At 58.2% G+C, this 56822-nt stretch carries 50 protein-coding genes and 2 pseudogenes (2 of these 52 running past the window's edge); 21 read left to right on the forward strand and 31 right to left on the reverse strand.

Annotated features, from left to right (window positions below):
• Both ACP7B0_RS09450 and ACP7B0_RS09455 read right to left on the reverse strand, forming a co-directional pair.
• Positions 1-896, reverse strand: the 5' end (the start) of a protein-coding gene (locus ACP7B0_RS09450) for a PAS domain-containing protein (protein WP_426140999.1). The gene continues 2203 nt to the left of window position 1, outside the view; only the first 896 of its 3099 coding nucleotides appear in the window; it begins with the start codon at positions 894-896; the stop codon falls past the left edge of the window.
• Positions 897-1074: 178 nt separating this feature from the next.
• On the reverse strand, positions 1075-1341 hold the full coding sequence (locus ACP7B0_RS09455) for a YebG family protein (RefSeq protein WP_426141000.1): 267 nt from the start codon (positions 1339-1341) through the stop codon (positions 1075-1077).
• 603 nt (positions 1342-1944) lie between these two features.
• On the opposite strand from ACP7B0_RS09455, the gene ACP7B0_RS09460 reads away from it, so the two are divergent.
• Complete coding sequence (locus tag ACP7B0_RS09460; RefSeq protein WP_426141001.1) at positions 1945-2394, forward strand: phosphate-starvation-inducible protein PsiE; 450 nt, start codon at positions 1945-1947, stop codon at positions 2392-2394.
• Between the two features lie 238 nt (positions 2395-2632).
• Here ACP7B0_RS09460 and ACP7B0_RS09465 read toward each other — a convergent pair whose 3' ends face one another.
• The 5 genes from ACP7B0_RS09465 to ACP7B0_RS09485 all read right to left on the reverse strand — a co-directional run bounded on the left by ACP7B0_RS09465 (position 2633) and on the right by ACP7B0_RS09485 (position 8432).
• A complete protein-coding gene (locus ACP7B0_RS09465; protein WP_426141002.1) occupies positions 2633-2965 on the reverse strand; it encodes a DUF3509 domain-containing protein in 333 nt (110 codons plus the stop codon).
• 730 nt (positions 2966-3695) lie between these two features.
• Positions 3696-4124: an HPF/RaiA family ribosome-associated protein gene (locus ACP7B0_RS09470; protein WP_426141003.1), complete on the reverse strand. Its 429-nt coding sequence runs from the start codon at positions 4122-4124 to the stop codon at positions 3696-3698.
• A gap of 336 nt (positions 4125-4460) precedes the next feature.
• Positions 4461-6818 (reverse strand): TonB-dependent Fe(3+) dicitrate receptor FecA, encoded by a 2358-nt coding sequence (fecA, locus tag ACP7B0_RS09475; protein ID WP_426141004.1) that lies wholly within the window; start codon positions 6816-6818, stop codon positions 4461-4463.
• 136 nt (positions 6819-6954) lie between these two features.
• On the reverse strand, positions 6955-7932 hold the full coding sequence (locus tag ACP7B0_RS09480) for a FecR domain-containing protein (protein WP_426141005.1): 978 nt from the start codon (positions 7930-7932) through the stop codon (positions 6955-6957).
• Positions 7929-8432, reverse strand: coding sequence for a sigma-70 family RNA polymerase sigma factor (locus ACP7B0_RS09485; RefSeq protein ID WP_426141006.1), 504 nt, complete (start codon positions 8430-8432; stop codon positions 7929-7931). The genes ACP7B0_RS09480 and ACP7B0_RS09485 overlap by 4 nt, the downstream gene beginning before the upstream one ends.
• 371 nt (positions 8433-8803) lie before the next feature.
• On the opposite strand from ACP7B0_RS09485, the gene ACP7B0_RS09490 reads away from it, so the two are divergent.
• A complete protein-coding gene (locus tag ACP7B0_RS09490) occupies positions 8804-9136 on the forward strand; it encodes a DUF3325 domain-containing protein (protein WP_426141008.1) in 333 nt (110 codons plus the stop codon).
• A gap of 336 nt (positions 9137-9472) precedes the next feature.
• Here ACP7B0_RS09490 and ACP7B0_RS09495 read toward each other — a convergent pair whose 3' ends face one another.
• On the reverse strand, positions 9473-10345 hold the full coding sequence (locus tag ACP7B0_RS09495; protein ID WP_426141009.1) for a helix-turn-helix domain-containing protein: 873 nt from the start codon (positions 10343-10345) through the stop codon (positions 9473-9475).
• 135 nt (positions 10346-10480) lie between these two features.
• Between ACP7B0_RS09495 and ACP7B0_RS09500 the strand changes: the two genes are divergently transcribed.
• On the forward strand, positions 10481-11413 hold the full coding sequence (locus tag ACP7B0_RS09500; RefSeq protein ID WP_426141010.1) for a DMT family transporter: 933 nt from the start codon (positions 10481-10483) through the stop codon (positions 11411-11413).
• A 12-nt stretch (positions 11414-11425) separates the two neighbouring features.
• On the opposite strand, the gene ACP7B0_RS09505 is transcribed toward ACP7B0_RS09500, so the two are convergent.
• A complete protein-coding gene (locus ACP7B0_RS09505; RefSeq protein WP_426141011.1) occupies positions 11426-12400 on the reverse strand; it encodes a 2-hydroxyacid dehydrogenase in 975 nt (324 codons plus the stop codon).
• 85 nt (positions 12401-12485) lie between these two features.
• Positions 12486-13433, reverse strand: coding sequence for a LysR family transcriptional regulator (locus tag ACP7B0_RS09510; RefSeq protein ID WP_426141012.1), 948 nt, complete (start codon positions 13431-13433; stop codon positions 12486-12488).
• A gap of 181 nt (positions 13434-13614) precedes the next feature.
• Between ACP7B0_RS09510 and ACP7B0_RS09515 the strand changes: the two genes are divergently transcribed.
• The 4 genes from ACP7B0_RS09515 (at position 13615) to ACP7B0_RS09530 (ending at position 18490) form a co-directional block, all read left to right on the forward strand.
• Complete coding sequence (locus ACP7B0_RS09515) at positions 13615-15126, forward strand: efflux transporter outer membrane subunit (protein WP_426141013.1); 1512 nt, start codon at positions 13615-13617, stop codon at positions 15124-15126.
• 127 nt (positions 15127-15253) lie between these two features.
• Positions 15254-17428 (forward strand): FUSC family protein, encoded by a 2175-nt coding sequence (locus ACP7B0_RS09520; protein WP_426141014.1) that lies wholly within the window; start codon positions 15254-15256, stop codon positions 17426-17428.
• Positions 17418-17618, forward strand: coding sequence for a DUF1656 domain-containing protein (locus tag ACP7B0_RS09525; protein ID WP_426141015.1), 201 nt, complete (start codon positions 17418-17420; stop codon positions 17616-17618). Before ACP7B0_RS09520 ends, ACP7B0_RS09525 begins: the two co-directional genes overlap by 11 nt.
• Positions 17619-17626: 8 nt before the next feature.
• Complete coding sequence (locus ACP7B0_RS09530; RefSeq protein ID WP_426141016.1) at positions 17627-18490, forward strand: efflux RND transporter periplasmic adaptor subunit; 864 nt, start codon at positions 17627-17629, stop codon at positions 18488-18490.
• Positions 18491-18585: 95 nt separating this feature from the next.
• Here the strand turns inward: ACP7B0_RS09530 and ACP7B0_RS09535 are convergent, their stop codons facing one another.
• The 4 genes and pseudogenes from ACP7B0_RS09535 to ACP7B0_RS09550 all read right to left on the reverse strand — a co-directional run.
• A complete protein-coding gene (locus ACP7B0_RS09535; RefSeq protein ID WP_426141018.1) occupies positions 18586-19545 on the reverse strand; it encodes a hypothetical protein in 960 nt (319 codons plus the stop codon).
• Between the two features lie 342 nt (positions 19546-19887).
• Positions 19888-20712, reverse strand: a complete 825-nt coding sequence (locus ACP7B0_RS09540; RefSeq protein ID WP_426141019.1) for an SDR family oxidoreductase — start codon at positions 20710-20712, stop codon at positions 19888-19890.
• A 16-nt stretch (positions 20713-20728) separates the two neighbouring features.
• Positions 20729-21193: a multidrug transporter gene (locus ACP7B0_RS09545; RefSeq protein WP_426141021.1), complete on the reverse strand. Its 465-nt coding sequence runs from the start codon at positions 21191-21193 to the stop codon at positions 20729-20731.
• A gap of 314 nt (positions 21194-21507) precedes the next feature.
• Positions 21508-22183, reverse strand: a pseudogene (locus tag ACP7B0_RS09550) (sugar phosphate nucleotidyltransferase); the annotation flags it as partial.
• Between the two features lie 262 nt (positions 22184-22445).
• On the opposite strand from ACP7B0_RS09550, the gene ACP7B0_RS09555 reads away from it, so the two are divergent.
• Positions 22446-23030, forward strand: coding sequence for a hypothetical protein (locus tag ACP7B0_RS09555; protein ID WP_426141022.1), 585 nt, complete (start codon positions 22446-22448; stop codon positions 23028-23030).
• Between the two features lie 31 nt (positions 23031-23061).
• Here the strand turns inward: ACP7B0_RS09555 and ACP7B0_RS09560 are convergent, their stop codons facing one another.
• The 14 genes from ACP7B0_RS09560 to yaaA all read right to left on the reverse strand — a co-directional run bounded on the left by ACP7B0_RS09560 (position 23062) and on the right by yaaA (position 42534).
• Positions 23062-23973, reverse strand: a complete 912-nt coding sequence (locus ACP7B0_RS09560; protein WP_426141023.1) for a hypothetical protein — start codon at positions 23971-23973, stop codon at positions 23062-23064.
• Positions 23974-24356: 383 nt separating this feature from the next.
• Entirely contained in the window at positions 24357-25808 is a 1452-nt protein-coding gene (locus ACP7B0_RS09565) for a mannose-1-phosphate guanylyltransferase/mannose-6-phosphate isomerase (RefSeq protein ID WP_426141025.1), read from the reverse strand.
• A gap of 133 nt (positions 25809-25941) precedes the next feature.
• Positions 25942-26607: an alginate O-acetyltransferase AlgF gene (locus tag ACP7B0_RS09570; protein WP_426141026.1), complete on the reverse strand. Its 666-nt coding sequence runs from the start codon at positions 26605-26607 to the stop codon at positions 25942-25944.
• A 55-nt stretch (positions 26608-26662) separates the two neighbouring features.
• Positions 26663-27838, reverse strand: a complete 1176-nt coding sequence (locus ACP7B0_RS09575; protein ID WP_426141028.1) for an alginate O-acetyltransferase — start codon at positions 27836-27838, stop codon at positions 26663-26665.
• 10 nt (positions 27839-27848) lie between these two features.
• Positions 27849-29426 (reverse strand): MBOAT family O-acyltransferase, encoded by a 1578-nt coding sequence (locus ACP7B0_RS09580; protein WP_426141029.1) that lies wholly within the window; start codon positions 29424-29426, stop codon positions 27849-27851.
• A 196-nt stretch (positions 29427-29622) separates the two neighbouring features.
• Positions 29623-30747 (reverse strand): mannuronate-specific alginate lyase, encoded by a 1125-nt coding sequence (locus tag ACP7B0_RS09585; protein ID WP_426141031.1) that lies wholly within the window; start codon positions 30745-30747, stop codon positions 29623-29625.
• A gap of 8 nt (positions 30748-30755) precedes the next feature.
• Entirely contained in the window at positions 30756-32195 is a 1440-nt protein-coding gene (locus tag ACP7B0_RS09590; protein WP_426141033.1) for an alginate O-acetyltransferase AlgX-related protein, read from the reverse strand.
• A gap of 13 nt (positions 32196-32208) precedes the next feature.
• Entirely contained in the window at positions 32209-33819 is a 1611-nt protein-coding gene (algG, locus tag ACP7B0_RS09595) for a mannuronan 5-epimerase AlgG (RefSeq protein ID WP_426141035.1), read from the reverse strand.
• A 26-nt stretch (positions 33820-33845) separates the two neighbouring features.
• The gene (locus ACP7B0_RS09600; RefSeq protein WP_426141036.1) at positions 33846-35345 is read right to left on the reverse strand and encodes an alginate export family protein; all 1500 of its coding nucleotides are present in this window, start codon (positions 35343-35345) and stop codon (positions 33846-33848) included.
• Positions 35342-36751: an alginate biosynthesis TPR repeat lipoprotein AlgK gene (algK, locus tag ACP7B0_RS09605; RefSeq protein ID WP_426141037.1), complete on the reverse strand. Its 1410-nt coding sequence runs from the start codon at positions 36749-36751 to the stop codon at positions 35342-35344. The genes ACP7B0_RS09600 and algK overlap by 4 nt, the downstream gene beginning before the upstream one ends.
• Position 36752: 1 nt before the next feature.
• Positions 36753-37925, reverse strand: coding sequence for a PilZ domain-containing protein (locus ACP7B0_RS09610; RefSeq protein WP_426141038.1), 1173 nt, complete (start codon positions 37923-37925; stop codon positions 36753-36755).
• Between the two features lie 41 nt (positions 37926-37966).
• The gene (gene alg8 / locus ACP7B0_RS09615; RefSeq protein ID WP_426141039.1) at positions 37967-39448 is read right to left on the reverse strand and encodes a mannuronan synthase; all 1482 of its coding nucleotides are present in this window, start codon (positions 39446-39448) and stop codon (positions 37967-37969) included.
• Positions 39449-39630: 182 nt separating this feature from the next.
• On the reverse strand, positions 39631-40947 hold the full coding sequence (locus ACP7B0_RS09620; RefSeq protein ID WP_426141040.1) for a nucleotide sugar dehydrogenase: 1317 nt from the start codon (positions 40945-40947) through the stop codon (positions 39631-39633).
• A gap of 807 nt (positions 40948-41754) precedes the next feature.
• Positions 41755-42534 (reverse strand): peroxide stress protein YaaA, encoded by a 780-nt coding sequence (yaaA, locus tag ACP7B0_RS09625; RefSeq protein WP_426141041.1) that lies wholly within the window; start codon positions 42532-42534, stop codon positions 41755-41757.
• A gap of 249 nt (positions 42535-42783) precedes the next feature.
• Here yaaA and ACP7B0_RS09630 point away from each other — a divergent pair, with 249 nt between their 5' ends.
• The 8 genes from ACP7B0_RS09630 (at position 42784) to ACP7B0_RS09665 (ending at position 48940) form a co-directional block, all read left to right on the forward strand.
• Positions 42784-43917, forward strand: a complete 1134-nt coding sequence (locus ACP7B0_RS09630) for a polysaccharide deacetylase family protein (protein ID WP_426141042.1) — start codon at positions 42784-42786, stop codon at positions 43915-43917.
• Between the two features lie 340 nt (positions 43918-44257).
• Positions 44258-45652 carry a PhoH family protein gene (locus ACP7B0_RS09635; RefSeq protein WP_426141043.1) on the forward strand — a complete coding sequence of 465 codons (1395 nt, stop codon included), beginning with the start codon at positions 44258-44260 and terminating at the stop codon, positions 45650-45652.
• Positions 45653-45836: 184 nt separating this feature from the next.
• Positions 45837-46325 (forward strand): cyclic pyranopterin monophosphate synthase MoaC, encoded by a 489-nt coding sequence (gene moaC / locus ACP7B0_RS09640; protein ID WP_426141044.1) that lies wholly within the window; start codon positions 45837-45839, stop codon positions 46323-46325.
• Positions 46322-46567: a MoaD/ThiS family protein gene (locus ACP7B0_RS09645; RefSeq protein WP_426141045.1), complete on the forward strand. Its 246-nt coding sequence runs from the start codon at positions 46322-46324 to the stop codon at positions 46565-46567. Before moaC ends, ACP7B0_RS09645 begins: the two co-directional genes overlap by 4 nt.
• A 2-nt stretch (positions 46568-46569) precedes the next feature.
• Complete coding sequence (gene moaE / locus ACP7B0_RS09650) at positions 46570-47019, forward strand: molybdopterin synthase catalytic subunit MoaE (protein WP_426141046.1); 450 nt, start codon at positions 46570-46572, stop codon at positions 47017-47019.
• A gap of 170 nt (positions 47020-47189) precedes the next feature.
• Entirely contained in the window at positions 47190-47882 is a 693-nt protein-coding gene (locus ACP7B0_RS09655; RefSeq protein WP_426141047.1) for a CsgG/HfaB family protein, read from the forward strand.
• A gap of 21 nt (positions 47883-47903) precedes the next feature.
• Entirely contained in the window at positions 47904-48284 is a 381-nt protein-coding gene (locus ACP7B0_RS09660) for a DUF4810 domain-containing protein (protein ID WP_426141048.1), read from the forward strand.
• Positions 48281-48940: a DUF799 domain-containing protein gene (locus tag ACP7B0_RS09665; RefSeq protein ID WP_426141049.1), complete on the forward strand. Its 660-nt coding sequence runs from the start codon at positions 48281-48283 to the stop codon at positions 48938-48940. The genes ACP7B0_RS09660 and ACP7B0_RS09665 overlap by 4 nt, the downstream gene beginning before the upstream one ends.
• Before the next feature lie 66 nt (positions 48941-49006).
• Here the strand turns inward: ACP7B0_RS09665 and rhlB are convergent.
• Positions 49007-50275: pseudogene (rhlB, locus tag ACP7B0_RS09670) on the reverse strand (ATP-dependent RNA helicase RhlB); the annotation flags it as partial.
• A gap of 338 nt (positions 50276-50613) precedes the next feature.
• Positions 50614-51270: an alpha/beta hydrolase gene (locus ACP7B0_RS09675; protein WP_426141050.1), complete on the reverse strand. Its 657-nt coding sequence runs from the start codon at positions 51268-51270 to the stop codon at positions 50614-50616.
• 479 nt (positions 51271-51749) lie between these two features.
• Between ACP7B0_RS09675 and ACP7B0_RS09680 the strand changes: the two genes are divergently transcribed.
• From ACP7B0_RS09680 to ACP7B0_RS09695, 4 genes are all read left to right on the forward strand, one after another.
• Positions 51750-52778 carry an amino acid ABC transporter substrate-binding protein gene (locus ACP7B0_RS09680; RefSeq protein WP_426141051.1) on the forward strand — a complete coding sequence of 343 codons (1029 nt, stop codon included), beginning with the start codon at positions 51750-51752 and terminating at the stop codon, positions 52776-52778.
• A gap of 70 nt (positions 52779-52848) precedes the next feature.
• On the forward strand, positions 52849-54030 hold the full coding sequence (locus ACP7B0_RS09685; RefSeq protein ID WP_426141052.1) for an amino acid ABC transporter permease: 1182 nt from the start codon (positions 52849-52851) through the stop codon (positions 54028-54030).
• Positions 54031-54040: 10 nt separating this feature from the next.
• Positions 54041-55138: an amino acid ABC transporter permease gene (locus ACP7B0_RS09690; protein ID WP_426141053.1), complete on the forward strand. Its 1098-nt coding sequence runs from the start codon at positions 54041-54043 to the stop codon at positions 55136-55138.
• 10 nt (positions 55139-55148) lie between these two features.
• The gene (locus ACP7B0_RS09695) at positions 55149-55913 is read left to right on the forward strand and encodes an amino acid ABC transporter ATP-binding protein (RefSeq protein WP_426141054.1); all 765 of its coding nucleotides are present in this window, start codon (positions 55149-55151) and stop codon (positions 55911-55913) included.
• A 228-nt stretch (positions 55914-56141) separates the two neighbouring features.
• Here the strand turns inward: ACP7B0_RS09695 and ACP7B0_RS09700 are convergent, their stop codons facing one another.
• Positions 56142-56348: a DUF6124 family protein gene (locus ACP7B0_RS09700; RefSeq protein ID WP_426141055.1), complete on the reverse strand. Its 207-nt coding sequence runs from the start codon at positions 56346-56348 to the stop codon at positions 56142-56144.
• A gap of 459 nt (positions 56349-56807) precedes the next feature.
• Here ACP7B0_RS09700 and ACP7B0_RS09705 point away from each other — a divergent pair, with 459 nt between their 5' ends.
• Positions 56808-56822: the 5' end (the start) of a CynX/NimT family MFS transporter gene (locus ACP7B0_RS09705; protein ID WP_426141056.1), read on the forward strand. It continues 1281 nt past the right edge of the window; the window shows 15 of its 1296 coding nt (coding positions 1-15); it begins with the start codon at positions 56808-56810; the stop codon falls past the right edge of the window.

Genomic DNA, 56822 nt, shown 5'->3' on the forward strand with positions numbered 1-56822 from the left:
ATTACACCGTGGATAGAGGCGTCCACACGGGCTCGATCATCCGGGTGGATCTGTGAGAGCCACCATTCGCCCGTCGTATCGACTGAGGCGAGGGGATAGCCGTAAGCATGCTGCAGCGCCTCATTCCAAAGTACCTGATTGGCTTGCAAATCCCAGTCCCAGATCGTATCGCTGGTTGCCTTGGCGGCCAGTCGATAACGCTCCTGGGTTTCTTCAATCGCGATGCCTTCCAGGCGCTGATGGGTGCGGTCGCGCAGAATCTTCAAAAAGCCAAGGTGCACGTTACCTTCGCCGTAGAGCGGCACCATCTCCCCGGACGCCCAGAACGGGTTGAGGTGCTTACGCAGGTGCCACCGCTCGTCCGCTGCGCGCCCGTCATGAAGGGCCAGCAGCATCTCCTGTTCGACCTGCCCAATGGCCCGGTCATCTGGCGTGAAGAGGCGTTCTGCAGTCTGGCCCACCATCTCCTCGGCCGACCAGCCCAGCACGAGGGTGGCGCCGGAATTCCAGTCGGTAATGATCCCGGAAGGGTTGGTCACAATCAGTGCGACGTCGGTAGCACTCTCGAAAATCGCACGCTTGCGGTCCTCACTGCTGACGACTGGCAGCGCCCGATTTTCAGACGCAGGGATTTCCCGGTTTGAGGTCGTTGCCTTTGTCTCCGTACGGGGTGCTTGATGCCGGGCGTCGCGAGTTTCGGCTTGTGGCGAAGGGGGGGTGTCTGAACCTGACTGACGGGTGCGATTTACATCCGCGGAACGGGCCCGGGATTCACCTTGCCACTGCGGGTCAATGCCAGCAGCCTGAACGACGCTGCGAAGTCGCAATACCTCGGCTTCCAATTCCTGGCGAGACAGAGATGCCAAAGCTCTTACTGCTGACGCGTCGTTGCTCATTGATAGGTGACCCTTACCTCGTTCGCTTTGACGGCATCAGATCAGAAGACGTCGAGGTTTGCACTGCCGTTGGTACGAACGGGGGCGGTATCGATCGTCCGGCTCCGATCCTCTGGAGCCCCAGGAACACAATGTCGCAACGCAAGGGTCGAAAACGCCAGTCGTGGTAGACCGCCGTCTAGCTTTTTACGTCTGCCGGGGCCGAAAGTTCACTCAAGGCTGACGCATTATTCTTGAACGCGGCCGCGAACACTGCCCGATTTTTTGCCATGTAGATGCTTGCATCTTCAGCATGCTGTTCGGAAAGACCCGGCACGTTTTTCATCAACACGTCAGTAAGGAGCTCTGCCAGCTCAAGCATCTGGTCATGGGCATCGGCGAGTTTTCGGTCCACGAACGTAGTCTCCAAATCGCGGGTACTGCGGTAAAGGGTTTCAACAGCCATTTTGGCCTCGTCGTCATATCCAGTGTTGGAAGGGGAATCATGCCGCCTGGTGATTCATGCTCTGGCCAAAGGCCAGGCTCTGTACGGAAAGCGGCTGCGCTCGCCGATTTTCGTACAGAGCCTAGTGCAAAAAAGTGCTGTCGAATGCCATTCACCACACTGCACGCTTTTACAGCCGTTGCCATCAGTAATCACTGTGTTTTTATACAGTGCAGAGCATAGGCGATTTTTCCCGTGCTGAATAGTGGCATTCATGCATCTTTTTTGGCTATCCATGTGCCTTGCGACCGCCCGCCACACTCTCAACCCTAGCCAGGGCATTCTCCTACAGGGCTCGTCTCGCTCCGGAAAATTATCGGGGACGCCCCTTGATGGCCTCGTTCCTGCTAGGTATTGAGGCAAATCAAAGTGTCACGCACACGCAGCATCATTCGATCTGGAGGTGTTGCTGATTTTTTTACAGGATGTGATCGACATGTCAGGGCTGAAGTGGACCGAAAAACGGCGTGTAAACGTTCATGGCCATGCTGTTCGGAATCGGCACGATTACCGCGTATGCGGCGGTCATGACGTTTATATTTTTTTGATTGACGGTGGTGAGCGATGAGTGAAATTCAATGGGCTGAAAGGCTGCGCAAAAGCCTGCATAACGGGGCTGATTCAATCGGTAATCTGGTGGTGGAAACCTTTCATTACCTGGCACTGTTTGGTATCGCCGCCATTACCGTCTGGGCGGCAGTCAGTGCCTTTATAGGCATGTTGGGGCAGGAAAAAATCAGCGTCGACGATATTTTATTGCTCTTCATTTACCTTGAATTGCTGGCAATGAGCGGTATCTATTTTAAAACCAACCATATGCCGCTCCGGTTTTTGCTCTATATCGGGGTGACGGCATTAATCAGACTGTTGATCAGCGATGTATCACATCATAACCCGCCCGATTTAGGGATTATTTACGTGTGTGGGGGCGTATTGTTGCTGGCGTTTTCCATTCTTGTCGTCAGGTATTCCTCTTCACGATACCCGTCGGTAAAGGAAAAAGCTGACGTCTGACTGATCTGCACGAGTTGATTCGCGTTGTGTGACTTCGAGCCTTAAAGAAAGGAAGGTTAAGGCTCGAGATACAATTGATGAAAAACCGGTTTGCAGTGGTCTTGGAACTCACCCGCCGAAGTCCGGCGGGAACCCGACGCTGTTCAGGCCCGCCGAAGCTAATCAGCTGCAGGGCCTGAGTCGGGTGATCGGTGAATGTCTGAATCTTGCCCATCATTACGGCGGTGATGACACGCCATCAAACGTTGGCCGCCAGTCTTGGGCGATCACGCAGCCAGGTGTTGCGAACCGGTGGCGGTGGCAGTTGCTTGAGGTCGCCATCGGTCATGGCAGCAAGGATCTCTATCGCGCTATGGCCCTGCTCGATGGCGATGCCGAACTGAATGCTTTCGATCAGACGGCTCAGGCGCTTGGGATCGTTGCGCTGGGCAGCACTGATCAGGCGTTTGGCGACAACGCCGGTTTCATTGGACAGGGTCAGCATGATGCTGCCGTCGAGCCCTTGTATGCTCAGGTTCACGCGATAGTCCGGGTGGAAAACGTCGGTGATCTGTTGAAAAGGATTGTCCATTATCGACTACCTGCTCTAGGGGGCTGCATAAGTTGACTCGACTTTTGGCATTTTAGTTCTCGGTTTCAGTGTGGATTGACGGGAAATTTCCTGCACTTGCTGTGAGGTCTGAACACGGGGCCTCAGCGATCACACTTACAGTGAAATCGTTCCGGTTTGCGCGTCTCCAGCAATACGGACAGTAAGCGCATGGCCAGCGTGCAGGTGCGTTGCTGCAAAACAACATTGCATGGTTCGGGCCATCTATTCCGAGTCGAGAGTTTGAGCCGACCGGAACCCGATATGCCCAGGTGGCGCTCTGGAAGGTCGATCAGCGCACCCATACGCGAAACAGGCGCGACATCACCCTGACCGACGGCAGCCATTTGCAGCGTGAGAGCCGTTCGACGGTGACCCTGTCATTCGACGGGTGGCAATGGGGATCAAGTTGTAGGGCGATGTGCTGTGGGTGCAAGCGTTCGGGTACGACCCCGTCAGGCACCATTACAGCGCTGGACGTGCGGTTTTTGGCGCTTAGTGGGGCGCAGGACTCTGTTCAGGTCGGCGTGCGGTATTGGCCATCAGCGACGGTACCGTGGCCAACAACCTGCCGATCAAGGTTCGAGCACGGACCTTCTGGTGTGGATCAAAGCCTCACAATAATCGGACCTTGAACGAAAGAGGGCGGGGTCGTTTTCGCGACCCCGCCCTTCTTTATCGTGTTGCTGAATGCCTCAGCCAGCGGTCTGGGTTATCCGAGCAAGGCGGTATCTTTGGCCTGCTCTTTTTCGAGAAATTCTTCTTGCAGCAGGGCGTCCGGGTTTACCGATTCCTCTTCTGCTTCGTTGATCACGGGAGCGCCCGGACGTTTGGTGCGCAGTTTGCCAAACAGGTGTTCAAGGGCATGGTCGAGTTTTATGGCAGCGCCATCTACAGCCTGGTCCAGCGTGTCAGCCTTGTGGGTGACGGAAATAGGTTGATGACCTTTCGGACGTGCTTCCATTTGGCAGCGCATGTCGTGCGGGCCGGGCTTGTCACCGTTTTCATCGCGGATGTGCACTTCTACGCGAGTCAGATCTTCGTCATAGCGTTCGAGCGTGCTTTCAACAGTGGTACGTACCCACTCCTCCAGTCGAATACTGCTTTCGATGTGGTTATCGCAATTGACCTGGATTTGCATAGTTCTTCCCTTATAAGGCTTGCTCGTATGAGATCGGACGACACGACCGGTTTAGAGGTTCATTTCGTCTGCGCTCAATCACAGTGTTGGCGCCGAGGCAGGAACAATTCAACCCCATTTGCGAAAGAAATATTTCGCTGCAAAAAAATAATCTCCTTGTTTTGGACTTTGAAGCGTATCCCCTGACCTGCCACGCTTTCTGTAGGAGCGAGCTTGCTCGCGATTCGATGGTTAAGGCGCAGACGAGGGTCAAGCGATCTCCTGTAGGAGCGCTCGGAGGTTACGACGGCCGCGATGGCGGTGAATCAGATACACCGCTATCGCTGCCTCGCGTTGCTAGAACGCCACTGACGTCTGCACATAAACCGTGCGCGGTTCGCCGACGTATTTGCCTTTGTTGTTGTCGTCGAACGAGCGGGTGAAGTATTCGTGGTTGAGGATGTTCTTCACCCCGACTGCGACGTTCAGGTCGTTGAGTTGCGGACCGAAATCGTAGCCGGCGCGGGTGCTGAACAGCATGTAGCCCGGGATCTTGCCGGTGCTGCCGTCGGCGCTTTCAGCCGAGGTGTTGGCGTTGTCGGCGAACTGGTCGCTTTGATACGAGCTGTCCAGATTCAGCTTCCATGGACCCTCGGTATACGCCACGCCCAATGTGCCCTTGTGCCGTGACGAGAACGGCACGCGGTTGCCTTTGTTCGGGCCGTCTTCGCGGATACTGGCGTCCACATACGCATAGGTGGCGTACACATCGAAACCGGCCAGCGCAGGGCTCAAACCGTTCAGCGCATAGTTAATGCTGGTCTCGATCCCCTGATGACGGGTTTCCCCCCGGGCGATCACGGTGTCGTTGGTCTGGTTGCTTTCATACTGGTTGTCGAAGTTGATCAGGAAAGCGCCAATCTCGGCCCGCAAGTGGCCATTGTCGTAGCGCGTGCCCAGCTCCCAGGTTCGGGCTTTTTCAGGTTTCACTTCACCACCGGCAACGCGGTTAGGCATCTGGCTGTATTGCACGCTGCCGAACGAACCTTCGGTGTTGGCATACAGGTTCCAGGTATCCGTGAGGTGATACAGCACGTTCAGCGCGGGCAGGGCAGTGCGGTAGTCGCCCTGATACTTGACCTGGGTCAGGTTGTTGCTTTGCGCAGAGTCGATCATCTCGTAGCGAATGCCGGGCGTGAACGTCCACTTGCCGATATCGATGCGATCGTCGATGTAGATTGCATGGGCTTCGGTGGAGCCGCGTGTATCACGGTCGTTGCGGCTGGCAGTGGAGGGCAGCTCATCGGACGTGGTCGGCGTGCGGTAGCGCAACTCGTGGCCTGCTTCGTTGATGTAGCGATAACCCACACCGATTTCGTTCCAGCTATCGCCCAGTGCGAAGCCCTGGGAAAACCGGGTTTCCAGCCCGCGTACCCAGTACTCGCGTGGGGACAGCGAGACAAAGCTGCCTTGATCCAGATAACCGCTGCGCAAGGTCTTGGTGAAGAAGGTGTTGGCGGTGAACACCCGCGCATCCTGTTCGTAGCGGTAGCCGAAATTGACCAGCGTACGACGGCCCCAGAATTTGTCCTTGGGGCGCGTGGATTGATACGGATCGGCGTTGTAATCGGCAACGCTCAGACCGCCTGGCATGTCCGCTTCACCTTCGTAATACTGCGCCATGGCGTTGAGGCTGTTGGCGTCGTCGATCTGGTATTTGCCCTTGAGGATCAGGTCGTCGATCTGCGTATCACTGTGTTCACGCCAGTCACCGCCGCGTACCCCGGAATACAGAATCGCGCCGCCCAGGCCATTGTCGGCTGTGCCGCCGGCCAGCAGATTGCCGGTGGTCTTGAAGCCGTCATGGCTGGACGATGGGCTGGTTTCGGTTTGAAAACCACCTTTGACAGTCGGCGCGTCAGGGATCGCCCGGGTCACGAAATTGACGATACCGCCCACGTTTTGCGGGCCATAACGCACGGCACCGCCACCCCGCACCACGTCCACGGCATCCATGTTGCCCATGCTGATCGGTGCGAATGACAACTGCGGCTGACCATAGGGTGCGAAAGGCACCGGGATGCCATCCATCAACACCGTCGAGCGTGACGCCAGACGCGGGTTGAGGCCACGAATTCCAAAGTTCAGCGCCATATCATGGCTGCCGGTGCCATTGTTTTCCGGCGCGTTGACACCGGGAATGCGATTGAGCACTTCCCGGGCGGTGGTGGCACCGGAGCGCTCGAATTCGTCGCGACGGATCACGTCCCGTGCGCCGGGATGTTCGAAAACGTTGATCTGCTGAGCTTCACCGAGCCAGTCGCCCACCACCGTGGAGGGTTCCAGCTCCACGGGGCCGTTGGTTTGCGCAACGTCCACCGGTTGCAAGGTGAATCCATCCTGGCCGTCGGCCCTGGCTTGCAAACCAGTGCCTTCGAGCAGTGCCGCCAAGCCTTGTTCCGGTGTGTATTGGCCCTCCAGGCCGCGACTTTGCAAGCCGTTGGTGAGGTGCGAGCCAAAGGAAATCAGCACACCCGCCTCTCGGCCGAACTGGTTCAGTGCGGTCTCCAGCGCGCTGGGAGCGATGTGATACGGCTTGCTGACCACCTCGGCGGCTTGCACCAGAGGCAGCGAGCTCAACGACAGGCTGGCGCCGAACAGAATGCGCCGCAAGGAACGGGCGAGGGGAGAGACACGGCTGGGGCGGGCTGACATTCAGGAGTCCTTTGGCGAGACGATTAAGGTGCTTTTCCTGTCTGTCACGCGAAGTGATGAAAACGGCTCACTGGATGTGAAAAAAATACGTTAGCCGCCACGCGAACCCGTAGGGCCGACCCTTACTGGATGACATTCAAACCCGCGCCTCAACCGTCACCCAATACCGGGTAAACCGCTTGACCCGAACCGGCAGTGCCACTTCCAGCAGATCCAGAATGCGTTCGCTGTCGGCCAGCGGGTAACTGCCGGATATCAACAGGTCGGCCACTTTGGCGTCGCAATCCAGATGGCCCCGTCGGTAGCGGCTGAGTTCGGTGAGGAAATCCTGCAAGCGCATGTGCGCAGCCACCAGCATGCCGTCGGCCCAGGCACCGCTGTTGGCGTCCAGCGCACTGATGGCGTCCCAGGATTGGCGGCCAAAGCTGACCTGCTGCGACGCCTGCAATTGCAATCCCGGCCCTGGAGAACGTTCGGGACTTAGCTGCAAGGTGCCGTTGAACAGCGCCACCTGAGTGCGGCCGTCCCGTTGCCGCACGTCGAAACGACTGCCCGATCCGGTCGAGCGAATGCTGCCTTCGGCCGTGGACACCCGCAGTGGCCGTGGATCATCCGCGACGGTCAGCAGTATTTCGCCCTGTAGCAGTTTGATCAGGCGTTGCTGCCCATCGAAACGCACATCCACCGCGCTGGCGGTGTTCAAGTGCAATTGGCTGCCGTCGGCCAAGGCGATCTTGCGTCGCTGGCCGATGCCGTTGTGAAAGTCCGCCAGCAACGGTTGCAACACCGCCTGTTCACGCAGACCCCAGCCGACCGCAGAGCCTGCACCCAACAACAGCAACAGCTTCAATGCCTGGCGGCGACCACTGGATTTGGGCGCATTGATGGCCGCATGGGCCAGAGGCGAGGACAAACCACTCAAACGCTGATTGACCCGCTGGATATGCGCCCACGCCCTTTGATGTTCGGGGTAGCTGTTCAGCCAGAGTTGCCAGGCCTGCTGGCGGCGCGGGTCGAGGCTGCCGCTCTGCATTTCGATCAGCCAGCTCACCGCCTGCTCGGCAACAGCGGCAGGAATATCGGATTTGTTCAGGGACTCGGTGTTGGGGTTCATATAGCGAAATAACAGCGCAGGGCGGCCTTGTGCAGATGGCGTTTGACGGTGGCGATGGAAATACCCAGTTGCACGGCGATTTCCCCGTGGCTCAGGCCGTCGAGCTGGGACAGCAGAAAGGCGCGCTTGACCGGCAGCGGCAGGCCATCGAGCAGTTGATCCAGCGCCAGCAGGGTTTCCAGAATGATCGCCCGATCCTCCTCGGAAGGCGCGACGCACTCGGGCATTTCCAGCAGGGTCTGGTAGTAGGCGCGCTCCAGATCCTGGCGGCGGTAATGATTGCACAGCACGCGCTTGGCGATTGTGGTCAGGAAGGCGCGGGGTTCGATGATCTGTGCCGTATCCCGAGCCATCAGCACTTTGACGAAGGTGTCCTGAGCCAGATCGGCGGCGCTGTGCGGGCAGCCGAGCCTGCGTCGCAACCAGGTCGTCAGCCAGTTGTGATGGGCGTTATACAAGCCTTCGAGGGTGTTATTGGGCGCGTATTGGGCGATAGGCATGAGCGACTGCAGTCCGCGATGAATCAATAATTGCGGCGATTCTGGCAGAGTCTTTTGCGTATGAGAATATTTATCATTAATATTGCGATCCGTTCGTATGAGGAGTGACGAACCGTTGCACACGATGATCGTCAATCAGGAACCCGCCATGTCACCCCATACCCTTGGATGCGTTGTGTCTTGCCCGTCGCGGTTGGTGTTTGAGTGATCGGGGCCGCCACGACGACCCGGACACAGGGCGGGCCCCGAGCCAAACGCGGCGCTCGTCCTGGCAAAGGCTTGGCGCTTTGCGTGGCTTATCGTCTGGCCGTCACCTCTCGGATTCTCGCGGCGTTGTTGGGCACCACTCAGCTTGAACGCGAGGCTCATTGATGCTCTTGGCAACCGTGTTGTGTTATCTGGGATTTACCGGCCTTTGCCTGTCGATGACTCGACATTATGGCGAGTTGCTGCACAGCAAACTGAGCAACGCCCGTGCCCGGGCGTTGCGCGTCACGGGCTGGCTGGCGCTGGTTCTGTCGTTGTGCGTGGCGGTGAGCGCGACGGGTTGGGGGCCGGGGCTGGTGCAATGGTGTGCGGCGTTGATGGCCAGCGCGCTGGTGCTGATCCTGCTGATTCCTTATCGACCCAGAATGGTATTGACGCTGTCGGCGGCGGGGGTGGTGTTGGGGCCGGTCCTGGCGCTCGGTCAGTGGATGGGTTGAGTGATCGAACCGGCCGGACGCCGTTGATGCCGCGTTTTGGAACGGTTGGCAGCAACAGCATTTGTGGTTCGAAATCCCATCGCAGGCCCCGTGGGACCGGCTTTAGCCGCGAAGGCGATACGCCAGGCGAAAAAACTGCCGGGACCCTACCGGCCTCTTCCCGGCTAAAGCCGGTCCCACGGAGTAATGCCGGAGTGACGGAACTCCTGCGCAGCATGGGCTGGACAAAGGAGATTTTGCCAAGACAAAGAGGCTTTTTGTTTAGAGGCAGCCGTAAGAACGCAAAGGTGAGTACGCGTCACCGCCGATGCCGTATACCCATCCTATCCCAGCCCTTCAACTGAACGCTCGCCGATACTCCCCCGGCGTCCCGCCCACCACCTGTCTGAAGCGATTGTTGAAATGACTGGCGCTGGAAAATCCGCATTCCAGGGCGATCTCGCCAAACGCCTTGTGTGTTGAGCGCAGCAAGTCCCGGGCGTAGGTCAGGCGACGGGCCAGCAGGTATTGGTGGGGCGGCAAGCCGAAGCTTTCGCGGAACATCCGGGCGAAGTGGTATTCGGACAGCGCGCACATGCCAGCCAACTGGCCCAGGCTGAGTGGGTCGGCAAGGTGCGCGTCGATGAACTCCACCAAGTGCCGACGCAGGTGCGGTGCCAGTCCGCCCTTGAGGCGCAGGCCCTCTCGCAAACCTACCTGACTGAGAATCGCGTGGCTGAGCATGTCGTGAGCCACGCTGGTGGTGCGCAGGCGCTCGGCCGGTTCGCTCCAGTCCATCTGGATCAACTGACGAAAGCGACCGGCCTGTTCCGGGTCTTCGAGAAAGGTGTTTTCCTGCAGTTGTAGCGCGCGTGGCTCGCGGTCCAGCAGCGTGATGCAGCTCAGGGCAAACTGCTCCGGGCTTATATAAAGGTGCGCCAGGCGAATCTCGCCGTTGATCACCCAGGCCGACTCGTGCCCGGCGGGCAGGATGCAGAGTTTGCCCGGGCTGCCTTTCTGTTCCGGCTGGTCGCGGCGAAAGGTGCCGGTGCCATCGGCGATATAGCAGGACAGCGTGTGATGGCTGGGCGCGTGATATTCCTGGGCATCGTGGCGGTTGTTCCACAAGGCCGCCATCATGCCGTCGCCCAGCGTGGCGCTCTGCTCAAGTCGGGCGTTGGGTGAACTGCTCAGGGCCTGAAAGACCTGGATGGATTCGATGGCTGACATGGTGTTTTCCTCTACGCCTCGCATCCTACTCCGTGGCTGACCGCCTGCCAGCCATGCAGGCATCAAATGCGCAAGTTTATGCAAGTGACCGAACGGGGCGCGACCCAGACTGGAGGTTCAAACAGGAGTCGCGTCATGAACCTTTCGCTTTATCTGCTCACCGTCCTGATCTGGGGCACCACCTGGATTGCCCTCAAACTGCAGCTCGGCGAGGTGGCGATTGCGGTCTCTATCGTCTATCGGTTTGGCCTGGCGGCGTTGGTGCTGTTTGCGATCCTGCTGCTCAGTGGCCGCCTGCAACCGGTCAATCGGCGAGGGCAGTTGATTTGCATGGCTCAGGGTTTATGCCTGTTTTGCATCAACTTCATGTGCTTTTACTCCGCGAGCCAATGGATCCCCAGCGGCCTGATTGCCGTGGTGTTTTCCACGTCGACGCTGTGGAACGCCCTGAATGCGCGGATCTTTTTTCGCCAGAAAGTCGCCCGTAACGTGCTGGCTGGTGGCGCTCTGGGGTTGATCGGTCTGGCATGTCTGTTCTGGCCGGAATTGTCCGGGCACAGCGCCAGCCGTGAAACCCTGCTCGGCCTAGGGTTGGCCTTGATCGGTACGCTGTGTTTTTCCGCCGGGAATATGCTGTCCAGCCTGCAACAGAAAGCCGGGCTGCGACCGCTGACCACCAATGCCTGGGGCATGTTTTACGGGGCTGCCGTGCTCAGCCTGTACTGCGTGTTCAGCGGCACGCCGTTCTCGTTCGAATGGAACACGCGCTACATCGGCTCGTTGTTGTATCTAGTGATTCTCGGCTCGGTGGTGGGCTTCACGGCTTATCTGACGCTGGTCGGTCGCATGGGCCCGGAACGGGCGGCGTACTGCACGGTGCTGTTCCCGGTGGTGGCGCTGAACATCTCGGCCTTTGTGGAAGGCTATCAATGGACCGCGCCCGCACTGATGGGGCTCGTGTTAGTCATGCTGGGCAATGTGTTGGTATTCAGGAAGCCGAAGGCGCACGTTGTCGCTGTCGAGGATCCCTTTGGAACGCCGCCCGCTCGCGCCAAAGGGGCTTTGTGAGCGCGTGTTATCTCAACCCTTCCACACCTGCGGATTAACCAGGTTCTGCGGCTTTTCACCCAGCAGGGCGCTGCGCAGGTTGGTGTAGGCAAGATCGGCCATGGCCTGGCGGGTTTCGGTGGTGGCCGAGCCGATATGGGGCAGGGTGACCGCGTTGCTCAGGCTGAACAGGGGCGACTCGCTCAGTGGTTCTTTCTCGTAAACGTCCAGGCCAGCGCCGCGAATCGTGCCGTTTTGCAGCGCCTGGATCAGCGCAGGCTCATCGACGACAGGGCCACGGGAGATGTTGATCAGGATGGCGCTGGATTTCATCAGGCCCAGTTCGCGGCTGCTGATCAGGTGCTTGGTCTTTTCGCTCAAGGGGACGACCAGACAGACGAAGTCCGACTCTGCCAACAGCTGATCAAGGCTGCGAAATTGTGCGCCCAGTTCCTGCTCCAGCTCGGTCTTGCGACTGTTGCCGCTGTACAGGATCGGCATGTTGAAGCCCAGTCGGCCACGACGTGCCACGGCAGCGCCGATATTGCCCATGCCGACGATGCCCAGCGTTTTGCCATACACATCGGTGCCGAACTGCGCGGCTTCAACACTGCGTTTCCACTGGCCGGCCTTGGTCCAGGCGTCCAGTTCCGCCACGCGGCGGGCGCTGCTCATGATCAACGAGAAGCCCAGATCAGCGGTGCTTTCGGTCAGCACGTCCGGGGTGTTGGTCAGCATGATCCCGCGTTCGGTCAGATAGCTGACATCGTAGTTGTCGTACCCCACCGAAATGCTCGACACCACTTCCAGTCGGGTCGCCGAGGCCAGTTGCTCGCGGCCCAGCGCGCGACCGGCCCCGATCATGCCGTGGCATTGCGGCAGCGCTTCATTGAACTGGGCGTTCATGTCGCCGCGTTTCGGGTCGGGCACGATCACGTTGAAATCCTGTTCAAGCCTTTCGGCCATTTCAGGGGATACGCGGCTGAAGGCAAGCACGGTCTTTTTCATCGGGGCAGTCACTCTCGGACGGTTCGAATGGATAGCACGCTAACATTCTTCCCCACCCTGTGCCCATCCTTGGGCACGGGGTTTTTCAAGGCAGCGAGACCAGCGCGTGCTTCTGCAGGTCGGCTTCGTGGGCGGCGAGAATTTCCGGCAGGGAGCCGCGCAGGTACTCCACCCAGGTTTTGATCTTGGCATCCAGGTACTGCCGCGAAGGGTAAATCGCGTACAGATTCAATTCCTGGGAGCGGTAGTCGGACAGCACCCGCACCAGCGTGCCGTTGCGCAGACCTTCGATAGCGGAATAAATCGGCAGGATGCCCACGCCCATGCCGCTGCAAATCGCTGCTTTCATGGCGTCGGCCGAGTTGACCAGGAAGGGCGAGGAGTTGATGGTGACCATCTCCTGGCCCTCGGGGCCGTCGAACAGCCACTTCTCCAGCGGGAATACCGGGCTGACCAGGCGCAGGCACGCATGGTTGAGCAGGTCCGTCGGCTTGACGGGCACGCCAAAGCTTTTGACGTAGGCAGGGGAGGCGCAAACGATGCTGTACGTGATCCCCAAACGCTGGGACACAAAGCCCGAATCCGGCAGCTCGCTGGCCAGCACGATGGACACGTCATAGCCTTCTTCGAGCAAGTCCGGCACGCGGTTGCTCATGGTCAGGTCAAACGCCACGTCCGGGTGATTGCGCCGGTAGCGGGCGATGGCATCAATCACGTAATGCTGGCCGACACCGGACATCGAATGCACCTTGAGCTGGCCAGCGGGGCGCGCATGGGCGTCGCTGGCTTCGGCTTCGGCTTCTTCGACGTAGCCCAGGATCTGCTCGCAGCGCAATAAATAACGCTTGCCCGCTTCGGTCAGCGCGATGCGGCGCGTAGTGCGGTTGAGCAGCCGGGTTTGCAAATGAGCTTCAAGATTTGAAACGGCACGCGAGACGTTCGCGGTGGTGGTATCCAGTTGTACTGCCGCAGCGGTAAAGCTTCCCGCTTGCGCCACACAACTGAAAGCGCGCATGTTTTGCAGGGTGTCCATGGGCATTTCTCTGATGAGATAGCAAATTGTGACAGAAAGTTACTGATCCATGTCACCCAGACCAAAGGATTATTCCCCGTTCGGTAACAAAGAATCGCAGTTACCCCGGCTTATCGGTTGGCATGGGGCCGCCTAGAATCGCGGCCTTAGCGCTCGTTCATTCAAGTCGGGATTTGCAGCAGTGCCGCTTCGCATCATCAGAGGGCTCAAGCCCCTCAGTGTCTTGGCTTTAACCTTCGTTATCAGCGGCTGCATTGGAACCGGTGGAATCGCGCCTCAAGGCCGCTCATTGCCTGCCAATAGCCTGGCCACCGACGAGGCGATTCAAAGCGCCGCCCGGGACGCCCATTGGCCAGTCGCCCAGTGGTGGCGCGCCTATGGCGATGCGCAGCTCAATCATTGGATCGAACTCGCCGCCCAGGGCAACCCGAGCCTGGCCATGGCCGCCGCTCGAGTGCGGGAAGCGCGAGCCATGGCCGGTATTGCCGAGTCGGCCGAGTCATTGCACATCACCGGCGATTCTTCCCTGAAACGACATAATTGGGGCGATGATCAGTTCTACGGCCCTGGCAATCTGGCCAACGCCACCACCTGGGACAACAGCGCCTCGTTGGGGCTGAGTTATTCCCTTGATCTGTGGGGCCGCGAAAGCAATGCCAGCGAGCGCGCGCTGGACATGGCGCACATGAGCGTTGCCCAGGAGCGCCAGGCGCAGCTGGAGTTGCAGGACAACATCGTGCGCGCTTACATCCAGTTGTCGCTCCACTACGCCGAGCGCGACATCGCCGAAGCGACGCTTGAGCAGCAGAAGCAATTGCTGGATCTCGCCCAGCGTCGTCTGAGGGGTGGCATTGGCACGCATTTCGAAGTCAGCCAGGCAGAGACGCCGCTGCCGGAAACCCATCGGCAGATCGATTCCCTGGACGAGTCCATTGCCCTGAGTCGTAACCAGTTGGCGGCGCTGGCGGGCAAAGGGCCGGGTGCAGGCGCAACACTGCAACGCCCGACCTTGTCACTGCAGACCCCATTGAAACTGCCTTCGGCGCTGCCCGCGCAGTTGCTGGGTCAGCGTCCCGATGTGGTTGCCAGTCGCTGGCGGGTGGCGGCTCAGGCGCGGGGGATTGATGTCGCCCACGCCGGTTTTTACCCCAACGTCGATCTGGTGGGCAGCCTGGGTTATGTGGCGACCGGCGGTGGCATGCTGGAATTCCTCGCGGGCAAGAAATTCAACTACAGCGTCGGCCCTGCGGTGAGCCTGCCGATCTTCGATGGCGGACGCCTGCGCTCGGAACTGGGCGAAGCAGCGGCCGGTTACGATGTTGCGGTGGCGCAGTACAACCAGACACTGGTGACGGCGCTCAAGAGCATCTCCGACCAATTGATTCGCCGTGAGTCCATGGACAAGCAACAGGCGTTCGCCAGCGAATCCGTGGCCTCCGCCCAGAAGACCTACGACATCGCCATGATTGCCTTTCAACGCGGACTGACGGATTACCTCAACGTGCTTAACGCCCAGACCCTGTTGTTTCGCCAGCAGCAGATCCAGCAGCAAGTCCAGGCCGCACGGCTGAGCGCCCATGCTCAGCTGGTGGTCGCGCTGGGTGGCGGGTTGTCCGCGGGCGACGATTCGCCCGGCGAAGAAAAAACCCGGGCACCCAAGACGCCTGCGGCGTTGGCGGCGTTTGATCGATGAACATGCTTTCAGAAACCCGTTGGAGCGCGGCTTGCCCGCGAAGCAATCGCCGCACAGGTGCAGGCACACCGCGTTGTCGTTCTTCGCGGGCAAGGTGGAGCGCCACCCCGGTCGCTCCAACTGTCCTATGAATCGCATCACTTCCCTCCCATGGCGCCGGGAATTCTTCAGCTGGGCGCGCAGCGATGGGGTGACCTGGATCTACATCTTCAAGGTGCTGATCGCCGCCTTTGGTACCTACTGGCTGGCCTTGCGCCTGGAGTTGCCGCAGCCGCGCACGGCAATGATCACGGTGTTCATCGTCATGCAGCCGCAAAGCGGCCATGTGTTCGCCAAGAGTTTTTATCGCTTGCTGGGCACCCTGGCCGGTTCCACCGTGATGGTGGTGCTGATGGCGTTGTTCGCGCAGAACTCCGAGCTGTTTCTTGGCAGCCTGGCGATCTGGGTGGGGTTCTGTTCGGCGGGGGCGGCGCGGTATCGCAACTTTCGCGCCTACGGCTTCGTGCTGGCCGGTTATACCGCGGCGATGGTCGGTTTGCCCGCCCTGGCGCACCCGGAAGGCTCATTCATGGCCGCCGTGTGGCGGGTGCTGGAAATTTCTTTGGGCATCATCTGCTCCACGGCGGTCACGGCGGCCATCTTGCCCCAGAGTTCTGCCGCCGCGATGCGCAACGCGCTCTACCTGCGTTTCGGCGTCTTCGCCCGTTTTGTTGCCGATGGCTTGCGCGGCAACCATGAACGGGCGGCGTTCGAGACCGGCAATGTGCGCTTCATTGCCGAAGCCGTTGGCCTGGAAGGCTTGCGCAGCGTGACCATGTTCGAAGACCCGCACATGCGCCGCCGCAATGGCCGGCTCAACCGCCTGAACAGCGAATTCATGGCCATCACCACGCGCTTCAATGCCCTGCACCAATTACTGGAGCGCCTGCGGGCCGAAGGTGTCACGCCAGTAGCGACTGCCGCTGAACCGGGCCTGAGCGCGCTGGCCGAACTGCTCGACCGTTTTGCCGACCGGGCGCTGACCACCGACGATGCCGCGCTTCTGGTCACCGAGTTGGAACAGTTCAAGGCTGACTTGCCCGCCCGCGTACGCAGCCAGCGCGCCGCACTGGAACAGACCACGCCGGGCGAAGCCGACCTGCTGGATTTTCATACCGCATACGAACTGCTGTACCGCCTGGTCAATGACATGCATGACTATGCCCAGACCCATGCATCACTGGCGGATCACAATCATGCGCGGGAGCAGTGGCAGGAGTCGTTCCTGCCCAAGACCAACTGGATGACGGCCCTGGCGGCAGGGCTGCGCGCGACGTTCATTCTGTCGATCATGAGCGCCTACTGGGTGGCGACCGCCTGGCCCAGCGGCGCGACCATGACGTTGGTGTCAGCGGCCACCGTGGCGTTATCGGCCACCACCAACAATCCCCGGCGCATGTCGTTCCAGATGGCCTGCGGCACCTTGCTGGGCGCGCTGCTGGGCTTCACCGAAACCTTCTTTATTTTCCCGTTCATCGACGGTTTCCCGTTGCTGTGCGTGTTCCTCGCGCCGGTGTTCATGCTTGGCGCGTTTCTGGGTTCGCGTCCGCAATGGTCCGGCTACGGGTTGGGTTTGTTGATGTTCTTCAGCATGGGCTCGGTGCCGGACAACCTGACGCTCTACAACCCTTACGTATTCGTCAACGATTACATCGCCATGATCATTGGCATGCTGTTGTGCGCGGCGGCGGGGGCGATCATTTTGCCGCCCAACAGCCGCTGGATGTGGCGTCGCCTTGAAGATGATCTGCGTCGGCAAGTGGTGTTCGCCATCAGCGCACCCTTGAGTCGCCTGGGTTCGAGTTTCGAAAGCCAGACCCGCGACCTGATGCATCAGGCGTATGGTCTTGCAGCGGGCAAACCGCAGGTGCAGCGGGAGTTGCTGCGCTGGATGTTCGTTGTGCTGGAAATCGGCCACGCCATCATCGAGTTGCGTCGCGAGCAGGACATTCTGCCGATCCACCCCAGCTACGCGCCTTCGCAATCCTGGCGACTGGCGATCCGGGTCATGGGGCGCTCCCTGATCCGGCTGTTCATTCAGCCCGACCAGAGCAATCTGGAGCGCTGTCTGGTGGCGGTCGATCATGCCATCAGTCGCGTGCAGGCCACCGACGAGCCGTTCGCCCCGCACTTTGATACGTCAGCGCTGCGCAGGGTGAAAAGCTACCTGCACTTCATTCGCTCCTCGTTGCTCGATCCGCAATCACCTCTGGCCGCCTACGCCCCCGACAGCCGGCCGCAAGGACTCCTTCATGCCGCGTGAAATCGCTTTTCATGGCTTGTACATGCCCATTGTGACCGTGATGTTCCTGATTGCCATGGTGCTGGCCTGGGGGCTGGACCGGGTACTTTCCGGGTTCGACCTGTACCGCTTTTTCTGGCACCCGGCGCTGCTCCGCTTGAGCCTGTTCGTGTGTATTTTCGGCGCGATGGCGCTGACTGTTTATCGTTGAGAACCGTGATGAAAAAGCTCTTCAGTCTGCTTGCCACGTTACTGGTCCTGGCCCTGGCCATCTGGATCGGTCGCACCTTGTGGGTTCACTACATGGACACCCCGTGGACCCGCGATGGCCGGGTTCGTGCCGACATCATCAACGTCGCGGCGGATGTCACCGGCACGGTGGTCGACGTGCCCGTGCGTGATAACCAACAAGTGAAAAAGGGCGATCTGTTGATGCAGATTGATCCCGAGCACTATCAAGTCGCGGTGAAGGAAGCCCAGGCGCTGGTGGCATCCCGCAAGGCCACCTGGGAAATGCGCAAGGTCAACGCCAAACGCCGCGCCGACATGGACAACCTGGTGATATCCACCGAAAGCCGCGACGACGCCGGCAACATCGCCACCTCCGCCCAGGCCGATTACCAACTGGCCGTTGCTCAACTGGAAGCGGCCGAACTGAACCTGCGGCGCACCCGAGTGCTGGCGGCAGTGGACGGTTATGTCACCAACCTCAACGTGCATCGCGGTGACTATGCGCGCATGGGCGAGGCGAAGATGGCGGTGGTGGACATGAACTCGTTCTGGGTCTACGGCTTTTTCGAAGAAACCAAACTCCCGCACATCCGCGTCGGTGATCTGGCTGACATGCAACTGATGAGCGGCCAGTTGCTTAAAGGTCACGTGGAAAGCATCGCCCGAGGCATCTACGACCGCGACAACCCGCAAAGCCGCGAACTGATCGCCGACGTCAACCCGACCTTCAACTGGGTCCGCCTGGCCCAGCGCGTCCCGGTGCGCATCCACCTGGATCACGTGCCGGAGGACGTGTTCTTGTCGGCAGGAACGACCTGCACGGTGATTGTGAATCCGGGTGGGGATCGATGACCGCAATCGAAAGATGTACCTCGTGGGACCGGCTTTAGCCGGGAAGAGGTCAGGGCGTTCGCTGCATCTGCATCGCCTGAAATACCCCTTCCCGGCTAAAGCCGGTCCCACGGTGTCAGGCGCGACGCTATCGCTGCCTCGCGGTGCGAATGAGCTCCACAGGTCGCTCGTTGTCGAAAAAATCGCTCAACGTGCTTCGACCCGAACCGCTGCCTGTATTCGTTCAGGCAGGCCTTTGTCGCTTCTTTGATAGCGCTCAAAAACCTGGTTCGCAGAAGGCTGCCAAGAATGACTTCGAGTCCAAGTGTGCTGTAATCGGGCTTCCCGGCCCCCCCGTAGGCAGTAAGATTATTCCCCGGTTTGTAGAGCTCGCAATGAACAACTTCGTTAGCCTGGATGTTGTTCTCCCTGACAGTCTTGCTCCAGTCAAGACTTCGTCCGGGGTCGGACAATCCCGGAGCACCGATTTGAAGCCAGGGAATGTGATAAGTCTTCATTTCCTTGCCCTTCAGTAACGTAGCGTCTTTTGTTGTGCTGTCCCAAACTGCATTTAAAGGTATCTCGTCGTAAAGTGCTGTACTGATACATTCCAAGAAAAGATTTTCACCTTTGAATTTCTTCACTAACAATGCATGGAGAATAGCTAGCGGGTCATCGAGATCGGCATAGTAGGTGACTTTCATGCATTTGTAGTCAGACTCCAGGATGTGCGCGGTTGATGAGTTGCTTCCGATGACGGTGAATGTTTTAACGCGAGTCGCATTGGGGCTGCTTTCGATAATAGTGCTTGGAGGTAAATGGGCGACGTTGACAGGTAGTAGATAAAGGTCACCGATATTCTTTTTATAAGCAACCATTTGCTCTCCTGTAGAAGCTACATCAAGCGCCTGCACGGCCGCAGGATCGTAAAGGCATAATTTCCAGTCCAGCGCAGGAGTCAATGCCGAAAAATTCTTTGGGACGGCGTCAGAGATATTAAAAAACTCTGTACCGTTAGTTATCATAGGCATTCCGTAAGCGTCATATTGGATTCGTGCTGTTTTTAAAGTAGTCATGATGGTTCGTTCTCTCGTCTTTGATTTGACCTCGACATGATGAGTCAGTGCGCGGCCTTGTCTCTCAACTCCTGTAACTCCTGTAACTCTTTCTTGGCAAAAAGAGGTTGTACGTGCTGACCTGTCCATGCCGTAAACTGAGATAAGGTGCGTTTATGCATTCCGTGAGAAATACTAATGCTGAAGGCGCGGATCCACCACTGTCACTTCTTACAGTCGCCGACCAGTGGTGGTTTGCGGATGCCGGACCTGGTAAGGATGTGAGCTGGCGCGACCTGCGAGGTAGATGAATGGGCTATATCGCTGGGAAGTGTGTAGGCGAAATAGGTCCAACAAATAGCTCTACACCTTCCGATCCAACCCGAACCGTTGCTTGAGTTTGTTATCCAGAAATCCCTTGGGCAGCAGCCAGGCCATCAGCGGCATGGCGCGTGAGCCTTTGCCCAGGCGCAGCAGGCGAGGTGGGATGGGTTGCTGCACGGCGCGGAGCAGGTCCCGGGCGAAGTCGATGGCCGGGGTGGGGTTGCCTTGGGACGCCTTGGCTCTGGCGCGAATGGCGTCCCGAAAAGGCCACCACGGCGATTGCTCGCTGATCAGTTGCTCGGCTTCGTGGCTGGCGTTTTTCGCGAAGCTCGACGCAATGGCGCCCGGCTGGACCTCCATGACCTGAATCTCGAACGGTGCCAGCTCCAGACGCAGGGCTTCGCTCAAGGCGTGCACAGCGGCTTTGGAGGCGCAGTAGGCGCCCGCGAATGGCGTGACCAATACGCCGGAAACACTGCCGATATTCACCACCAGACCCTTGTTGCGACGCAGGGCCGCAAACAAGGCCCGCGTTACGCCCACCACTGAGAAGACGTTGGTCTCGAACTGGCGCTGCATGGCCTCGACGCCACCATCGAGCAAAGGGCCCATGGCGCCATAACCGGCATTGTTGATCAGTACATCCAGTGCGACTTGCTGCTGCTCAAAGTCAGCCGTCAGGCGTGCGAGGGCCGCGGGGTCGTTGACGTCCAGTTGCACGGCGGTGAAGCCGGCCGCGCTCAGGGCCGCGACATCTTCGTCTTTGCGCGCCGTGGCCCAGACGTGATACCCGGCCGTTTTGAAAGCATCGGCCAGCGCGCGGCCAATACCGCTGGAACAGCCTGTAATGAGGACATTAGGCATGATGTTTTCCTTGTGATCAGTCCGCGAAACTGCCTTGTAGATGTTCAGCCCTGAACTCCAGCGTCTGCGGGCGATAACCGGCGCGCAGGGGCGGCAATGGGAGGCAATCCTGCCATTGACTGTCGGGCAGCAACTCGCCGGGGCCACGATAGCGAGGCGAGGTGTAATTGTCTTCTGCGAGGTTGATGTTGTCGCCGGGTGCGTAAGCTGCGATTCGCCAGCGCAGCTCGATCAGCGGGATTTTGTTGCCGTTGTTGATCAATAACAGCAGCGGTTTTCCTGCCGGACATTGTTCTGGCGCGTAATTGAGGCGCACTTCCAGACGTTCCAGCCTGTGCGTATCACGGCTGTCCTCCCAGATCACCCACGCCGCCACCAGCCCCAGGCCCAACGCTGCGGCCAAGGAAACCGGCAATGCTTTGGCAGGGTAGCGCAATAGCAGAATGAGCCATGTCAGGATGAGCACTGCGCCGATCAGCATGGGAACGCCTCGTAAAAATGATTAAGGGCATCGTACAGAAAGCGGGGAGGGGAGTGCTAATTCCGGAACGGTTGGACAGTCGGCAGTGGTTCTGGAGCTGCGCTATAGCTCGGTAACAGTGCTCCAATGAACGGACCGCCAAAAATGGGTGAGTTGAGCGTTTTTGATCTGTCCGAAAATTACGCAATAAAAAACCCCCAACAACCCTCTGCGGATGGGAATACGCAGAAAGTTGTCGGGGGCGACTGCTCTTTAAAACGTGAGGTGTGTAACGACGCCTCGATTAACGCGCGAGGGTCTGGGTTTTGGTGCCCGTCGCAGGTAACCTGGGCCGTGCCTGATACCACGATCCAGTGCTCGGCACGGTGATGTTGCATTTGCAGCGAGAGGCTGGCGCCTGGCTTGACCGAGATACGCTTGACCTGGAAGCGGCCGCCCATGTCGACCGAATCGTAGGAACCCCACGGACGATAGACTTCAAGGTGGTTCTGGGTTTCGCTGCGGCCTTGCTCATTGAGCGTGTTGACCATCTGTTTGACGCCCTGAACCTTGTCCTTGTGGACAATCATCATCGCGTCCTTGGTTTCCACGACCACGATGTTGTCCAGGCCGATCACCGACACCAGCTTGCCGTTGCCGTGGATCATGCAGTTGCGGCTGTCTTGCAGGATGACGTCGCCTTTGGTGACGTTGCCGTTGCTGTCTTTGTCATGCACTTCCCACAGCGAAGCCCAGCAGCCCACGTCATTCCAGCCAGCGACCAACGGTACGACACAGGCGCGTTGGGTTTTTTTCCATCACGGCGTAGTCAATGGAGTTGTCCGGGCAGCAGGCGAAGGTGGCAGCGTCGATGTCGATGGTGTTGTCTTCACGCTTGCTGCGTTCCAGGGTCAGCATGCAGGTGTCGTAGATGTCCGGATCGTGCTTTTTCAGCTCTTCCAGATAACGGCTGGCGCGGAACAGGAACATGGCGCTGTTCCAGAAATAACCAACTGTGAACCTTTGCAGCGCAAAAGGTGATCGCTTCAGGCTTTGCGATGACATTGATGCATAAGGTAACGCGATAGGTCTGATGCTCGATCAGGTTATCAGCTATCTGGATAACTACTGGACACTTATAGAAAGCGATCCAGTGGGGCGTTGTAGCCTATTTCATACAGGCTGATGGGACTTATCAGTCGAACTCTTCAGGTCAGCTAATTCATGGATCTGCCGTTACGCCTCTTATGTATATTTGGCATGAGAGGCCACCATGAATCTGGATTTTATCGTCGACCAAAATCATTCGTACCGACGTGCAATCGAAATCGCTTATGAGAAAGCCAAAAGGAATGGGGGAGTTGATGAAGTAACTGCGCGGGAGTGCGAATTTGTGCTCAGTCAGCCGGAGCCCGATTATGTTTATCACGAGAGAGAATTTGATAACGCGCTGTATGAGGGCGGCTGTGTATGCTACGAGGCGATACTCAGTCCGCGGGACTCTTACGAACACGCAAAATTAAATGCCCGCAGGCGCGCAGCAGAGTGCGTCGCCAATCAAATGGATACAATTTGGCAAGACGTCAAAAAGACGACTGTCGGCGTTGAGCCTGAATTGTTAAACGAACTAAGCTTCTCAGTTGATGAAAAAAACACCATCAGGCCGATAAGCATTTCGCGCCCACTTGATGCAAAAACCGAAAAACTGCTTTTTGAATTGCTGAATGATAATTCAGAATTCAAGAAAGCGGCAGGTGAGTATGTCTGGATGTTGGCGGGGTTAGTGGAACGTACGATAGAGGGTTTGTCAGCCCCATACGCTCGTCATTTCGTTGGCTCTTGTTTGCAAGAAGGCTAGCCGCTTGGAAAATGCCGTTAGCCTTCAACTATTAACCGATGATTTTCATTGAGCAAATTTGGGTGATAGGCACGGGACTGATGCCCGTAGATGGGTTGCCTCGGACAGAAACGTGCCAGTGGCCGGTATTATAAGTGGCTTGCCATTTTGTGGTGAAGTCATATACCCCGGTAAAACGGGTAGTCACATGGCGCCCGCTGCAGGCTGGAAAGCTCACGTATTCCACGATTCCTCCCGTGACGGTGACGCGCCGCGATCTAACCTCGTTGGAAGGATTTTGGTCATCGGGATTTATGACAAAATCAACAGTAGCCCCTTCTAGAAGCTGACCCGTTGAGTCTCTGATATTGGTCGCCCACATAATTCTGTCTCTGAATGTCGATGTCGAGAAATAGCTTCCGGTCTTCGGACCTTCAGTTTTGATTCTAATATTGTGGGCGTACGGGGCTGAGCCGACATCAATTTGGAAGTATTTATCTGATTGAAAGGGCACTCCGGCAGGATGAGAAATTCTGATCTGAACCTTCTGACCGGCGGTCAGTGAGGGCGTGATGAGTGGTTCGAACGTAGGTGCAGGTTGCCAATTTCCTGTGATGTTATATTCGATTTTCCAATAAGATCCTTCAGCCCCTCGCAGGACGTCGTTGATCATTGTCTTCTGTCCCCGCAACGCGGTAAAGCTATAGTATTTAACATCGCCTGCGTTCTCCAATTTATCAAAGACACGATTGATTTTGTCAGGCAGGTCGGTGATTTGAACGTCAGTGACTTCAGTGAGCGCGCCGGTGAAGTCTTGATTAGTATTGATTCCAGTTGTGTTAGCTTGCTGGCTGTCGCCTGGATCACAGGCCGGTGTCGCTAAAGCTGTTGAACCATATAATCCACTTAGTGCTAGAAAAAGTGATGTAGCAAGCATTGTTTTTTTAAAAGTGATGTTGTTCATTGTAAATCCTTTTTTATATGTTCTTGATCCATGATGTTAAGTGCTCGACGATACGCCAAGCACCCTTTCTTGGTGTGCGCTGGGTTTGCTTAGCTAATGAAATGACGTAATCATTGATTGAATAAGTGGTCAATTCCGAAGATGTAAGCAGAAGTAAGCACGGCGCATCCTCTGCCAGGGTGTGTAAGACGAGCAGGTGGCCAGGCCGCACCGCCAGATTGAATGCCTTTTGAGCGGCGTCAAAAGTTTTTAGCTTGAGACGTTTCAATTCATCGAATTACAGGCAATAAAAAACCCCCAACAACCCTCTGCGGATGGGAATACGCAGAAAGTTGTCGGGGGCGACTGCTCTTTAAAACGTGAGGCGTGTAACGACGCCTCGATTAACGCGCGAGGGTCTGGGTTTTGATGCCCGCTTCCAGGTTGTTGGAGCGACCGTAGACGTCTTCGAAACGCTCGATGTCGTCTTCACCCAGGTAGCTGCCCGATTGCACTTCGATGATTTCCAACGGGATCTTGCCCGGGTTTTTCAGGCGATGGACCGAAGCGATCGGGATGTAAGTGGATTGGTTTTCGGTGAGCAGGAACACGTTCTCGTCACAGGTAACCTGGGCCGTGCCTGATACCACGATCCAGTGCTCGGCACGGTGATGGTGCATTTGCAGCGAGAGGCTGGCGCCTGGCTTGACCGAGATGCGCTTGACCTGGAAGCGGCCGCCCATGTCGACCGAATCGTAGGAACCCCACGGACGATAGACTTCAAGGTGGTTCTGGGTTTCGCTGCGGCCTTGCTCATTGAGCGTGTTGACCATCTGCTTGACGCCCTGAACCTTGTCCTTGTGGACAATCATCATCGCGTCCTTGGTTTCCACGACCACGATGTTGTCCAGGCCGATCACCGACACCAGCTTGCCGTTGCCGTGGATCATGCAGTTGCGGCTGTCTTGCAGGATGACGTCGCCTTTGGTGACGTTGCCGTTGCTGTCTTTGTCATGCACTTCCCACAGGGAGGCCCAGCAGCCCACGTCATTCCAGCCAGCGACCAACGGTACGACACAGGCGCGTTGGGTTTTTTCCATCACGGCGTAGTCGATGGAGTTGTCCGGGCAGCAGGCGAAGGTGGCTGCGTCGATGTCGATGGTGTTGTCTTCACGCTTGCTGCGTTCCAGGGTCAGCATGCAGGTGTCGTAGATGTCCGGATCGTGCTTTTTCAGCTCTTCCAGATAACGGCTGGCGCGGAACAGGAACATGCCGCTGTTCCAGAAATAACCGCCGGCTTCGACGAATTCCTTGGCGCGTTTTTCGTCCGGTTTTTCGACGAAGTTCGACACGCGGCTCACGCCCTCGGGCAACAGCGCGTCAGCGGTGGACTTGATGTAGCCGTAACCGGTTTCCGGTTTGGTGGCCGGGACGCCGAACAGCACCATCTCGCCGCGCTCTGCGGCGACAGTGGCCAGGGCCAGGGCGCGTTGCAGGGCTTTCTGGTCGTCGATCACGTGATCGGCCGGCAGGATCAGCATCAGCTCATCGTTGCCTTCGGCCAGCAGTGTCATGGCAGTAATGGCCACCGCTGGTGCAGTGTTGCGGCCAAACGGTTCCATGATCACGGTCTGGGTTTCCAGCTTCAGCGCTGCCAGTTGTTCGTTCACGATGAAACGGTGGTCTTTATTGCAGACCACGATAGGTTGTTGCATGCCGTCGAACACCAGGCGCTCGAGGGTTTGCTGGAACAGCGTATGTTCACCGGTCAGAGCCAGGAACTGCTTGGGGAACTGTTTACGCGAAAGCGGCCAGAGTCGTGAACCGCTACCGCCTGACAAGATCACTGGAATCATTTTGTATCTCCAATAGCATTCGAAATAGGGCTGAACGTCGTTCTGTCTGTCGTTTCTGTCTTGTTCTTGTTCCGCGTCGGCCGGTCCGCTCGTGCCTTCTTTGGAAAGGCTCGGACCGGCTGACTCAATTCGATTAGCGAGTGGCTACAGGCGGCTTGACCCAGACTGGCGACAGGCTGCTGCCACTGCCGGTGATGTACAGCACGGCGGCTTCGCCACGCTCAAGGGACACGGGCTTCAGGTCGCTGATTTTCTTGTCGCCGTCGAAGAGCGCCAGGCTGACCTTCACCGGGTTGATTTCACGCTCGCCGGTGCCTTTGGCGGCCACGGCCTTGATCACATCAGTCTTGCCGTCAGCGGTTTTCAGCGTCAGCGTCTTGTCGCTGAGGTTCTGCACGCGCACCAGGGACTTCTGCTTGTTTTTGAACGGAGGCTCTTCAACCAGTTGCGGCTTGCCGCTGGCGTTGTTGACCAGGGTGTAGTAGTGATCGCTGGCCAGTTTCACCGGAACCGTCTGGCTGCCGAGCTTGGCGGTGTAGTCGCCCTGTGGCATGAAGCTGAAGGTGGTGCTGCCCAGCGGCGCGACTTCGTTCATGTTGGTGTTGCCAACGCTGGCGCTGATTTCTGCGCTGCTGGCGTTATACACACGCACGAAGGTCGAGCCTTTCGGTGCGGTAGGGCCGTAAAGCGCGGAGTCGCCAGCGAAAGCCTGCAGGGACATCAAGCCGAGGCCGGCTGCCAGTGCGCAGTTTTTGAGAAAACGGTTCTTGGTAGTGGTGTTGATCGTTGCAGTGGTCATAGTGTTCTCAGCCAAAGTGTGTGGAGTGGTCTGTAAGGTCATGTGAGTAGTCCTCTCAGTTTTGCGCCCGGTTGGGCGACTCGGTAGGTTTGGCGTTTTGAGCCAGATTTTGTTGATCGTCACGGGCTTTCTTGAGTTCAGCGATCCACTTGGGATCGAACTCACCCAGGTCGTTATGAGCCGGCAGATAGCGTTCCGGGAATTCCCAGATCAGCACTTGAGGCGGGCTGTTTTTGAACGCGTCGGTTTGCAGGTACTTGAGCATGGGCAGAATCGGACCGTGCCCGTCTTCCGCGTAATTCACGACATCGCTGTGCAACGCCTGTTTAAGTGCACCCACGAAGTTCCAGTTGGGGTTGGCGCTGTAACTTGTGCCCACCAGACCCACGGCAACATCGCTGTCGGCAAACAGTGCGTCATCACCCGAAGCCTGAGCTTCGACCAGATCTGTGCTGCGTTGTTGCAACTGATCCGGCTGTGGCAGCAAATTACTGAACAGTGGATCCAGCGGCAGGAAGGTGGTCAGGTCGCCTTTATAGGCCGCCGTTTCCTTGGCCTGGGTGACGAACTGTTCAGGCTCGCCGCTCAACGGTGTTTTTTGCGCAATGGCAGCACTCAGTTGCTGCGCGGCCACTTCGGCGCCCATGGGCGTCCAGTGGGTGTCAGTGCGCAGGAACACCTGGCCGTTCTGCTTGGCACCCTGCAACGGCCCCAGCAGATCCGGCGCGAAAATACCGGCCTGAGCCGCTTGCGCATGGAACTGCTGATACAGATCGGTGTGCAAAGTGGACGGCTTGGTATCGCCGATGTGCTCAGGGTACAGACGCGTCTTGGCCGGAATGATCGCCAGTACCAGTTCGGTGCCCTGGGCCTTCAGTGCGTCACGCACGCCCTGGATGATGGCCAGGTTGTCCGCTTCGTTCTGTTCGCCATTGGCGACCGCGTCGAACTCTTCGTCGGTGTACAGCCATTGGTCCTTGCCCAGCACAACGCCGGGCCGACCTTCGTTGAACAGCTTGTAATCCAGCGCCGCCCAGAGGTTGGTGCCCAGGCGCTTGATCGGGAACTCTTCGTCGTAGTGAGTCTCCGCCGCCTTGGCCCAACGACCGTTGAGGACTGTTGTTTCCGAAGTGGTCGAGAAGCTGCCGAAGCTGCGCAGCGACCAGATCCCCAGTGCCAACAGGATCCCCATGAACAGGGCGATATAGAGGATTCGTAATGAACGGGTCATGTCAGGCTCCTCAGAACTGGAAGTAAAGGAACGGCGAGAAGCTTTGCGCCGAAAGTTTGAGAATCGATGCAACGAACAGCAGCAGGATTACCGCGCGCATGGCGTAGCGAGGCCAATCGGCGACCCAGTAAGCGGGCTGCACCTGGGCTTCAACGCCCACGGTGTAGCCGGGCAAGTGAATGCTGCCCGGGTTGTCACCGGGAACGGCTTTGATGGTGCCGGGTACGGCATTGGCCGGGCCTTCAGCCTGAACGCCGAGATCTGGCGTGGCTTTGGTGGCAGCCTTGTCGGCAGGACGATTGTTGTAGAAATCGCGCAGGCCGAAGAACGCCAGGGTCGCGTAAGCCACGACCATCGTTGCCACTTGCAGGCCGGTCAGGCTGGCGCGGTTGAGTTCCGACAGTTGCCATTCACCGAAGCTGAACATCGCGCCGTACATACGACCGGCAACGTGCAGGTTTTCCGCACGGAAGATCACCCAGCCCATCACCACCAGCAAGAACGTCAGCGCCCAGCGGATCGGGTTGAAACTGTGCGGGTTGGTGTTCAGGCCCAACGCTTTTTCAATCGCCAGCCACATGCCGTGCCAGGCGCCCCATACGACGTAGGTGATGTTCGCGCCGTGCCACAGACCGCCCAGCAACATGGTCAGAAACAGGTTGCGATAGGTGGTCAGCGTGCCTTTACGGTTGCCGCCCAACGTGATGTACAGGTAGTCACGCAGCCAGGTGGAAAGGCTGATGTGCCAGCGACGCCAGAACTCGGTGATCGACTGGCTGATGTACGGCTGTTTGAAGTTTTCCATGAAGCGGAAACCCATCATCAAGCCCAGGCCGATGGCCATGTCGCTGTAACCGGAGAAGTCGAAATACAACTGCGCGGTGTAGGCCAGTGCGCCCAGCCAGGCATCGCCCGTGGTCGGGTTTTGCAAGGCAAAGCAATGGTCGGCGACCACCGCCAGGGTGTCGGCAATGAACACCTTCTTGATGAAACCCTGCATGAACCGCGTGCAGCCCTCGGAGAACTTGTCCAGGGTGTGCGTGCGGTTGTTGAACTGATCCGCCAGGTCGCGAAAACGCAACACCGGACCGGCAATCAGGTGCGGGAAAATCGCCACGAACGCTGCAAAGTCGATGAGGTTGCGCGTGGCCGGGGTATCACCGCGATACACGTCGATGATGTAGCTGATGGACTCGAAGATGTAGAACGAGATCCCGATCGGCAACAGCACGTGGGTCAGGATGAACGGTTCAAGACCGACCGACAGCATCATCGCGTTGATGCTGTCCACACCGAAGTTGGCGTACTTGAAGTAGCCCAGGATGCACAGGTCAACCCCGACGCCGAGCAACAGCCAGCGTTGGGCCGGTTTGGTGCGCACACCGGCGGCGCCCACCTTGAGGCCGATCCAGTAGTTCCACAACGTGACGGCGGCAAACAGTGCCAGGAAGTCCACACGCCACCAGGCGTAGAAGACATAGCTGGCAACCAGCAGCAGCAGGTTGCGGTAGCGTTGTCCGCTCAAGTAGTACAAGCCGAGGAAAATCGGCAAGAACAAGAACAGGAACACGTTGGATGAAAAAACCATCCTTATCTCTCCGTTGATCCAACAGTCAAAGGCCGAAGCCCCCCCAAACCCCCCGTGAAAAACCGGGGGTCAATGCAGTACCTGTAGGAGCCAACTTGTTGGCGAAGCGCCAGATCGGACAACCTGAATCTGACGCTAAAGTGCGGTGTCGAGACGCCGCCTCGCGAACAAGTTCGCTCCTACGGGTGATCCTTACTCAGGAACCTTTGTCGCCCTTTTCATGACTCGGGTCGTAGACCTTGGTCAGGTCACCCCCGAGGCGGAAGGTCTTGAACGGCTGCATCTCGTGTTTGTGTTCAAGCACTTCAGGCTTACAGGTGTAGAGCGAGCAGTACGGTTCAAGCCAGGCAAACTTGCTGTCGATCTTCAGATCGGTCATGTCCTGCTTGTCGCCATTGCGTTCCTTGAACGTGTCGGGATCCTTGACTCCGCTCAACACGCGCTCGCCCAGTCGCTGCAAGGCACCGTTGTTTTCCGGACGAAGATCCACACCGTTCACCTGAGCGAAACTGGCAATCATGGCCAGTGGCGGCAGGGCGTAGTTGTGATACGACAAGGCACGCTGCTTGCGCTTGAGTTCGTTAGGCAGGAAGCCGTCTTTGTCGACCTGATTGGCGCCGACTTTGAATTCCTTGACCGCCCAGTCGAACAGGTCCTTGCGGTCAGTTGCGACCGCTGTGGCCATGACTGACCAGGCTGCCCAGTACGAATGGTTGTTGATTTTTTCCAGCGGCAGGTTGTCCCAGTCGCTGACGACTTGATCCGCCAGTTTGCTGAACCAGGCTTCGATGATCTGCGCCTGCTGCTGATGCGCGGCCAACGGGTGGGAATCGGAGAATTTCAAACGCAGATAAGCGGAGGACATGCTGCCCAGCGCCCACTTGCGCATCGACTTGCCCGTGTGGTTGAAGTCCTTGGACTCCAGCGCATCGGCCTTGGCCCATGTGGTGAGCATGTTCAGCGCGCAGTCGAGCTGTTCCGGGCGGCCGTCGCGCATGTACTGCATCACGACTTTGCTGATGCCGCGCTCCAGCGTCGTGATGGACTTGGTCGCATCACGGAAGGCTTGTTCCGATTCCTCGTTGAGGGTCGAACGCGCCTTGTCGGAACCTTCGTATTTGCTGCGAAACACCAGCTTGTCGGTATACGGCTGCGGGATCGGGGCACAGGCGAAGTTGCCTTCGCCGGTCTTGAGTTTTTCAATGGGGGCGTAATACCCCTGCGGCGGCACAAGTGTCGTGGCGGCGCTGGCGGTACCGGCGCCAACAGCCATCATGGCCAGCGAAAGCAGGGTAGGGAGCATCAGTTTCGGAGTGTGCATAAGTAGCCTCATAACCCGGCTTGCGCGGTGTTCTGCGCAGCTCTCGGGAACACGTTGCGTTTGCAAACCTTCGCTTCGATTTTCTGAGGTGCAGCGCCCGCTTCAGGGCCCTGTACTTCAAGCGCGAGCAATTGCTGGTCTGACCAGTCCTTGTCTTCGCGCAGTTCGAAGGAGAAGCGTCCGTCGGTATCGGATGTTTCCGGTTTTTCGATTTTCAGATCTTCGTGGCGGCCATTCATGTACCAGAGTCGGGCCTGAAGGACTTTCACCGAAGTGTCGGCATAACGAATATCGATCTGGTTGCTGCCGTTGCGGATGTCCTTGATTCCGTTCTTACCGTTGACCAGTACTTCATTGGTGCCCGGCTTGAGGGTAGTGCTGGCGCTCATGACGGCCGGCTTGCCTTCGCAGCCGTTGTCCAGCAGTGACATCATCTGGCGATAGATGGTCTCCTGGTCCAGGCGATAGAGCGGTGAGAATTCCCAGATCAGAATCTTCGGCGGACGCTTCTGGAAGTCTTCACTGCCCAGGTACTGCAGCATGGAACCTTCCAGGCCACCGCCCGGGAAGGCGACGTTCAGCACGTCCGCGCCCATGTATTCCTGCAGGAAGCCGGCAAAGTTGTAGTTCTTGCCGCTGTGGCTGGTGCCGACCAGGGTGATTTCCGGGTTGCCGGAATCGCCAAACAAGTCACCGTCGGCGGCTTCGCCCTTGGGCTCAGTGGTGAACTGGTCCATGTACTGAATGGCGTAAGTGTTACCGCACAGCTGTGCAGCCATGTTGTGCAGGGTGCCGGTCTTGCCCATGCGGCCAGAGACGTGACTTTCGAATTCGCGCTTGGGAATGCTCGCGTAACCCGGGATTTTCTTCACGGTTTCGGCAACGATTTTCGCCGTGCGCTGCGCGCCGTATGGCGTCCAGTGTTGGTCACCGCGGAAGTAGAAATCATGGGCCTGTTGCTCGTTGGTCAACGGCGACAGGTCCGGCACCCAGTAGCCCATCTTGTCGAAGCGGCCGAGCATGGCTTTGTAGTTCTTCAGCGCCTTGTCGTAGTCGAACTTGTCGCGTTCGGCCGGGAACAGTTTGTTGCGGTCCACCAGCCCGCGCGTCGGCTGGTATACGACAACCAGTTCAACGCCCTTGCTCTTGAAGGCGTCGTGCAGTTCTTTCATGCGACGGTAGCCTTCCGGCGTGGTGTCGAATTCGGTGCGCAGGTCTTCCTGGGTCCGGAACAGCCAGTCGCCCTGGGCTTGCACCAGTGTGGTGAAGTTCTGCTGATAGCGGGTCACGTAGTTCTTGGCGTCGTGAGCTTCAGGACACAGGTTGCAGCAAGGATCGGCGGTGAACGTCGGCGCCTGAGTGTCGTCGGCGCGAGCGCCGCCGCTGATAGCAATCAGGGCTGCGGTCAAGCCGGACAGGCTGAGTAACTTGATCAAATGTGCGTGCATAAAAGTACTTTCCTCAGTCCTGAAGTTCTGTCTGGCGTTCGACCGGGTCGATCAGCACGGCTTTTTTCTGGCGCACCAGCAGGTCGAGAATCTCGTCCTGCCGATCGCCCAGCACGCCGTTGAAGCTGATGCCGCCGCTCTTGGTCGGGGCCAGCATCGCTACGTCATACAGCTCGATACTCAAGGGCGAATCGATGGACAGCGGGCCAGAGTGATTGCCGGTCAGTTCTCCACCCACGACGATCAACGAGACTTTGGCATCGAAAGGGTCGAGGGCGATGTCGCGGTCGGTGTCGCTCAGATCCTTGATGTGGCCGTAGACGCCCATCAGGCCGTTGCCCATGGCAACGTTTTCGTACAGCTTGATGTTCACGCTGTTACGCACACGGATGCCGTGACGGCGATTGGCAATGACACGGTTGCCCCACAGCAGGTTGTCGCCGCTTTCATACAACGTGATGCCGTCGGTGTGGTTCTGATAAACCTCGTTGTAAGCGACCAGGTTGTTGCTGCTGTTACGGTCCAGCACCACGCCGGACAGTTTGTTGTCGTGGCTCTTGTTACGGAAAATGAAGCTGTCGTTCACTTCACGGGAGATGATGATCCCGTGCTTTTTCTTGGTTCCGTAGACATCGTTTTCAGCAATGATCAGGTTGTGCGAACGGTCGTGGGGGTCAATGCCATAGACGATGTTGTCGCGATAGGTATTGCCCTTGACCACGAAGTCACGGGTTTCATAGCAGTAGAAGCCGTACCACAGGTCCGCGAACTCCGAGCCGATGATCCAGCCGGTGGGTTCCGGTCTTTTCATGACCTTGGCCATGTTGGGCGTGTATTGGGAAATACTCACGCCGTAGGACTTGCTCTTGGAGTAACCCAGGCTCGACATCTTGCTGTTGACGACGTAAGTCTGCGAACCACCCCACGACAGCAGGAACGGACGGAACTCCGTGGGTGAGCGGAACATGGCCAGGCCATTGTCGGCCTCACGCCAGCCATTCAACTGGGCATTGGACATGAACAGCTTGCCTTCGATGACCAGAAACGAGCCGCCTTCCTGTGACAGGCGCAGTTCATCCCCGGCAATTTCCAGCACGGCATGCTCAGTGACCAGAATCGGCACTCGCGCCAGGAACACGCCCGGCGAGACTTCTTTCAGGTACTGCTTGGGTACTTTTTTGGCAAGGTCTTTAAGGTTGGTGTAACCGTCTTCGACGACGATCGCCTGAGGGATGCCGTGTTGACGGGCCACCCATTCGGCCATCTTGTTATCGCCACCGATGAATTCCTTCAGACCGTTTTCCTGCATCATCCGGCCAACGCGAACCTTGGCCGCTTTGCCGCGCACGATTTTTTTCGCGGCGGCTTCGGCGGTGTAGCCGCTCAGGTCCGGCAGCGTGGGTTTGGCCATCATCAGTGGCTCAATTGGCGGGCTGCTGATGATGTAGGTCTTGGCCTGTTGCAGCTCTTTGACGACCCCGGCTTTGGCCGGAGCGGTTGGGGCTGTCGCGCTGGTCGCCAGTGCGGCTGTACTGCCCAGCAACAATGCGCTACTCAGCACGGCGCCTTCCAGCAAGGCCTGTGGCCAGGACCGGGTTCGCAAGCTGCTTGCTTGACTGTTCATGACTCGCACTCCTTTCGCGGTTCGCATCAGAAGCGCCAGATAACGTCGACAATGGCGCGGTGCATGTATTCATCCACGCCGTTGTGGTAAGCGTCGCCCGGCTTGAAGACGCCAGCGCGCAGACGCACCAGTGCCGATGGCTCGTCCATGGACTGACTCAACGCCGCTGGCAACAGGCCCTGTTTGAAGTACTTGGTGACCACCAGGTCCATCTCCTGACCCAGATCCTTGCGACCGTCTTCCAGAGGAAGCGAATCGAAGGTATTGGTCGATACGCCGTTCTCGTCGTAAATCTCGCTGTTAGGGTTCACGCCAGCGCCACCGATGCGCGCATTGCCGTCTACACGGCGGAACTTGTGGTAGATCAGCGACGCGTCGTAGTCATCACGCAATTGCCAGGACGCGAACAACGAAGCGCTTTCCACGTTGGCCATTTCGCCCTGGAAGGCTTCGCCGAAGCGGTGCACGCGTGAACGGGTGCCGGTCCAGTTGGAGCGGTTGCTTTCCAGACCGTTCTGTTCGTAGTTTTTGCTGGCGCGCGAGTACGCCGCGCCCACTTGCCATTGCGGGTCCAGACGGAAACGCAGGCCAAGATCGGTCGCCCAGCCATTGACGTTGCTGCTGGTTTTGTCGCCTGCCAGGTACTGATCGGTCGCCGTGTTGTAGGTGGTGCCGATCTGGTCACGATCACCGGTCAGCCAGGTCAGGCTGCCCCAGTAGTTGATCGGGTTGGTGTTGCGATAATTGTAGGCATCGCTGTTGGCTTGCAGACCCAGCCAGGTCAGGTCGCCAGTGGAGACCTTGTCCAGATCGCCCACGACTTCGTTTTTGTCTTTGAGACTGCCGTCGTCGTGGCTGTAATGGGCGCGCAGACCGGCCCAGTGACCGGGGGCCCACTGGTAGTTCACGTCACCGAACAGGTGCTGGCGATCCTTGTCTTTAGGGTCCAGCTCGGTCAGGTCGGTGCGGTATTCGCTGAAGCGCTGGGCAACGCCGACATCGGCACGCAGCAGCGTGGTGTCGAACACCCAGTTCACCGCTTCGATGTTCACGTCATGCCATTGGCCGTCGTCGTTGCGCAAGCGCTGACGACCCACCTTGAGCATTTCGCCGGGGTAGGGCGTGAAACCGCTGTAGCCGATCCAGAACTCGCGCAGGGCCAGGTAGCTTTTGTCCACTTCACGTTCGCTGGCGGTGCCGCGAGCCGTCTGCGTGCCCGTGCCATCGCCGGTGGCTGTTTCCAGCGGGTCAGTCTGGATGGTGTCAGTGGCCGTCACGATCTGGCCCATGGCATAACCGCTCCAGTTGCCACGCTCGCCGTAGACCCAAGGACGTATGTCCAGACCGATGCCGTTGACATCGCCGCCGGAGCGGGTGCCCAGGTCGCGGTCGTCTTCGGCCTGGCCGGTGATCTTCACTTCCAGACCAAAGTTCTGGTCTTCAGTCAGTGCCGCCAGCGTCGGCGTGGCCCACAGCAGTGTAAAGCCCAGGCCCATGCCTGCAGCCATCAGGGAATTCAGTTTCATAGCGGTGCTTCCTCGCCGTCTTCTTTTTGCAGGGCTTGCAAGGCCAGCGCGTTCTGGCTGCTGGCACCCCGGACTTTTTGCTCTTGCTCCAGCAACCGTTGGGCTGTGGCGAGTTTTTCAGGCGGCAGTGCGGCGCTCAGTTGCTGCGCGAGTTCGGTGGCTTGCGGTGTGCCTTGTTTCAGCGCCAGTTGGCTGAAGACCCAGGCATTGACCGGGTTGGGCATCGTGCCCTTGCCTTGGGAGTAGAGCTGGGCAATGGCGAAGTCGGCGCTGTTCTGACCGCCGCGTGCGGCGTACAGCAGTTCGTCCACAGCCTTCTGCGGGTAGACCTGGCCGAGGTAGCCACGACGATAGATCTGCCCCAGGTAGTAATGCGCGGCGATTTCGGTACCGGCCGCTTTCTTGAGATGCTCCTCGGCCTTTTTCGCATCGGGCGGCACCCATTTGCCTTCGTAGTACAGCTTGCCCAGCAACAGTTCGGCACGGGGTTGATCCGCCGCACGACCGTTGTCCAGGTATTCCATCATCTTGTCGACGTCGCCCAGTTCGGGGAAGTCGTACAGCAGTTTGGCCAGAGTGACCCAGGAAATCGGGTAGCCCGGTGCAACTTGCTCGAGCAATTTCTGGGCGGTTGCCGGATCCGGTGTACCGATCTCTGCATCGCCCAGCACGCGCGCAACGCTGTCTACGCGCTCGGCGCCGACCGTGCCAACCGAGTAGGCGCTTTGCAGTTGCTGGATCAATGCCGCCTGTTGTTCAGTCTGGCCGCGTTTCTGGTACACGGTGGCCAGCTCGACGTAGCAAATGTCAGTGGTGTTCAACGCGGTTTTGCAGATGGTTTCGACTTCATCCAGATGCTGGTCGTAAGTGCCCTGGATGCGATACAGCATCACTTGGGCCAGACCGGCTTCCGGGTAGCCGGCAGCGCGCCATTCACTGATTTTCTGCTGTGCGTTCACGTTGGGGAACGTGTGCGGGTATTGCAGATACAGCATGGCCAGCGGCGTCAGGGAAGTCGTTTCGCCATTGGCGAATGCCTTCTTGAGCAACTGCTCGGCTTCCAGGTGTTCGGCTTCCGTGGCGTTGGGTTTGGCAGCCAGCAGGCGACCCAGGCGCGATTGCGCCCGAGGCGAGGTTTCTGCGGCGGCGCGGTACGTGGCCTCGGCCTGCTTGAGTTGCTCCGGGTCGCGAGTGCCGACCTGGATATCGGCCAGGCCGACCTGTGCATCGCTGTAGCCCAGGTCCGCCAGTTGCCGATAGTTCTGCTCTGCCAGTGCCGTGTCGCCGTTTTTCAGGGCTTCATTGGCCAGGCGTTGGTCGGGCAGACCGGCACAGCCGGTCAGCGCGAAAGCAATCGCCAGGCTCAATAGCGTGGGGGTCGACAAGGTTCGTAGTGGGCTACGCATGTTAGAGACCCGCGGCCATGGCTTTGTCGATCAACCAGTTCATCGAAGGACCACGATCACTGGTGACTTCTACAGGACGACCGGCCAGCGAACTGTCCAGCGCTTCATCAGGCTTGATCTGCACACGGATGTCGGTGGACAGGTCGGCATCGCTCAGGTTGGTGCTGCTGACGATCTGGCCGCCACGAATCTTGTCTTCGCCTGCTACCTGGAAGTTCACGTGGGTGCCGGGTTTGACATCATTGAACTGGCGATAGGTGAAGCGCGCTTCGACATTGGCGGCGGTGTTACGCGGCACCAACTGGAAGATCACCTGACCTTTGGACGCGAACTGACCATCAGCCACCAGCTGCTTGGCAACCACGCAATCGCATGGGCTGGTCAGCGTGCCGGACATTTGCTTGCCGTACAGTTCTTCGATTTTGGCCGGTTGCAGGTCATCACCGTTCAGGCTGCCCTTGAGCATTTCCAGCATGCTGGTGCTGAACGAAGCGAGCGGGGCGCCTTTGGCGACCGGGCCGTTGATTGCCGCCAGACTCTGCACGGTGCCTTCGCGGGGCATGGTGACATCCATCGCTGGCAGCATGACCATGCCGGCCGAGGCGTGGCTGACGAAGTACAGGCCGTAAACGGTCTTGAGGATGTAGCCGAACGCAGCCAGACCCACAATGAAAATGCCGAGGCTGAAGGTCACTGCGCGCAGACGTGCGAACGCACCCATGCCGCTGCCTTCGCCCTTGTTTTTACGCGCTTTGGTGAAGTTGTCGCGTTGCAGCGTGGCGAGCACTTCGCCCATGCTCACGATCTCGCCGCTCAAGTGCGACGTAATCAAGTGGCGCAGGGTGGCAATGTCTTGCTGATCCAGATTCTGGAACTGGCAGCCCACGCGACCGGTTGCGGCATCGATGGAGCGAACCTGCATTTCCACGTCCATGGCCAGGCCAAGGTTGTCGATCAGGAACTGCAAGCGACCCTTGATGACTTCGCCGATGGTTGCTTTGTAGTGACCGGTGGCGATGAAGCTCAAGCCCCCGGCAGAGAGGTTTTCGATACGCACCAGAGGGGCGTCCGGTGCACCGGTAAGCAGGCGCATTTTTGCAGGGATCTTGACCCGGGCGTGTTGGCGCTGGGCTTCGGATTCATGTACGACGTTCGCATTCACGGCTGTATTCATGGCTAATTTTTCCTACTTAAACGATTAATCCGTTGGTCTGGTCAAACCATCGTCAACAGCACTGCGACGAAGATGGTGCCAGCCGAGAAAGTCATGGTCCGGGACGACCATGTGTTGAACCAGCCCTGGAAACTGGCCATGTCACGGCTGAGTTTGGTGTCCTGCCGGGTCCAGGACTGTCGGTCCAGGCGGAAGAAGACGTAGATCTTCATCAGGGCGCCAACGATCTGGTTGTAATAAAGAATGACTGGATAGGCAGGCCCGATCGTGTGCCCCGACAGGGACAGCAACAGCGTGAGAATCAAGCGGGTGATGCCGATCCAGAGCAGGTACATCAGCAGGAACGTCATGCCGTACTTGAAGCTGGCGATGAGCGCGACGGTCAGGCCCAGGATCGACGTCCACATGGACACGCGCTGGTCAAACAGCACAATGCTGGTGAACAGACCCAGGCGACGCATCCCCAGGCCGAGGGCGCGGGAGTTCTGCCGCAGGTTGTTGCCGTACCAGCGGTACATCAGTTTGCGACTGGCCTTGATGAAGCTCTTTTCCGGCGGGTGTTCCACGGTATTGATCGCGGCATCCGGCACGTAAAACGTGTCGTAACCCAGACGCATCAGGCTGAACCAGCTGGACTTGTCATCACCGGTGAGGAACTTGAACCGGCCCAGGCGCCAGTGATCGAGCGAGTCGCTCTCCACGTCGGCGATGAACGCCGGGTCGGTCACCACGGAGGCACGAAACACCGACATGCGACCGGTCATGGTCAGTACGCGCTTGGACAGGGCCATCGAGCACATGTTGATGTGACGCTGGGCGAAGCGCAGCTTGTGCCATTCGCTCATGATGTAGCCGCCGCGTACTTCACAAAACTCGTTGGTGGTCAGGCCGCCGACATTGTCGAACAACTGGAACCAGGGCACGGTTTTGCGCACGACGCCTTCGCTGAGCACGGTGTCGCCATCGACCACGGCAACCACGGCCCGATCATCCGGCAAGTGCCGGGAAATGGCGCGGAAGCCAAACGCCAGACCGTCACGCTTGCCGGTACCGGCAATGCGCACGAAGTCCAGCTTCACGCGCTCGGGTGGGTTCATCTTGGCCCAGAGGCTCTTGACCAGCAGCTCATCGGACATTTCCACCAGCGAGCACACGATGGTGGTCGGGAAACCGCACTCAATGGCTTCGCGAATCACCGAGCTGTACACCTGGGCCGTCGTCAGCGCATCGATACGAAAGCTGGTGACCATCAGGAACACATGGGACGGGTCTGCGGATTTGCCGAGCTTGCGAACCTTGCGGCGCAAGTGCGGATAAACCACGTACAGAAACAACATGCCGCGAAAGAAGTGCGTGGCACCCATCGAGTAGCGCCAGATGCCAACAGCGCCAATCAGGAAAATAAAGTTCTTGGACTCGGCGTCGAAGATACTTGTAGGCAACGCCAGAGCGAGGCCCATCAATAAACTCAGGTAGAACAGCCAACCAGCGGCCTGTAGGAGGCCGGTCTTTAGCCTGTGCATAATGTGTATCCCAAAGTCAGTTGCAAGCCTCAAGCCCCAGGCATCAAGCGTGGGGCTGGAAAGAGAACCGTTGGAGCGAGCAGCGATTGCGACTAGCCCGCGAATAAACCTTTCGCGGTGTGCCAGCCCGCCCGCGTCGTTTCCTTCGCGGGCAAGCCACGCCCCTACAGCTTGCGGCTGATTTACCAGCAGATACCTTCAATGCGGTCTGCTTCGCTGGTGGCGCTGGTCATGAAGCCGACCAGGTCGATCACGTGCTTGCCAGCCGGCGCTTTGTTAGCCAGGGCGCGGAAGCGCTCGTCTCGGTTGCCCAGGATGATCACGTCAGCACCGCCGACCACGGAGTCGAAGTCCGAGTTGAGCAGGGAAGAGACGTGGGGGATTTTCGACTCGATGTATTCCTTGTTGGCGCCGTGGACACGGGCGTACTCAACGTTGGCGTCGTAGATGCTCAGCTCGAAGCCTTTACCGATCAGCATTTCTGCCAGCTCTACCAGCGGGCTTTCGCGCAGATCGTCGGTGCCGGCTTTGAAGCTCAGGCCCAACAGCGCCACTTTGCGAGTGTCGTGGCTGGAGATGATGTCGAACGCGTTCTGCACCTGGGAAACGTTGCTGCGCATCAGGGAGTTGAGCAGGGGGGCTTCAACGTCCAGGCTGCCAGCACGGTAGGTCAGGGCGCGAACGTCTTTTGGCAGGCAAGAGCCGCCGAAAGCGAAGCCTGGACGCATGTAGTACTGGGACAGGTTCAGGGTCTTGTCCTGGCAAACCACGTCCATCACTTCACGACCATCGACGCCGACTGCCTTGGCGATGTTGCCGATTTCGTTGGCGAAGGTGACTTTGGTGGCGTGCCACACGTTGCAGGTGTACTTGATCATCTCGGCCACTGCGATGTCCTTGCGGATGATCGGAGCGTCAAGTTCTTCGTACAGGGACTGCAGGACATCGCCGGAAGCTTTGTCGAACTCGCCAATCACCGTCATCGGTGGCAGGTCGTAGTCCTTGATCGCGGTGCTTTCACGCAGGAACTCAGGGTTCACTGCAACGCCGAAATCGACACCGGCTTTCTTGCCGGAGCAGTCTTCCAGGATTGGAATCACCACGTTGGCAACGGTGCCTGGCAATACAGTACTGCGCACCACGATGGTGTGGCGGGAAGTCTTGTCGCGCAGGACAAAGCCGATTTCGCGGCAAACCGATTCGATGTAATCAAGTTCCAGGTCGCCGTTCTTTTTGCTTGGCGTGCCGACACAGATCATCGACAGATCGGTGGCCCGAATCGCTTCGGAGAAGTCCGTGGTACCGCGAAGTTTACCGGTACGAATACCCTGTGCCAGAAGCTCTTCCAGGCCAGGTTCAACGATCGGTGACTTGCCGTTATTAATGAGGTCGATCTTGGCGGAAGAGATATCCACACCGACAACATCATGACCGCGTGCAGAAAGGCAACCAGCACATACTGCACCGACATAACCCAAACCAAAGATGCTGATACGCATCGTATTCTCCTTGATGTTGACGCCATAAAGTTGGCTGGATATTGAAATTTGACCAGCAGTTATCGCGCGCTCGAAAAGACGTGACTTATAAAGGTCACATATCGAACGCAGGCATAGTTGAAAAAGGTGAGTGCCTAATAGTTAAGGCAAGCTCAAGTACCGCTGAGTATTCGTGGCAAGTAACCTATCAATAGACGCTACAGGTTCTCGCTCTGGGACGTGTCAAGCCACTCTGTGCGATGCCCCCAGTGGTCTCTAGGCCAGAAGGTGCGGGCCAGGGCCCTCGCCGTCCATCCTGAGTCTCGCTGTGTGCACCCGTTTAGTGCCTTGGCCGATAACCAAACGTTAGTAAGTAGTGCGTGAATCTCCTGACACCTGTCGCCTTGACCCTCGGGTCATACAGCCTGGCTGGTAACTTCCAGTTCCTCCCGGTGCCTTGTAAGTGATCTCTCACACGGCAGTCGAGAATTGTTACGGGATGTAGGAGCGTCCAGTTTCGGGATAAGTTCCTGGCCGCTCGTCCTCTTTTTGAGAATGGCCCGTATAAAAGGGGAAAAAACGATAGTTGCAAAGTGATGGCATTTCTCGTTTCGGCCTTGTTTTAAAGGGGGTTTGGCGCGTGACTATAAAATTGCCACTATTAAAAAAAAGCAAAAGGCCAGCTTGTAAAAAGCTTGTTAAATTTTTGAGAAATGAAACTTGGAAAATCAGAAGACTTGTTTTTGACGCCAGTAAGTTGTCAAACAGGCTTTGTAGTGGATGTTGCGCAGCACAACCAAACTTGGAGTTGTACTGCGCGAGGCTCGGTTAGTGTTCGGAAGCGGCCCTTAGAAACACTAACTTGGTGGGCGTGGAATGCTCACTGCTGTAGCGATATCCCTGAGCGTCGAACTGTTTAAGTGCATCGACGTCATTGATCTGCTCGGAAATCACGAAGCGGCTCATCATGCCTCGCGCCTTTTTCGCGTAGAAACTGATGATCTTGTACTGCCCGTTCTTGAAGTCCTTGAATTCGGTGTCAATGACACGGGCTTTCAGGGCAGGGCGCTTTATCGCGGAGAAATACTCGGTGGACGCCAGGTTCAACAACAGGTCGTCACCTTGCTCGGCCAGCGCTTCGTTTAACCACTCGCTGATCCGCGTGTCCCAGAAGGCGTAGAGATCCTTGCCTCGGGCATTGGGCAGTCGCGTACCCATTTCCAGCCGATAGGGCTGCATCAGGTCCAGCGGCCGAAGTAGCCCATACAAGCCGGACAGCATGCGCAGGTGTTTCTGGGCGTAGGTCAATTGGGTTTCGGTCAAGGTCTGGGCTTGCAGGCCGGTGTACACGTCACCCTTGAACGCCAACAACGCCTGTTTGGCGTTATCCAGGGTGAAGGCCGGGTTCCAACTGCCGAACCGCGCCGCGTTGAGCCCGGCCAGCTTGTCGGACAGGTGCATCAACTCGCTGATCTGCGCCGGAGTGAGGTCGCGCAGTTGGGTGATCAACTCCTGTGAGTGATCCAGGTATTGCGGCTGGGTGAAGCGCTCGGTCGTCGGCGGGGTCTCGAAATCGAGGGTTTTCGCTGGGGAAATCACCATCAGCATAAAGTCGTCTCCTGTAATCGTCGCGCGATTCTAGGGGCTTAGGCCGTGTGACTCCAGCTATGGTGGCGATAGGCGGCCCGTTGAAGCGAGTCTTGCCCGCGAATCGGTATTCCAGTCGACCTCTATATCGACATATCGACCGGGTGACCGGTGTGAACGCATGTTCTTTGTATCGCCACTGACATCAGTCATGCCGCGCATTTGGGCTATAGTGCGGCGTTAGTCTGGCGGTTAAGGGAGCGTCTGGTTTTGCGTAAGTTTCTAGCAGTTTGCGCGTGTCTGTTCTGGGTTCAGGCCCATGCGGCCTTGCCGCCGTTGGCGACCATAGACCGCAGCAGTTGGCCGGAGCGGCTGGAAAGCCCCGATTTGTTCGACGTCGCGTCCCGGGCGGAGATTCTCGGTTTTGCTCATGAGCTGTTGTTGAGCGAAGACCTGGATGAAGAAGGACTCAAGCGTCGTCTGGGGCTGCGTTACGTGAATGTGCCGTCGTTGAATCTGGTTCGGCACCGGCTCTGGACGCGACTGTTGGAAAACTATCTGAACGCCCAGAAGAGCTGTCCCCAGGATGCCTCGTTTTGCGTGCTGGTCGAGGACATGGACATGCTGCGCGCACGGGCAGCCGAGTTCAAAATCGCTGACGACTCGTTTTACGCGAAATGGGCGGAGCCCAGTGCGGCCTTTCATGAGCGCTATCTCAATGAACTGTTGTACCAGGCCGCCTTGTTCCCGCAGACCAGCAGTGAAATTGCCCGCTACAACTCCGACGAGTTGAGCGGCGATGAAATGGCGGACCGAACCTTCCAGCTCAATTTCGATGGCGGGCCCACGGGCGCCGATGGCGGCACTGACTGGCTGACGGATTTCATGCGCCAACAGAAGATGAACGCCACATTTTTCGTGCTGGGCAAAAGCCTGCAGGAGCGCCTCGAGGCTGAATCCGCTACAGCGCTTGAGTCGCTGTACAGACTGCAATGCGTTGGCATTCAAGGGTGGGAATACCGGTCCCACAGCCAGTGGCTGGATTGGCAAAGTTCGGTACAGCGCAGCGCGGCGCTGACCCAGCGACTGTTGCCTGACAACTACATCCCGCTGTTCCGCCCGCCCTATGGCCATCGTCGTGCCGACAGCGGACAGTTTTTTCGCGACCAGAACCTGCGGGTTTCCCTCTGGACGCTGGACGCCCAGGACGCCAGCGGGCGTCTGTCTGTCGAGCAGATCAGTGATCGACTCATCAGCCTGATGCTGTTGTGGCGACGCGGGACGGTGGTGTTTCACGACGCCAGTGCCAGGGTGCAATCGGCCGTGCCGTTATTGCTGGCCAATACAGCGTTGAGCGAGTTGGTGTGGGATGACTGTCACAACATCCCTGAGCGGCCCGAATAACAAGGGGTTGCACGCATTTGAATGGGGAATGTGTGACGGCGGGTACGCAATTTCAAGCGGGGAGGACTTCCGACTGTAAACGCGCCGGGGCAGGTCGCCAAGGGCTATTCGTCATACTGTGAAATAAACTTCAAAAAAGTGTCAAAGAGCTTTTTTCTGTCATAGGTTTTGCGGTATTACCACTACAGACCGCCGAAACCTGCAACACAGGTGGCGTCTCCCAAGACTCCACCTTGAGCGTTTTTCTCCTGCTTGAAGGAGAAAGCCCGGCGGCCTTTTCGTGGCGCAGTAGTCGTTGTTGTGGTTCTGCGTCGCTTGGCTTTTATAAAGGTGAGCGAGTATGGATGATCACGGACGCACCCCTTCCTCAAACCAGCCAATCCTTTACGTGCTCGATACCAACGTATTGATTCATGATCCAAATGCCCTGCTGAATTTCGAAGAGCACCACGTCGCCATTCCCATGACCGTCCTCGAAGAGCTGGACAAGCTCAAGGCCGGTAAACACTCCGTTGCGGCCGAATGTCGCCAGGCGATTCGCCTGATCGACAAGACCCTGGGCGAAGCCACCCCCGAGGAGGTTGAGCAGGGCGTACCGATTGATCGCGGTACGGGGGTGCGCAAGGGGTTTCTGTCCATCCTGATGAGCAAGCGCGAGGAGCCCAACAGCCTTCTGCCGGAACACCTGAACGACAACATCATCATCAACCAGTTGATTGACCTGCACGCACGCGACAAGGATTTGCGTCTGGTGCTGGTCACCAAAGACATCAACATGCGTCTCAAGGCGCGGGCGTGCGGGATCGCCGCAGAAGACTACAGCACGGATCAACTGGTCGACGACGTGTCGATGCTGTCCCGTGGCTATCACACCATGACCGGTTCGTTCTGGGACCGCGTCAGCAAGGTCGAGACCCGTCAGGATCACGGCCGCACCTGGCACCGCGTGCAGTTGACCGATAACCTGCCGGCGGTTCACATCAACGAGTTCATCATCGACGAACAGGGTTTCGTCGGCTGGATCAAAGGCGTCAAGGCCGATGAATTACTGATCCTGGACATGCACCAGGAACCCCTGATGCATCAGGAAGCCTGGGGCCTCAAACCACGGGACATCTATCAGGGGCTGGCGCTGTTTGCCCTGCTCGATCCCGATATCCATCTGGTCAACCTGTCGGGGGCCGCAGGCTCCGGCAAGACGATCCTGGCGCTGGCCGCTGCCATCGAGCAGACCATGGTCAGCAAACGCTATCGCCGCATCATCGCCACGCGCAGCGTGCAGGGGCTGGATCAGGAGATCGGTTTCCTGCCCGGCACCGAAGCCGAAAAAATGGAGCCCTGGCTTGGCGCCATCACCGACAACCTTGAAGCCTTGCACATGGACGACGAAAACACCCATGGCAGCGTTGACTACATCCTCAGCAAAGTGCCGTTGCAGTTCAAATCCCTCAACTACATACGGGGTCGCAGCTTCCAGCAAAGTCTGATTCTGATCGACGAATGCCAGAACCTCACGCCGCACCAGATGAAGACCATCATCACCCGCGCGGGCGCCGGTTCCAAAGTGGTCTGTCTGGGTAACCTGGCGCAGATCGACACCCCTTACCTGTCGGCCACCAGTTCCGGGCTGACCTACCTCACGGAGCGCTTCAAGGACTTCCCCAACGGCGTGCACATCTCGCTGCAAGGCGTGCCGCGCTCAATCCTGGCCGAGTACGCGGAGTCGCATTTGTAGCAAGCGTCGTAAACACCGTGGAACCGGCTTCAGCCGGGAAGAGGACCATGCATTCCACGCATCTTCTGCGTCAGGCATGTCCTCTTTCCGGCTGAAGCCGACCACACCGTTGCCGCGAATCGGCAATGCCTGTCGCGCTGCGTTTTGGGTTTACAATCCCCGCTCCTGTTCAGGAGTAACGCTTGTGCTCACTCACCTCGATTCCCAAGGTCGCGCCAATATGGTCGACGTCACCGATAAAGCCGTGACGTTCCGTGAAGCCGTGGCCCAGGCTCGCATACGCATGCAGCCCCAAACCCTGCAAATGATCGTCAGTGGCGGGCATCCCAAAGGGGATGTGTTCGCCGTGGCGCGGATCGCCGGTATTCAAGCGGCGAAAAAAACCAGCGACCTGATCCCGCTCTGCCATCCGTTGATGCTCACCAGCATCAAGGTCGAACTCAGCGCGGAAGGCGAAGACACCGTGCAAATTCTGGCGCGCTGCAAGCTGGCCGGACAGACCGGGGTGGAAATGGAAGCCTTGACCGCCGCCAGTGTCGCGGCATTGACCATTTACGACATGTGCAAAGCGGTTGATCGCGGCATGGTGATCGAGTCCGTGCGCCTGCTGGAGAAACTGGGCGGCAAAAGCGGCCACTTCATTGCGGACGATTCGCAAGCGGAGGCGCAATGACCCTGCACGTTCAGTATTTCGCCCGTTATCGTGAAACCCTTGGCCGGGATGGCGAGCAACTGGAAGGTGACTTCGCCACCATTGAAGACCTGCGCCAGCACTTGTTGCAGCGCGAAGGGGTTTGGCAGGTGCTGGCGGAACAAAGCCTGATGTGTGCCCGCAATCAGGAGCTGTGTCAGCTTGATGAGCCATTGCAGGCTGGCGACGAAGTGGCGTTTTTCCCCACCGTGACCGGAGGCTGATCATGGCAATTCGGGTCCAGTCGGCACCTTTTGATCCGGGAATGGAAGTCAACGCGCTCCATGCCGCGAACGTGGGCGTGGGCGCTGTGGTGAGTTTTGTCGGTTACGTGCGTGACTTCAACGAAGGCCGGGAAGTGGCGGGCATGTTCCTGGAGCATTACCCCGGCATGACCGAAAAAGCGCTGGCGAAGATCACCGAGGAAGCCGAACAGCGCTGGCCGCTGCTCAAGCTTGAGGTGCTGCATCGGGTGGGGGCGCTGGAACCGGGCGAACCCATCGTGTTTGTCGGCGTGGCCAGCGCTCATCGTCAGGCGGCATTCGAAGCCTGCGACTTTGTCATGGATTACCTCAAGACCCGGGCACCGTTCTGGAAGAAGGAAAACACTTCCCAAGGGGCGCGCTGGGTAGAAGGCCGTGACAGTGATCATGCGGCGGCTGAGCGGTGGAAGTGACGCCTTTGCGTTGAGTCGTCCACGCATGCGCGCTAATAGCGTTGAGCTATCGCTCCCGTAAAAAGTTACACTTTCGTCGGTTTCGGCAGATACATCCAGAACTGATCGTTTAAAACGCCGTGGCAACTGCGGCGTTGACGACAGGTTGTTCCCTAGAAAAGGCTCGGAGTATGAGTGTGAAAAAGCTGCAACAGGTTTTGATATCAGGGATGACGGCGGCAGCTTTTGTGCTGATCGGCGGCTGTGCCGCCACCGAGAGCTCAAGAGCTCTGTCGGTAGCCAAGGTTGACAGTGCAGGCGCTGTGTATACGGGCGTTCGCTACCCCATCGCGGTTGGCAAGTTTGATAACCGGTCCAGCTACATGCGTGGGATATTTTCCGACGGTGTCGATCGCCTTGGCGGCCAAGCCAAGACCATCCTGATTACGCACTTGCAGCAAACCAATCGCTTCAGCGTGCTGGACCGCGACAACATGGCGGAAATCAAGCAGGAAGCCGCCATCAAGTCCACGACACAGCGTTTGAAGGGCGCCGACTACGTGGTCACGGGCGACGTGACTGAGTTTGGGCGCAAGGAAGTGGGTGATCAGCAGCTGTTTGGCTTGCTGGGCCGTGGCAAGTCGCAGATTGCGTACGCCAAGGTCGCCTTGAACATCGTCAATATCAGTACCTCCGAGGTGGTGTATTCGACCCAGGGTGCAGGCGAGTACGAACTCTCGAACCGCGAAGTCATCGGCTTTGGCGGTACGGCCAGCTATGACTCCACACTCAATGGCAAGGTCCTTGACCTGGCCATGCGCGAAGCCGTCAACAGCATGGTGCGCGCGCTGGACAGCGGCGCCTGGAAGCCGACCGCGAACTGATATCAAAAAAGGGATTTTGTAATGTTGATCAGCAGTAGCAGTGTTTCATCGCGCGTATGCGCCGTGATTCTGGTTGCAGGGGCGTGCCTGACAGGTTGCGTGCAACAACCAAAAACCTTGTACCAGTGGGGCAGTTATCAGCCTGAGGTGTACGAGTATTTCAAAGGTGAATCCAAGGAAGCCCAGATCGCCAAGCTGGAAGAGGACCTTCAAAAGATGCGTTCTACCAACGCCAGCGCACCGCCCGGTTATCACGCTCAATTGGGCATGCTCTACGGCAGCCTCGGCAAGGACGACCAGATGGTGCAGCAATTGCGCACGGAAAAGGCCCTGTTTCCAGAGTCTGCGACCTATATGGACTTCCTGCTCAAGAACGTCCAGACAGCAGGAGCCACCCAATGAATGCGCTCAGTTTAAAGATCGCTGCAGCTCTTTTTGCCGGGACCCTGTTGGCCGGTTGTGTGCAGCCCAGGACGATCGACTACTCGGCGTTCAAGGAAAGCAAACCTCGTTCCATTCTGGTGTTGCCACCGGTGAACGAGTCGCCAGACGTCAAGGCGACGTACAGCCTGTACTCCCAGGTCACTTACCCGCTGGCCGAGTCGGGCTATTACGTTCTGCCGGTCGCGCTTGTGGACGAGACGTTTCGCAATAACGGCCTGACCAATGCCAACGACATCCAGCAAACCTCGCCCGCCAAGCTGCGGGAGATCTTTGGTGCCGACGCGGCGATGTACATCACCGTCAAGCAATACGGCACGAGCTATATTGTCATCAGCAGCCAAACCATCGTTTCCGTCACCGCCAAACTGGTGGACTTGCGCACCGGAGCGGCGTTGTGGACCGGAACCGCTTCAGCCTCAAGCGACGAGGGGAACAATAACAGTGGCGGGGGGTTGATCGGCATGCTGGTCACCGCTGCGGTCAAGCAGATCATCAACAGCGCCACGGACGCGGGTCACCCGGTTGCCGGAGTTGCCAGCAGCCGCTTGCTGTCGGCCGGGCAGCCTGCCGGTATGTTGTACGGGCCGCGCTCGCCCAAGTACGGCACGGACTGACGTCACGCAATAAAAAGCGCCACCCCATAAGGGTGGCGCTTTTGTGTGTGGCGTACGGTAGTTGTATCAGTGCTTGCGAACCACGGGCCTCAACAGTTCGGCCGGCGGCGTCTCGCAACTGATTTTGCGGCCCAGCTTCTCTTCGATAGACGGCAACTGGTACGAGTCGTCTTCACCGGCAAAGCTGATGGACACGCCACTGGCGCCTGCTCGGCCAGTGCGGCCGATGCGGTGTACGTAATCGTCCGGCACTTCCGGCAGGGTGAAGTTGATGACGTGGCTGATCCCGTCGATGTGAATCCCGCGCCCGGCGACATCGGTCGCCACCAGCACGCGAATCTTGCCCTCACGGAAGCCTTCCAGCGTCTTGATGCGCTTGTGTTGCGGCACATCGCCGGAAAGCTGCGCGGCATTCACGCCATCACGTACCAGGCGTTCCTCGATACGACGCACTTCATCCTTGCGGTTGGCAAAGACCATCACCCGTTCCCAATCGTTATCGGTCACCAGGTTGTAGAGCAACTTGTACTTGTCGGCTGCGGCCACGGCATAGATATGCTGCTCGACCATTTCGCTGGCGACGTTCAAGGCTTCAATCTCGACAATGGCAGGCTCGGTGGTCCACTGCTTGGCGAGGTTCATCACGTCTTCGGTGAACGTGGCAGAGAACAATAAGGTCTGGCGTTCACCCTTGTGCGGCGTTTGACGAATGATCTGACGCACCTGCGGGATAAAACCCATGTCCAGCATGCGGTCGGCTTCGTCGAGAACCATCACCTCAACCATGTCCAGATGCACTTCGCCGCGCTGGTTGAAGTCCAGCAGGCGGCCCGGCGTAGCCACCAGAATGTCGCAATGACGCGCTTCAAGCTGCTTGAGCTGTTTGTCGAAGTCCATGCCGCCCACGAACGTCATGACGTTCAGGTCGGTGTACTTGGTCAGGTCGGCGGCGTCCTTGGCGATTTGCACCACCAGCTCGCGGGTCGGCGCGATGATCAGTGCCCGAGGCTCGCCCATGTAGCGTTCTTTCGGCGGCGGCGTCTGGGTCAACTGGGAAATGATCGAAATCAGGAACGCGGCGGTTTTGCCCGTGCCTGTCTGGGCGCGGCCGATGGCATCCTGGCCCCTGAGGGTATAGCCCAGCACCTGCGCCTGAATCGGCGTGCAATAAGGAAAACCCAGGTCCTGGATCGCGTGCATCAGCTCCGGCGCGAGGGCGAAATCATGGAAGCGCGTCTTGCCTTCCTGAGGCTCTACGACGAAATCTTCGAGATTCCAGATAACCGCCGGGGGCTTGGGTGCGCGTTCGCGACGTGGGCGCTCGGACTTTGGTTTCGAGGAACTGACCGGTTCGGCCGTGACAGGCTCCGCGCTTGATTCCCGGGCAGCAGACGCGCCGGACGCAGCCGGAACCTGGGCATGACGTTCCTGCAGATCGTCAACAACAGGGCTGACAGGGGCGGGGGAGGATGCAACAGGGCTAGGCGCGAGCTGCTCAGCCTCGCTTTTACCGAACATCTTTTTAAGTGCTTTGAGCACGGTCATCTCGTCAATTGATTAAGGAATGTACGCCGAGCAGTGTAAAGCAAGAATCGGGCGCGGCGTAGTGTCATCCAGAATGGGCTACAACAAGCGCCCGGGAGGCGCGTTGCAGAGGCGTCCTTTAAACGGTGTTACCGAAGGTTGTTGCGCAGCCAGTTGCCGATGTCGGAAATCTCCTGCGGTAACACTTCGTGCCCCATTGGGTATTCCTGCCATGTAACGGTGACGCCCAGGGCCTGAAGCCGCTCATAAACGTCACGTCCCATGCCGTACTGGACCACGTCATCGTTTTTACCATGCAAGCAGCACACCGGGATGCGTTGCTGGCTGGCCGAAAGTGTCATCTGCTCACTGAATGTGGGTGCATAAGTAGAGAGTGCGAGCACGCCGCCCAAGGGGCCCTGCCAGCGACGGAACGCGGCGTGCAGCACCACCGCACCCCCTTGTGAAAAACCGGCCAGAAAAATCCGCGCCGGATCGATGCCGCTGTCGCGTTGCGCTTCCACCTGGTTCAAAACCATCAGGGCTGACGCCTCCAGTTGGTCGTGATCGATAGCGCGGGCGGGGCTCATCGCCACTATGTCGTACCAGCTCGGCATGGCGTAGCCGCCGTTAATCGTTACAGCACGGGTCGGTGCCTGAGGCAGAACGAAGCGGGTAGTCAGCAGGGATCTCTGCAGAAATCCGGCGACGGGCTCAAAATCGGTACGATCGGCACCAAGCCCGTGCAGCCATATAACGCAGGAGTCGGCAGTTTGAACAGGCTCTAGAACAAGTGTTTCGCTCATGTGTGCTCCATGTGTGTGCAGTCGCTCTTTTGCGGTGCGTTAAGGCGGTGCACGGGTCGTCAAAAATGAAAGAAGATGTCGCAAGGTTACAAGTTTTTCTATTGACCTGTCGTTAAAACAGCTCTGAAACCATGCTGGTACGGCCTTTGCTATAAGAACGATGGAGTGAAGACGCTCACCTCGGTCGGTAACACTATCAGCATATAACTGATCACCGCCGGGGCTGGCACGGAATCCATGCATCAGGATTTTCGGCACGGTTCGTCCTGTACCTGAGGGGTCCAGGAACATCATGGGGCTTGAATCCGGTAGGCCGTTTAGGGGTCGTGATACGAGTGACGAGATGATCTTGCGCTCGACTCATGATCCGGGTCTTACGCCGCATGACCCAAAAAAAAGCCAGCACGGGTCATCAGTGCCTCACAAGGGTGCGGCGGGGCTCAAGCTCCCACACAACAAAGAGCAAACTGGAGGTTTGAATGAAGATGTTGAAATCCACCCTGGCCGTAGTTGCCGCTGCAGCAGCACTGGGCGTGAGCAGTTTCGCTCAGGCAGGCGCAACACTGGACGCTATTCAGAAGAAAGGCTTCGTACAGTGCGGCGTCAGCGATGGTTTGCCAGGTTTCTCCGTTCCTGATGCCACCGGCAAGATCACCGGTATTGACGCCGACGTCTGCCGCGCTGTTGCTGCTGCCGTCTTCGGTGATGCGACCAAAGTGAAATTCAGCCAGTTGAACGCCAAAGAGCGCTTCACTGCGCTGCAATCGGGCGAAATCGACATGCTGTCGCGTAACACCACCTGGACCAGCTCCCGTGATGCGGGCATGGGCCTGGTGTTTACCGGCGTGACTTACTACGACGGCATCGGCTTCCTGGTTAACAACAAGCTGGGCGTTAAAAGTGCCAAGGAACTGGATGGTGCAACCATCTGTATCCAGGCCGGTACCACCACCGAGCTTAACGTTTCCGACTACTTCCGTTCCAACGGTCTGAAATACACCCCGATCACGTTCGACACCTCCGACGAAAGCGCCAAGTCCCTGGAAGGCGGCCGTTGCGACGTTCTGACTTCCGACCAATCGCAGCTTTACGCACAGCGCAGCAAGCTGGCCAAGCCGGACGACTACATCGTTCTGCCAGAAGTGATCTCCAAAGAGCCTCTGGGCCCGGTCGTGCGTAAAGGCGACGAAGAGTGGTTCAGCATCGTCAAGTGGACGCTGTTCGCCATGTTGAACGCTGAAGAAGCGGGCGTGACGTCGAAAAACGTTGAAGCCGAAGCCAAATCCACCAAGAACCCGGACGTCGCTCGTATGCTCGGCGCTGACGGTGAGTACGGCAAAGACCTGAAACTGCCGAAAGACTGGGTTGTGCAGATCGTCAAGCAGGTCGGCAACTACGGTGAAATGTTCGAACGCAACCTGGGTGAAGGCACTGCGCTGAAAATCAAGCGTGGGCAAAATGCTCTGTGGAACAAAGGCGGCATTCAGTACGCTCCTCCAATTCGCTGATTGACCCTGCGCCCGGCAACCTGAACAGGTTGTCGGGCGTTGTTCTGTTCCATTTTTCCTGGGGCATTCAATGGAAAAGCAAATCGTCGCACCCAAGCAAAAGCTCTCGTTGAGCGACCCGAAAGTGCGCGCGTGGTTATTTCAGATCATTACCGTAGTGGCTGTGATCTCGATGGGCTGGTTCTTGTTCGACAACACCCAGACCAACCTGGAACATCGTGGCATCACCTCGGGTTTCGGCTTTCTACAGAACAGTGCCGGTTTCGGTATTGCTCAGCACTTGATCGACTACACGGAATCGGACACCTACGCCCGCGTGTTTGTCATCGGCTTGCTCAACACCCTGCTGGTTTCGTTCATCGGTATCGTCCTGGCGACGCTGCTGGGTTTCGTCATCGGCGTTGCACGCTTGTCACCCAACTGGATGATCAACAAGCTGGCAACTGTCTACGTTGAGGTATTCCGCAACATTCCGCCGTTGCTGCAGATTCTGTTCTGGTACTTCGCGGTATTTCTGACCCTGCCGGGGCCGCGTCAGGCTCATGGTTACAACGAAATGTTCTTCGTCAGCAGCCGTGGCCTGAACATGCCAAGGGCGCTGGGTGCCGAAGGCACATGGCCGTTTATCATCAGCGTTGTGCTGGCCATTGTTGCAGTGGTCATGATGGTTCGCTGGGCCAACAAGCGTTTTGAAGCCACGGGCGAACCGTTTCACAAGGGCTGGGCCGGCCTGGGGCTGATCATCGTCATCCCGGCGTTGTGCGCGGCACTCTTCGGCGCACCCGTGCAGTGGGAAATGCCGGTACTCAAAGGCTTCAACTTTGTGGGCGGCTGGGTAATGATCCCTGAACTGCTGGCCCTGACCCTGGCGCTTACGGTGTACACCGCAGCGTTCATCGCCGAAATCGTTCGGTCGGGGATCGCGTCGGTCAGTCACGGACAAACGGAAGCGGCCCGCTCCCTGGGGCTGCGTCCGGGGCCTACGTTGCGCAAGGTCATCATTCCGCAGGCACTGCGGGTGATCATTCCGCCGTTGACCAGCCAATACCTGAACCTGGCGAAGAACTCCTCGCTGGCGGCCGGTATCGGTTATCCGGAAATGGTTTCCCTGTTTGCCGGTACGGTGTTGAACCAGACCGGGCAAGCCATTGAAGTCGTTGCCATCACCATGAGCGTGTACCTGGCGATCAGTATCAGCATTTCCCTGCTGATGAACTGGTACAACAAGCGCATTGCGCTGATTGAGCGGTGAGGAAGCGCCCATGACTACCCATATTTTCAAACCCGATATGCCCCCGCCGAGCAAGGTGTTCGGCCCCATGGCATGGATGCGGCAAAACCTGTTCTCCAGCTGGCTCAACACGCTGCTGACCCTGTTCTCGATCTATCTGGTGTACCTGATTGTCCCGCCGATTCTGAGCTGGGCATTCATTGACGCCAACTGGGTCGGCACGACTCGCGCCGACTGCACCAAGGCCGGCGCCTGCTGGGTGTTCATCGAACAGCGCTTCGGTCAGTTCATGTACGGCTACTACCCTAGCGCGTTGCGCTGGCGTGTAGACCTGACCGTGATCCTGGCGATTGTAGGCGTTGCGCCGCTGTTCATCTCCCGGTTCCCGCGCAAAGCCGTCTACGGCCTGAGCTTCCTGTTCATCTACCCGGTGGTTGCATTCTTCCTGCTGCATGGCGGCGCGTTTGGTCTGACCAACGTGGCGACAAGTCAGTGGGGCGGCCTGATGTTGACGCTGGTGATCGCCACCGTCGGCATCGCCGGTGCGTTGCCGCTGGGTATCGTGCTGGCGCTGGGGCGTCGCTCGAACATGCCGGCGGTGCGGGTGGTCTGCGTCACGTTCATCGAGTTCTGGCGCGGCGTGCCGTTGATCACCGTGCTGTTCATGTCCTCGGTCATGCTGCCGCTGTTCCTGCCGGAAGGAATGAACTTCGACAAACTGCTGCGCGCCTTGATCGGCGTCATCCTGTTCCAGTCTGCTTACGTGGCTGAAGTGGTGCGTGGCGGCATGCAAGCCATTCCCAAGGGCCAGTACGAAGCGGCCTCGGCCATGGGCCTGGGCTACTGGCGCTCCATGGGGCTGGTCATACTGCCTCAGGCGTTGAAGATGGTTATCCCCGGCATCGTCAACACCTTCATTGCCCTGTTCAAAGACACCAGCCTGGTGATCATCATCGGCCTGTTCGACCTGCTCAACAGCGTCAAGCAAGCGGCTGCCGACCCGGCATGGCTGGGTATGGCCACCGAAGGCTACGTCTTTGCGGCCCTGGTGTTCTGGATCTTCTGTTTCGGCATGTCCCGCTATTCCATGCATTTGGAACGTAAGCTGGACACAGGCCACAAGCGTTAGGAGTTTTGTGATGAGTGAAGTTATCAATAAGCCTCTGGGCGCTGAAGGCATGATCCGCATGGAGGGCGTACACAAATGGTACGGCCAGTTCCACGTGCTCAAGGACATCAACCTGAACGTGCGTCAGGGCGAGCGAATCGTGTTGTGCGGCCCTTCCGGCTCCGGCAAGTCAACGACCATTCGTTGCCTGAACCGCCTGGAAGAGCACCAGCAAGGCAAGATCGTCGTGGACGGCACCGAACTGACGTCGGACCTGAAACAGATCGAAACCATCCGCCGCGAAGTCGGCATGGTGTTCCAGCACTTCAACCTGTTCCCGCATCTGACCATCCTGCAGAACTGCACGCTGGCCCCGATGTGGGTCCGCAAGATGCCCAAGCGCAAGGCCGAAGAAATTGCCATGCACTACCTTGAGCGCGTGCGTATCCCGGAACAGGCCCACAAGTACCCGGGCCAGCTGTCGGGTGGTCAGCAACAGCGTGTGGCGATTGCCCGTGCCCTGTGCATGAAGCCCAAAATCATGCTGTTCGACGAGCCGACTTCGGCACTCGACCCGGAAATGGTGAAAGAAGTACTGGACACCATGGTCGGCCTGGCTGAAGAAGGCATGACCATGCTCTGCGTCACCCACGAAATGGGCTTCGCCCGCACCGTGGCCAACCGCGTGATCTTCATGGACAAAGGCGAAATCGTCGAACAGGCTCCGCCAAACGAGTTCTTCGACAATCCGCAAAGTGATCGGACCAAGCTGTTCCTCAGTCAGATCTTGCATTGATGGTTTAGCGGGAAGCGTGAAAAAACCCGGACCTTGTGTTCGGGTTTTTTTATGCTCGTTGGAGCGAGGCTGCCCGCGAAGGCGCTGTTTCAGGCGATAAAGATGGGGCCTGAAACTCCGACTCGCGGGCAAGCCTCGCCAACAGGATCGGCTCGCTCGGCAGACCTGGCCGTACCGCCGCTTTCGTGAGCAAGTTCGCTCCCTCAGCGTTTGTTTATCGTGGGCTTTTCAAGCCTCCAGTTGATCCAGCGATTTCTCAACCGCCGTGCGCGCCATGTCTATCAGGTGCACCACGGCAAAGGCCAGGTCGCGTTGGGCGCCGGTCAGGTGATCGCCGGTTTCGTAGGCGGTGGCGGCTGCGCAGCGCAGCAGTTCGGCGGCGTAGTTGAGGGCTTCTTGTACGGGCGGGGGTGGATCGGGGGTGATCTTGACCATGTGAAACTCCTATTGAAGTCAGGAGCCGTCACTCGTCGCGACTAAACGAAGGGTGGCGGCTGTGCCACAGGTTAGTCGACCGGCCAATAGGAAACCGGCGCACCCGAAGGTGCCCTGCGCACAGCCACCATTAAAGGTGAGCGTGTATGCGCCTATTGATCCGGGCGACTAAACCCGATCGCTGATGTGCAGCGACCGACGAAGCCTAGACACCCGGATCGGCAGGCGCAAGCGGTTGGGATTTTCTAGGAAATTTCCCTCAAGCGAAAGGGACGAGTCTTGCGATTTTGTTGCGAATTGCAGGTAAAAAGGCGCCGCAATTATTCGGGCCAAGACAAATGAGAGGGGGGGAGGAGCCTTTAGTCCAACGCCCTGAAACTTGTATTCGCCCTTGTTCTCCAACAGGATGCACGTTTTGCGCAATGCGCTGTTACACACTCTGCCCTCAATGAGAATCCCATGACGACCAAGGCG

This window comes from Pseudomonas sp. DWP3-1-2, assembly GCF_049896285.1.
In the GTDB taxonomy this organism is placed as follows: Bacteria; Pseudomonadota; Gammaproteobacteria; order Pseudomonadales; family Pseudomonadaceae; genus Aquipseudomonas.

Excerpts from the sequence above, each read along its gene's own strand:
- algK (WP_426141037.1), bottom strand. The coding sequence starts at position 36,751 with ATGCGTAGCCCACTACGAACCTTGTCGACCCCCACGCTATTGAGCCTG.
- ACP7B0_RS09655 (WP_426141047.1), top strand. The coding sequence starts at position 47,190 with ATGAGTGTGAAAAAGCTGCAACAGGTTTTGATATCAGGGATGACGGCG.
- ACP7B0_RS09700 (WP_426141055.1), bottom strand. The coding sequence starts at position 56,348 with ATGGTCAAGATCACCCCCGATCCACCCCCGCCCGTACAAGAAGCCCTC.
- ACP7B0_RS09480 (WP_426141005.1), bottom strand. The coding sequence starts at position 7,932 with ATGAACCCCAACACCGAGTCCCTGAACAAATCCGATATTCCTGCCGCT.
- ACP7B0_RS09660 (WP_426141048.1), top strand. The coding sequence starts at position 47,904 with ATGTTGATCAGCAGTAGCAGTGTTTCATCGCGCGTATGCGCCGTGATT.
- ACP7B0_RS09510 (WP_426141012.1), bottom strand. The coding sequence starts at position 13,433 with ATGGACACCCTGCAAAACATGCGCGCTTTCAGTTGTGTGGCGCAAGCG.
- ACP7B0_RS09490 (WP_426141008.1), top strand. The coding sequence starts at position 8,804 with ATGCTCTTGGCAACCGTGTTGTGTTATCTGGGATTTACCGGCCTTTGC.
- ACP7B0_RS09680 (WP_426141051.1), top strand. The coding sequence starts at position 51,750 with ATGAAGATGTTGAAATCCACCCTGGCCGTAGTTGCCGCTGCAGCAGCA.
- ACP7B0_RS09560 (WP_426141023.1), bottom strand. The coding sequence starts at position 23,973 with ATGAACAACATCACTTTTAAAAAAACAATGCTTGCTACATCACTTTTT.
- moaE (WP_426141046.1), top strand. The coding sequence starts at position 46,570 with ATGGCAATTCGGGTCCAGTCGGCACCTTTTGATCCGGGAATGGAAGTC.
- ACP7B0_RS09575 (WP_426141028.1), bottom strand. The coding sequence starts at position 27,838 with ATGACCCGTTCATTACGAATCCTCTATATCGCCCTGTTCATGGGGATC.
- ACP7B0_RS09685 (WP_426141052.1), top strand. The coding sequence starts at position 52,849 with ATGGAAAAGCAAATCGTCGCACCCAAGCAAAAGCTCTCGTTGAGCGAC.
- ACP7B0_RS09520 (WP_426141014.1), top strand. The coding sequence starts at position 15,254 with ATGAATCGCATCACTTCCCTCCCATGGCGCCGGGAATTCTTCAGCTGG.
- ACP7B0_RS09590 (WP_426141033.1), bottom strand. The coding sequence starts at position 32,195 with ATGCACGCACATTTGATCAAGTTACTCAGCCTGTCCGGCTTGACCGCA.
- ACP7B0_RS09545 (WP_426141021.1), bottom strand. The coding sequence starts at position 21,193 with ATGCTGATCGGCGCAGTGCTCATCCTGACATGGCTCATTCTGCTATTG.
- ACP7B0_RS09565 (WP_426141025.1), bottom strand. The coding sequence starts at position 25,808 with ATGATTCCAGTGATCTTGTCAGGCGGTAGCGGTTCACGACTCTGGCCG.
- ACP7B0_RS09505 (WP_426141011.1), bottom strand. The coding sequence starts at position 12,400 with ATGAAAAAGACCGTGCTTGCCTTCAGCCGCGTATCCCCTGAAATGGCC.
- ACP7B0_RS09635 (WP_426141043.1), top strand. The coding sequence starts at position 44,258 with ATGGATGATCACGGACGCACCCCTTCCTCAAACCAGCCAATCCTTTAC.
- ACP7B0_RS09645 (WP_426141045.1), top strand. The coding sequence starts at position 46,322 with ATGACCCTGCACGTTCAGTATTTCGCCCGTTATCGTGAAACCCTTGGC.
- ACP7B0_RS09620 (WP_426141040.1), bottom strand. The coding sequence starts at position 40,947 with ATGCGTATCAGCATCTTTGGTTTGGGTTATGTCGGTGCAGTATGTGCT.
- fecA (WP_426141004.1), bottom strand. The coding sequence starts at position 6,818 with ATGTCAGCCCGCCCCAGCCGTGTCTCTCCCCTCGCCCGTTCCTTGCGG.
- ACP7B0_RS09665 (WP_426141049.1), top strand. The coding sequence starts at position 48,281 with ATGAATGCGCTCAGTTTAAAGATCGCTGCAGCTCTTTTTGCCGGGACC.
- ACP7B0_RS09610 (WP_426141038.1), bottom strand. The coding sequence starts at position 37,925 with ATGAATACAGCCGTGAATGCGAACGTCGTACATGAATCCGAAGCCCAG.
- ACP7B0_RS09690 (WP_426141053.1), top strand. The coding sequence starts at position 54,041 with ATGACTACCCATATTTTCAAACCCGATATGCCCCCGCCGAGCAAGGTG.
- ACP7B0_RS09455 (WP_426141000.1), bottom strand. The coding sequence starts at position 1,341 with ATGGCTGTTGAAACCCTTTACCGCAGTACCCGCGATTTGGAGACTACG.
- algG (WP_426141035.1), bottom strand. The coding sequence starts at position 33,819 with ATGAACAGTCAAGCAAGCAGCTTGCGAACCCGGTCCTGGCCACAGGCC.
- yaaA (WP_426141041.1), bottom strand. The coding sequence starts at position 42,534 with ATGCTGATGGTGATTTCCCCAGCGAAAACCCTCGATTTCGAGACCCCG.
- ACP7B0_RS09530 (WP_426141016.1), top strand. The coding sequence starts at position 17,627 with ATGAAAAAGCTCTTCAGTCTGCTTGCCACGTTACTGGTCCTGGCCCTG.
- ACP7B0_RS09535 (WP_426141018.1), bottom strand. The coding sequence starts at position 19,545 with ATGACTACTTTAAAAACAGCACGAATCCAATATGACGCTTACGGAATG.
- alg8 (WP_426141039.1), bottom strand. The coding sequence starts at position 39,448 with ATGCACAGGCTAAAGACCGGCCTCCTACAGGCCGCTGGTTGGCTGTTC.
- ACP7B0_RS09540 (WP_426141019.1), bottom strand. The coding sequence starts at position 20,712 with ATGCCTAATGTCCTCATTACAGGCTGTTCCAGCGGTATTGGCCGCGCG.
- ACP7B0_RS09500 (WP_426141010.1), top strand. The coding sequence starts at position 10,481 with ATGAACCTTTCGCTTTATCTGCTCACCGTCCTGATCTGGGGCACCACC.
- ACP7B0_RS09600 (WP_426141036.1), bottom strand. The coding sequence starts at position 35,345 with ATGAAACTGAATTCCCTGATGGCTGCAGGCATGGGCCTGGGCTTTACA.
- ACP7B0_RS09460 (WP_426141001.1), top strand. The coding sequence starts at position 1,945 with ATGAGTGAAATTCAATGGGCTGAAAGGCTGCGCAAAAGCCTGCATAAC.
- ACP7B0_RS09585 (WP_426141031.1), bottom strand. The coding sequence starts at position 30,747 with ATGCACACTCCGAAACTGATGCTCCCTACCCTGCTTTCGCTGGCCATG.
- ACP7B0_RS09675 (WP_426141050.1), bottom strand. The coding sequence starts at position 51,270 with ATGAGCGAAACACTTGTTCTAGAGCCTGTTCAAACTGCCGACTCCTGC.
- ACP7B0_RS09485 (WP_426141006.1), bottom strand. The coding sequence starts at position 8,432 with ATGCCTATCGCCCAATACGCGCCCAATAACACCCTCGAAGGCTTGTAT.
- ACP7B0_RS09465 (WP_426141002.1), bottom strand. The coding sequence starts at position 2,965 with ATGGACAATCCTTTTCAACAGATCACCGACGTTTTCCACCCGGACTAT.
- ACP7B0_RS09555 (WP_426141022.1), top strand. The coding sequence starts at position 22,446 with ATGAATCTGGATTTTATCGTCGACCAAAATCATTCGTACCGACGTGCA.
- ACP7B0_RS09470 (WP_426141003.1), bottom strand. The coding sequence starts at position 4,124 with ATGCAAATCCAGGTCAATTGCGATAACCACATCGAAAGCAGTATTCGA.
- ACP7B0_RS09525 (WP_426141015.1), top strand. The coding sequence starts at position 17,418 with ATGCCGCGTGAAATCGCTTTTCATGGCTTGTACATGCCCATTGTGACC.
- ACP7B0_RS09570 (WP_426141026.1), bottom strand. The coding sequence starts at position 26,607 with ATGACCACTGCAACGATCAACACCACTACCAAGAACCGTTTTCTCAAA.
- ACP7B0_RS09580 (WP_426141029.1), bottom strand. The coding sequence starts at position 29,426 with ATGGTTTTTTCATCCAACGTGTTCCTGTTCTTGTTCTTGCCGATTTTC.
- ACP7B0_RS09695 (WP_426141054.1), top strand. The coding sequence starts at position 55,149 with ATGAGTGAAGTTATCAATAAGCCTCTGGGCGCTGAAGGCATGATCCGC.
- ACP7B0_RS09495 (WP_426141009.1), bottom strand. The coding sequence starts at position 10,345 with ATGTCAGCCATCGAATCCATCCAGGTCTTTCAGGCCCTGAGCAGTTCA.